The sequence below is a fragment of the Pantoea sp. XY16 genome (assembly GCF_025153065.1).
Lineage (GTDB): Bacteria > Pseudomonadota > Gammaproteobacteria > Enterobacterales > Enterobacteriaceae > Pantoea > Pantoea alfalfae.
In genome coordinates this window covers 629366-672026 of sequence record NZ_JANZNP010000004.1, presented here as the reverse complement: position 1 = coordinate 672026, position 42661 = coordinate 629366, and the positions used below count along the sequence as shown (strand labels likewise).

The 42661-nt window shown below is 53.3% G+C and carries 36 protein-coding genes, 1 tRNA gene and 1 pseudogene (1 of these 38 only partly in view); 17 read left to right on the top strand and 21 right to left on the bottom strand.

The features are described from left to right. Positions 1-203: 203 nt before the first annotated feature. From N1689_RS07815 to N1689_RS07805, 3 genes are all read right to left on the bottom strand, one after another. On the bottom strand, positions 204-869 hold the full coding sequence (locus tag N1689_RS07815; protein WP_260058449.1) for a PAS domain-containing protein: 666 nt from the start codon (positions 867-869) through the stop codon (positions 204-206). Between the two features lie 4 nt (positions 870-873). After that, a complete protein-coding gene (locus N1689_RS07810) occupies positions 874-1557 on the bottom strand; it encodes a helix-turn-helix transcriptional regulator (protein ID WP_260058448.1) in 684 nt (227 codons plus the stop codon). Between the two features lie 1550 nt (positions 1558-3107). Then, positions 3108-4562, bottom strand: a complete 1455-nt coding sequence (locus N1689_RS07805; RefSeq protein WP_260058447.1) for an AMP nucleosidase — start codon at positions 4560-4562, stop codon at positions 3108-3110. 462 nt (positions 4563-5024) lie between these two features. Here N1689_RS07805 and N1689_RS07800 point away from each other — a divergent pair, with 462 nt between their 5' ends. The 6 genes from N1689_RS07800 to N1689_RS07775 all read left to right on the top strand — a co-directional run bounded on the left by N1689_RS07800 (position 5025) and on the right by N1689_RS07775 (position 22314). Further along, positions 5025-6434, top strand: a complete 1410-nt coding sequence (locus N1689_RS07800; RefSeq protein WP_161736528.1) for an EmmdR/YeeO family multidrug/toxin efflux MATE transporter — start codon at positions 5025-5027, stop codon at positions 6432-6434. Positions 6435-6631: 197 nt separating this feature from the next. After that, on the top strand, positions 6632-7744 hold the full coding sequence (locus N1689_RS07795; protein WP_253419077.1) for a beta-propeller fold lactonase family protein: 1113 nt from the start codon (positions 6632-6634) through the stop codon (positions 7742-7744). A gap of 144 nt (positions 7745-7888) precedes the next feature. Next, positions 7889-8044, top strand: a complete 156-nt coding sequence (locus tag N1689_RS07790) for a hypothetical protein (RefSeq protein WP_202605085.1) — start codon at positions 7889-7891, stop codon at positions 8042-8044. Positions 8045-8452: 408 nt separating this feature from the next. Continuing rightward, a complete protein-coding gene (locus N1689_RS07785; protein ID WP_260058444.1) occupies positions 8453-10120 on the top strand; it encodes a ShlB/FhaC/HecB family hemolysin secretion/activation protein in 1668 nt (555 codons plus the stop codon). Between the two features lie 15 nt (positions 10121-10135). Then, the gene (locus tag N1689_RS07780) at positions 10136-22036 is read left to right on the top strand and encodes a hemagglutinin repeat-containing protein (RefSeq protein WP_260058442.1); all 11901 of its coding nucleotides are present in this window, start codon (positions 10136-10138) and stop codon (positions 22034-22036) included. Beyond that, positions 22036-22314: a YrhB family protein gene (locus N1689_RS07775; protein WP_260058441.1), complete on the top strand. Its 279-nt coding sequence runs from the start codon at positions 22036-22038 to the stop codon at positions 22312-22314. Before N1689_RS07780 ends, N1689_RS07775 begins: the two co-directional genes overlap by 1 nt. A gap of 47 nt (positions 22315-22361) precedes the next feature. Here N1689_RS07775 and N1689_RS07770 read toward each other — a convergent pair whose 3' ends face one another. Continuing rightward, entirely contained in the window at positions 22362-22586 is a 225-nt protein-coding gene (locus N1689_RS07770; protein ID WP_260058439.1) for a type I toxin-antitoxin system SymE family toxin, read from the bottom strand. A gap of 777 nt (positions 22587-23363) precedes the next feature. On the opposite strand from N1689_RS07770, the gene N1689_RS07760 reads away from it, so the two are divergent. Next, positions 23364-23999, top strand: a complete 636-nt coding sequence (locus N1689_RS07760) for an SMI1/KNR4 family protein (RefSeq protein ID WP_222925329.1) — start codon at positions 23364-23366, stop codon at positions 23997-23999. Positions 24000-24475: 476 nt separating this feature from the next. Here N1689_RS07760 and N1689_RS07755 read toward each other — a convergent pair whose 3' ends face one another. Next, on the bottom strand, positions 24476-24856 hold the full coding sequence (locus N1689_RS07755) for a YidB family protein (RefSeq protein ID WP_222925330.1): 381 nt from the start codon (positions 24854-24856) through the stop codon (positions 24476-24478). 25 nt (positions 24857-24881) lie between these two features. Further along, positions 24882-25142, bottom strand: coding sequence for a GlsB/YeaQ/YmgE family stress response membrane protein (locus N1689_RS07750; RefSeq protein WP_041456944.1), 261 nt, complete (start codon positions 25140-25142; stop codon positions 24882-24884). Positions 25143-25294: 152 nt separating this feature from the next. Here N1689_RS07750 and N1689_RS22095 point away from each other — a divergent pair. Further along, positions 25295-25555 (top strand): annotated as a pseudogene (locus N1689_RS22095) (LysM peptidoglycan-binding domain-containing protein); the annotation flags it as partial. Positions 25556-25750: 195 nt separating this feature from the next. On the opposite strand, the gene N1689_RS07740 reads toward N1689_RS22095, so the two are convergent. The 3 genes from N1689_RS07740 to N1689_RS07730 all read right to left on the bottom strand — a co-directional run bounded on the left by N1689_RS07740 (position 25751) and on the right by N1689_RS07730 (position 27556). Next, positions 25751-25826: transfer RNA gene (locus N1689_RS07740), tRNA-Asn, on the bottom strand. A gap of 103 nt (positions 25827-25929) precedes the next feature. Next, a complete protein-coding gene (gene mtfA / locus N1689_RS07735) occupies positions 25930-26706 on the bottom strand; it encodes a DgsA anti-repressor MtfA (RefSeq protein WP_202605051.1) in 777 nt (258 codons plus the stop codon). A 172-nt stretch (positions 26707-26878) separates the two neighbouring features. Continuing rightward, positions 26879-27556, bottom strand: a complete 678-nt coding sequence (locus tag N1689_RS07730; RefSeq protein ID WP_161736198.1) for a hypothetical protein — start codon at positions 27554-27556, stop codon at positions 26879-26881. 611 nt (positions 27557-28167) lie between these two features. Here N1689_RS07730 and N1689_RS07725 point away from each other — a divergent pair. Both N1689_RS07725 and N1689_RS07720 read left to right on the top strand, forming a co-directional pair. After that, complete coding sequence (locus tag N1689_RS07725) at positions 28168-28872, top strand: phosphohydrolase (protein WP_260058438.1); 705 nt, start codon at positions 28168-28170, stop codon at positions 28870-28872. Positions 28873-28944: 72 nt separating this feature from the next. After that, positions 28945-29226 (top strand): Arc family DNA-binding protein, encoded by a 282-nt coding sequence (locus N1689_RS07720; protein ID WP_161736200.1) that lies wholly within the window; start codon positions 28945-28947, stop codon positions 29224-29226. 268 nt (positions 29227-29494) lie between these two features. Here the strand turns inward: N1689_RS07720 and dcm are convergent, their stop codons facing one another. Next, the gene (dcm, locus tag N1689_RS07715; protein ID WP_161736201.1) at positions 29495-30880 is read right to left on the bottom strand and encodes a DNA (cytosine-5-)-methyltransferase; all 1386 of its coding nucleotides are present in this window, start codon (positions 30878-30880) and stop codon (positions 29495-29497) included. A 190-nt stretch (positions 30881-31070) separates the two neighbouring features. Between dcm and N1689_RS07710 the strand changes: the two genes are divergently transcribed. The 5 genes from N1689_RS07710 to N1689_RS07690 all read left to right on the top strand — a co-directional run bounded on the left by N1689_RS07710 (position 31071) and on the right by N1689_RS07690 (position 33327). Continuing rightward, positions 31071-31550 carry a very short patch repair endonuclease gene (locus tag N1689_RS07710; protein ID WP_161736202.1) on the top strand — a complete coding sequence of 160 codons (480 nt, stop codon included), beginning with the start codon at positions 31071-31073 and terminating at the stop codon, positions 31548-31550. A gap of 52 nt (positions 31551-31602) precedes the next feature. After that, complete coding sequence (locus tag N1689_RS07705; protein ID WP_090959971.1) at positions 31603-31878, top strand: hypothetical protein; 276 nt, start codon at positions 31603-31605, stop codon at positions 31876-31878. A 10-nt stretch (positions 31879-31888) separates the two neighbouring features. After that, positions 31889-32800: a DUF808 domain-containing protein gene (locus N1689_RS07700; RefSeq protein ID WP_260058436.1), complete on the top strand. Its 912-nt coding sequence runs from the start codon at positions 31889-31891 to the stop codon at positions 32798-32800. 33 nt (positions 32801-32833) lie between these two features. Next, the gene (locus N1689_RS07695) at positions 32834-32965 is read left to right on the top strand and encodes a hypothetical protein (protein ID WP_003854444.1); all 132 of its coding nucleotides are present in this window, start codon (positions 32834-32836) and stop codon (positions 32963-32965) included. 182 nt (positions 32966-33147) lie between these two features. Further along, complete coding sequence (locus N1689_RS07690) at positions 33148-33327, top strand: YodC family protein (RefSeq protein WP_161736204.1); 180 nt, start codon at positions 33148-33150, stop codon at positions 33325-33327. An 86-nt stretch (positions 33328-33413) separates the two neighbouring features. Here the strand turns inward: N1689_RS07690 and N1689_RS07685 are convergent, their stop codons facing one another. The 3 genes from N1689_RS07685 to N1689_RS07675 all read right to left on the bottom strand — a co-directional run bounded on the left by N1689_RS07685 (position 33414) and on the right by N1689_RS07675 (position 36043). Beyond that, positions 33414-34634, bottom strand: a complete 1221-nt coding sequence (locus N1689_RS07685; protein WP_013358297.1) for a glycosyl transferase — start codon at positions 34632-34634, stop codon at positions 33414-33416. Positions 34635-34664: 30 nt separating this feature from the next. Continuing rightward, a complete protein-coding gene (locus tag N1689_RS07680; RefSeq protein WP_260058435.1) occupies positions 34665-35456 on the bottom strand; it encodes a mannosyl-3-phosphoglycerate phosphatase-related protein in 792 nt (263 codons plus the stop codon). 353 nt (positions 35457-35809) lie between these two features. Further along, a complete protein-coding gene (locus tag N1689_RS07675; RefSeq protein WP_013358295.1) occupies positions 35810-36043 on the bottom strand; it encodes a DUF2525 domain-containing protein in 234 nt (77 codons plus the stop codon). Positions 36044-36358: 315 nt separating this feature from the next. On the opposite strand from N1689_RS07675, the gene N1689_RS07670 reads away from it, so the two are divergent. Both N1689_RS07670 and dsrB read left to right on the top strand, forming a co-directional pair. After that, the gene (locus N1689_RS07670; protein ID WP_013358294.1) at positions 36359-36517 is read left to right on the top strand and encodes a YqaE/Pmp3 family membrane protein; all 159 of its coding nucleotides are present in this window, start codon (positions 36359-36361) and stop codon (positions 36515-36517) included. 62 nt (positions 36518-36579) lie between these two features. Then, a complete protein-coding gene (gene dsrB, locus N1689_RS07665) occupies positions 36580-36774 on the top strand; it encodes a protein DsrB (protein WP_013358293.1) in 195 nt (64 codons plus the stop codon). A gap of 105 nt (positions 36775-36879) precedes the next feature. On the opposite strand, the gene N1689_RS07660 is transcribed toward dsrB, so the two are convergent. From N1689_RS07660 to fliM, 8 genes are all read right to left on the bottom strand, one after another. Continuing rightward, the gene (locus N1689_RS07660; RefSeq protein WP_161736207.1) at positions 36880-38586 is read right to left on the bottom strand and encodes a methyl-accepting chemotaxis protein; all 1707 of its coding nucleotides are present in this window, start codon (positions 38584-38586) and stop codon (positions 36880-36882) included. 140 nt (positions 38587-38726) lie between these two features. Next, the gene (gene rcsA, locus N1689_RS07655) at positions 38727-39362 is read right to left on the bottom strand and encodes a transcriptional regulator RcsA (RefSeq protein ID WP_010247685.1); all 636 of its coding nucleotides are present in this window, start codon (positions 39360-39362) and stop codon (positions 38727-38729) included. Between the two features lie 627 nt (positions 39363-39989). Continuing rightward, positions 39990-40775 carry a flagellar biosynthetic protein FliR gene (fliR, locus tag N1689_RS07650; RefSeq protein WP_061062740.1) on the bottom strand — a complete coding sequence of 262 codons (786 nt, stop codon included), beginning with the start codon at positions 40773-40775 and terminating at the stop codon, positions 39990-39992. Next, positions 40775-41044, bottom strand: coding sequence for a flagellar biosynthesis protein FliQ (gene fliQ / locus N1689_RS07645; RefSeq protein ID WP_003854466.1), 270 nt, complete (start codon positions 41042-41044; stop codon positions 40775-40777). Before fliQ ends, fliR begins: the two co-directional genes overlap by 1 nt. Before the next feature lie 25 nt (positions 41045-41069). Then, the gene (fliP, locus tag N1689_RS07640; RefSeq protein WP_031593200.1) at positions 41070-41801 is read right to left on the bottom strand and encodes a flagellar type III secretion system pore protein FliP; all 732 of its coding nucleotides are present in this window, start codon (positions 41799-41801) and stop codon (positions 41070-41072) included. Further along, complete coding sequence (fliO, locus tag N1689_RS07635) at positions 41801-42199, bottom strand: flagellar biosynthetic protein FliO (RefSeq protein WP_161736208.1); 399 nt, start codon at positions 42197-42199, stop codon at positions 41801-41803. The genes fliP and fliO overlap by 1 nt, the downstream gene beginning before the upstream one ends. Before the next feature lie 10 nt (positions 42200-42209). After that, positions 42210-42617: a flagellar motor switch protein FliN gene (fliN, locus tag N1689_RS07630; RefSeq protein WP_033733054.1), complete on the bottom strand. Its 408-nt coding sequence runs from the start codon at positions 42615-42617 to the stop codon at positions 42210-42212. Then, a protein-coding gene (fliM, locus tag N1689_RS07625) for a flagellar motor switch protein FliM (protein ID WP_013358287.1) crosses the window boundary here: on the bottom strand, positions 42610-42661 show its 3' portion. 956 nt of this gene lie beyond the right edge of the window; 52 of the gene's 1008 nt are visible here — the last part of the coding sequence; the start codon falls outside the window, past its right edge — the gene reads right to left on this strand; the stop codon is at positions 42610-42612. The genes fliN and fliM overlap by 8 nt, the downstream gene beginning before the upstream one ends.

The window sequence follows — 42661 nt, the reverse complement described above, 5'->3', positions numbered from 1 at the left end:
GCGGCGGTGAAGCAGGCCGGAGCCGGGGGTCAAGGGGCGCGGCGACTGGCGCCCCTTGTCGGTCGCCTGCAGAGGCGATACTGAAACTGCCCAACTGCTCAGGCGAACGAAACCCCTCTCAGAGCCCGTTCGCGCAGCGAACATCCCAGCATCAGCTCTTCTGCCAGCCCGTTCGCGCAGCGAACAAACCCAGCCTCTGCGCCTCAGGTAATCAGCACATATCCTTTGTTCAGAAAAAAAGGCGGGATGTAGTTATCCCACCCCTCCTGCATACAATGCTCCTTCAACGCAGCGTTGTTGGTTGCACCAGATTTGTCGTAACAGCGTATAAGCCGGTTGCGAAGGGCCGGAGCACTGATGCCAAGAATTCCTTGCATAAGGTTCTGCTTTACCCCACAAAGCAGTAGCAGAATCACTTCCCATTCTTTGTCGGTGAAGATATTCGCGGGCCGGGTAAAGACAAAGGGTCTTCTGTCACGTGGCCGGAGGAACGTTGAAAAGTAAACATTGGTGATCTCAAGGTAGGTACAGATAATACCATCGGTTCCGTCATTGAACGTCCATGGGCGTTTCTCCACCATAAAAGATCGCAGCCTGTTCTCTTTTCCGTATTCAAAAGTCTTAAGCACAATGCTCATTTCTTTTGTATTCAGGATTTTTTTATCATCATGCAGAATATGGTGGTAATAATCGCTAATGTCTGGCGTCAGGTCGGTGTCAAATGTCCCCACAATAGTGTCAGACGTAACGTTGAAATAACTGCATGCAATCTTATTGGCATAAACATAGCGTGAGACACTGTTTTTAATAGCCCAGCCAAACAGCGAGTGATCAAAGTAATATTCAACAGGATTCAGCTTTCTGACCATCAGTTCATCCTCTTATTATAATATGGCCTTTTTTCAGAAAGAACGGTGGAATATAGTGGTCTAACTTATTGTCACGGCAATAGCCGGTCAGTGCGGAAAGCGAATTCAGGCCAGTCTTTCTGTAACAACTTCTGAGTCTGCCATTAACTGCGTTGGCTGAAATTGCCAGGATGCTGCTTATTTCTTTTATGTTCATGCCACAGACCAGCAGATAAACGACTTCCCACTCTTTTTCTGTGAAGACGGATGAGGGCGATTCAAAAGTCGCATGCTGAATTATTTTGCCGTCCAGCAACGCTCCCGGTGTGATGATCCTGACATGCCTGACGCTGACCAGTGTACCTATACAGTTATGCGTGTCGTCATACAGTGGCTCCTGAACGCTGTATGCGGGCTGCATGATTTTCTCTTTGCCCTGTATATGTGTGGTAATCGCTCTTACCGCCTGGCCAGTTCTTTCTATCTCTCTCTCCTGCTGGCTGAACAGGTCAGCAAATTCTGCAACCGGAACAGGCATATCTCTGATATGGCGACCTTCGTAGTCAAATTTCGTTGAAAGCGTCTGCCAGCTTTTGAACGTATTATTGACATAAACAAAGTGGGACTGATTGTCCTTCACTCCCCAGCCGACAACAGGATCGTTTTCAAACATCCTGATAAGCCTGGCAGGTAATGTAATTTCTTTCATGAGCGTGTCCTTACAGTTCCATTACTCTACATTAAATTGACCTTGCAACTTAATAACCCTACAAAGTAATAACACTTTATATAAAGTGCCGTACTTTAATTGTACCTTTATGCAAGCCGGGATGGGTGTGAAAGTAATATCACAAGCCAATGCGCAGGGAAAGTTGTCTGTATAATAAAAAAAGAAGTATGCCCATAACCGAAAGGTTATGGGCTTTTTGTTTTAAGAGGCATATTAATTACGGGATTTAATTAGGGTTAATGACAGGACTTAGTGGTCCGCATAAATTTCGCTTTCGAGCGAGCTGACGCTGAGAAGGTTATGTTGCGCGGTGCCGGCACACTGAGCAGGTTACGCCCGCCAGGCGAGGGGGAGTTTCAGGTTGCCTGTGCAGGCGGACGCGTTTAGGGGGCGTACGCCCGCCCCTTAACAATCCCGGCGTCCGGCTGCCTGCGCGCCACGCTTTGCGGGGTGCCCTCGTCACGCCCTGCGGTCAGCGGACCGGCCGGACGCGCCATCCCTGGCGTGAACCGTCCTTTCGCCGACGTCCTGTCGGCTCATCCTGGCCTCCGGTTGTTCCTCAGCGCTGCGGATGCCTCTGGCAGACCCCTGCCGGTGAGAAAATTACGCTTTGCAGCGGGCTGGCACTGAGAAGGTTACGCCCGCCAGGCTATGGGGAGTTTCAGGTTGCCTGTGCAGGCGGACGCGTTTAGGGGGCGTACGCCCGCCCCTTAACAATCCCGGCGTCCGGCTGCCTGCGCGCCCCGCTTTGCGGGGTGCCTTCGTCACGCCCTGCGGCCAGCGGACCGTCCGGACGCGCCATCCCTGGCGCGAACCGTCCTTTCGCCGACGTCCTGTCGGCTCATCCTGGCCTCCGGTTGTTCCTCAGCGCTCCGGATGCCTCTCACCAACCCCCGCCTGTGATTTCTTTGTGTTAACTGTGGTGCTGTGTTGTCTGCTGACCTGTAAAGCCAAAGCCAAAGCCAAAGCCAAAGCCAATCCCGGAAATGTAAAACGATAAAGTTACTCAACATTAAAAGAAGAGATAAAAGCGGGGAGAGGGAGGCCGTCAGAACCGCTGAGCGGATGAGGGATTTCAGGACGAGCGACAGGGATGTCGCGAAGAGGCGGGTTCGCGCCAGGGATGGCGCGTCCCGCCGTTCCGTCAGAAATCCGGAAGAAGCGAAGGGACCGCGAAGCGGCGGTGAAGCAGGCCGGAGCCCGGGGTCAAGGGGGCGCGGCGACTGGCGCCCCCTTGTCGGTCGCCTGCAGAGGCGGGTCTGAAACTGCCTAACTGCTCAGGCGAACGAAACCCCTCCCAGAGCCTGTTCGCGCAGCGAACACCATGTTATTAGCGCATGTAGCCCGCGAGGTGAACGAAACCCCTCTCAGAGCCTGTTCGCGCAGCGAACACCATGTTATTAGCGCATGTAGCCCGCGAGGCGAACGAAACTCCTCTCATAGCCTGTTCGCGCAGCGAACACCTCAGCGTCAGCGCAGCAGCCCCGTTCACGCAGCGAACAAACCTCCCCAAGCCAGCGGCGATACACCTACCGGAAAGGCGGCTCATTAAACGTCCGCAGTTTACGCGAATGCAGCTTATCGCCTTCGGCGCGCAGCAGTTCAACCGCATGGATACCAATCTGCAGATGCTCTGAAATCGCCCCCTCATAGAAGCGGTTTGCCTGACCGGGTAACTTAATCTCGCCGTGCAGCGGCTTGTCGGAGACGCACAGCAGCGTGCCGTACGGCACCCGGAAACGATAGCCCTGCGCGGCAATGGTGGCGCTCTCCATATCGACCGCTACCGCACGGCTCAGGTTAAAGCGCAGGGCCGACGCGGAGTAACGCAACTCCCAGTTGCGATCGTCGGTAGTCACCACGGTGCCGGTACGCAGGCGCTGTTTCACCTCTTCGCCTGGCATGCCGCTCACCGACTTGGTGGCGTCATACAGTGCGCGCTGCACTTCGGCAATGCTTGGCACCGGGATGTCTGGCGGCAGCACGCTGTCGAGTACGTGATCGTCACGCAGATAGGCGTGGGCCAGCACATAGTCGCCGATCCGCTGGCTCTCGCGCAGACCGCCGCAGTGACCAATCATCAGCCAGGCGTGCGGGCGCATCACCGCCAGATGATCGCAGATGGTTTTGGCATTCGACGGGCCGACACCGATATTAATCAGCGTAATGCCACGGCGATTGGGTGAGGTGAGATGCCAGGCAGGCATCTGATGCTTCTTCCACGCCAGATCCGAGAGCATCGACTCGCTGTCGGCGGTGTCGGCCGTCAGCACGACATCACCCGCACAGGCCAGGCTGTCGTAAGGGGTATTGGGATCGCGCACCTGCTCAATTGCCCAGCGCACAAACTCGTCGACATAACGGGTGTAGTTAGTGAACAGTACAAACGGCTGGAAGTGCTCTACGCTGGTGCCGGTGTAGTGACGCAGACGGGCCAGCGAGAAGTCAGTGCGCAGCGCATCGAAGTGCGACAGCGGGAATTTGGCGTCGGCGTGAAACAGACCGTCGGTGGTCTCATCGCCAATCTGTGACAGCTCGGTGGTCGGGAAGTGGCGCGCAATACCGGCGCTCATGGTGCGATCCAGCGACAGATCGGAACCGTCGATCACGTAAGGATAGGGGATCTCCTGGCTGGAGGGCACCACGTCGATCTCCAGCTCATATTCCTTCTCCAGCATCGCCAGCTGTTCTGAAATATAGTGGCGCAGCAGCGCCGGGCGGGTGACCGTGGTGCTGTAACTGCCGGTATGGGTAAAGCGGCCCCAGGCACGCGTGCGGTTCTGCTGTGGACCTTCACCGTGCCAGGTGATGCGCAGCTCCGGGTAAACAAAGAGTCCCTTTTCCCGTTCCGCGGCATCGGGCAGCGTGCCGTTTTCGGTAAACACTTTAATCGCCGTACGCAGCGCATCAACGGCACCGTCGTAAAGGCGTTCGAGTTCATCCAGCGCCTGCTGGCTGGTCAGGTTTTTCCGTAGTGTCGGCATGGTTTCTCCTTCCATTTTTTTCCGCAATTTGCCCCAAGCTTAGCGGGTTTGTTGCAGAGATTGGTGAAGAATCTGTGATCGCCTTTTTTTTGCGCTAACGACGCGCGTAATCTGACCAGTGCTGCACTGAGCCGGAACGCACGCCACGAGAATCCGTTAAGAAAATCTTTATTATCGCAACAGGCGATGCCGCCGTGTCTGTTGCGCTGCATATGACAAGAGAGCGGCAGCGCAGCCAGCAGTACCGTGCTGACAGGCGATCGTAACGTCCCGGAAATAATCAGGTTTGCTACAGGGGACGACCCGGCGAGGCAGAATCTGCCGAATCTGAACTAAAAAGTTTGTAACCATGATTAATTTGTCCCGGAAAGACTTTGCATATTTCTCTGCCCACTATCATCATTAGATCTCGTCAGTCTCTTCTGATTTGGTAATCCTTTGCAAAATCCCGGCGTAGCAGTGATGCAGGCGATTAAGCGCACGGCGTGGTACCCGAAACGCCGCTCTTATCGCACGCTCTACTGGCGTGAAATATCGCCATTAGCAGTGCCTATCTTCTTCGAGAACGCCTGTGTGCTGTTGATGGGCGTACTGAGCACCTTCCTGGTCAGCTGGCTGGGCAAAGAGGCAATGGCGGGCGTTGGCCTGGCCGACAGCTTCAATATGGTGATCATCTCGTTCTTTGCGGCTATCGATCTCGGTACCACGGTGGTGGTGGCGTTCAGCCTGGCAAAACGCAACGGCAAGCGCGCCCGTGCCGCCACGCGTCAGTCGCTGGCGATGATGACGATACTCGCCTTTGTGCTGGTGATCGCCATTGAGTTCTGGGGCCATCTCATCGTTGATGCGATAGCCGGTGCCGCCGACCCTAAAGTTAAAGCGCTGGCGCTGAGCTATCTGCAGACCTCCGCCTGGAGCTACCCGGCAGCGGCCATCACGCTGATCGGCAGCGGTGCGCTGCGTGGCGCGGGTAACACCAAAATTCCGATGCTGATTAACGGCGGCATGAACATCCTTAACATCATTATCAGTAGCGTGCTGATCTATGGCTGCTTCTCATGGGACGGTTTGGGGTTTGTCGGCGCCGGACTCGGTCTGACCATCACCCGTTATATCGGGGCGATCGCGGTGATTTACGTGCTGATGATTGGCTTTAATGCCTCGCTGAAAATCACGCTGTCGAGTTATTTCCGACGCTGGAACAGCAGCATTCTGATGGAAGTATTAGGTATAGGTGTGCCTGCCAGTATCGAGTCGGTGCTGTTCAACGGCGGTAAATTGCTGACGCAGGTGTTTGTGGCAGGCATGGGCACCAGTGAGATTGCGGGTAACTTTATCGCGTTCTCGGTTGCGTCGCTGATCAACCTGCCGGGCAATGCGCTGGGTTCAGCATCGACCATTATTACCGGTACCCGTCTGGGCAAAAATCAGGTCTTTCAGGCGGAACGACAGGTGCGGCATGTTTTCTGGCTGGCAACGGCGTGCCTGAGCGCGATAGCGCTGCTGACGGTGCCGCTGGCCGGGTTGCTGGCGCGGTTCTATACCAGCGACCCGGAAGTGATCAACGTAACGAAACATCTGCTCTGGCTGAATGCGCTGTTTATGCCGCTATGGGCTGCGTCATGGGTGCTACCTGCCGGACTTAAGGGCGCACGTGATGCGCGCTACACTATGTATGTGTCGATGTTCAGCATGTGGTGTGCGCGCGTGGTGGTCGGTTATCTGCTGGGTATTCAGCTGGGGATGGGCGTCACCGGCGTCTGGCTGGGGATGTTCCTCGACTGGACGGTGCGTGGCATCTTCTTCTGGTGGCGACTTAACAGCGGCAAGTGGCTTAACCGTTACTATAAAATGATCGCGAAAACCGGGTAGCAACAAGCATATGCCTTCTCCTGGCACCGGGGGAAGGCATCACCTCTCAGGCCCCCGCCTTTAAAAATAACATCTTCGTCACATCTCCAGACTTTCAGGTATAATTTCAGTCAGTTGCACAAAGCCAGTCTCATCAGACAGGGTTAGCGTAATTCCTGCTGCGCATTGACGCAGACATTTCTTATCAAGGTGACCCTATGATCCGTCTGAAAACGGCGCTGGCACTTCTGCCGCTGCTGTGTAGCCCCCCGCTGTGGGCGACAACCTTTGTTTATGTGTCGAATGCCGAATCCGGCACGGTTTCCCGCTATCAGCTCAGCGAGGCGAATGGCAGCCTGCAATGGCGGGGCGATACGCCCGCCGGGAAAAAGATTATGCCGCTGGCGGTCAGCCCGGATGGTAAACATCTCTATGGCGCGCTGCGCTCGCCGCCTTACGCAATCATCAGCTGGCGCGTCACCCGTCCACACGGTGATCTGCAGAAACTGGCGTTGACGCCGGTTAAAGCCAGCTTTCCCTGGATCACTACCGATAAGCGCGGGCGCTACCTGCTGGCCGCCTCCTATGACAGCGATATCGTCACCAGCAACCGGATTGATGATAAAGGCATTGTGACGACCCAGGTTACGGGCGAAGTGAAAACCGGGCCGCATGCCCATTCGGTGATCACCGACGTCAGCAATCATTCGCTCTACGTTGGCAACCTTGGCGCGGATCGGGTGCTGCAATATGCTTTTGCCAGTGACGGGGCGATCACGCCGCTGGGCACCGGTTTTGTTCAGGGCGAGAAGAACAGCGGTGCGCGGCATTCGGTGATATCGCCGGATAATCGCTTCCTCTACAACCTCGCGGAGATGAGCGGCACCATTACGCAGTTCCGGCGTGCAGCCGATGGCACGCTGACGCCATTAAAAACCTGGCCCAATGCGGTGGCGAAGAAATATAACCTGCAGCATGGCGAGCAGCGCCCGGCGGGTTACAGCGATCCGACGCCGCGCATCTGGGCGGCGGACATCAGAATCACGCCGGATGGACAATTTATCTATGTGACCGAGCGCACCTCCAGTACCGTCAGCGGCTATCGGGTAGATAAATCGTCGGGGGAGTTAACACTCATCGGCAGCTGGCCGGTGGAAAAACAGCCGCGCAGTATCGCGATTGATGCCCAGGGCAAATGGCTGATCGTCAGCGGAGAGAAGAGCGCCGTGATTGGCAGCTACGCCATCGCTCCGGCCAGCGGCGAACTTAAACGGGTGGCGGAAGCACCAGCTGGCAAAGGGGCAAACTGGGTGACGCTGATAACGCAGTAACCGGCCGGTGTCTCGCGGCAGCTGATGATGGGCCAGGCAAGGCGCGTTATGCCATTTTCGGCATAAGCAGCGCAGAAATTTTTGGTTCTGATCGGGCGCGTAAGCGGGTTTACTCAGGGCATAAACTGATGCGGAGAACCCGAGATGAAACAGAAACTGATAGCCTGGTTTGAACAGCTGCTGAGCGGCCCTGCGGCGGATGCCCATAGCCATGACATTAACGTTGAACTGCTACTGCCGCTAAGCCAGCTCTATGGACTGGAATACTATCCGGCAGTGCATCGTTATCATGAAAAATAACGGTTGTTGTGCTTTGTCTGGTTAAAGGCCCGCTTCTTTGCGGGCCTTTTTGCGTTCAGGGCTGAGTGTCATTTGAACCTTCATATCTGATCACGAAGATATCTCCATCACTGCTTTTAAACCTGTAAATACCGCCGTACTGCTATAAGAAACAACAATCCTGCGAGAATAAAGAGTTAAGCATGCAGGACAATACTTTCATTTCCTTAACAATCAAAAAGAGCTGCATCCTGCGAAAGTTGCAAGGAAGCTGTGAATTTGATTTAAGGATTAATTATTTATCGATAATTTCACTTTTTCTGAAATTACATCTTTTTTTCAAGTCAATAAGGAACTTCTGATTGTTAAGGTGGTAGTCTGCACGCCTGTCCTTACACAAAACTTACAATAAGTGCCGTTAATACTTCGATGAAAATGCCTCATACAGGGAAGTGGCTGGTTTTCGGAGCCAGTTTTTTTATCAGCCATCTCATGGCTGCGCCGGTTACGCCCGGTGACCTTGACGTTATTCAGAATCAGCAGCAGCAGCGTCTGCAACAGGATCAGCAGCAGCGCGACGCGTTAACGCAGGCGCATCAGGTTGAACTGCAACAATCAGTGCCGGTTCCTGCTCATGGTCCCTGCTTCGCTATCCGCCAGATTACCCTGCAACAGGCGACGTTAATTACGCCAGATAAGCAGGCGAAACTCGTCGCGCCTTACATCAATCAGTGTCTGAGTCTGGCGCGCATTAATCAGCTGGTACGCGAGATATCTGAATGGTATGTCCAGCGGGGCTATATCACCAGCCGGGCCTTCCTGACAGAACAGAACCTGTCTCACGGGATTTTAACGATTACCGTGCTTGAGGGAAGGCTGGAAGAAATTCGGTTGCAGGGTGTCCGTTCACGTCAGTTGACAATGGCATTCCCGACCCGTGCCGGTCGCATTTTAAATTTACGCGACATTGAACAGGGTATGGAGCAGATAAACCGGCTGCGTACCACGCCGGTTCAGATTGAAATCATCCCGTCAGCTAAGCCCGGTTATTCCATCGTCAATCTGACCAGCACGCCTGAATTCCCGCTGACGCTGGGGCTGAATATGGACAACAGCGGCCAGCGAACGACGGGCACTGGTCAGCTTTCCGCCTCGCTGGTGGGTAATGACCTGTTGGGCATTGCCGATCGCTGGTTTGTCAGCGGTGGTCGCAGCAGCGCTTTCAGCGACTGGCGTGACGCGCAAAATTTCCAGGCGGGCGTCAGCGTGCCTTATGGCTATGGGCTGCTGGATTACAGCTATAGCTGGAGCAATTATCACAGCCGCTTTAACGCCAATAGCTTCGACTGGTACAGCAACGGCGACAACATCTCTAATCGTATCAGCGGCTCGTGGGTGCTGTTCCGCAACGGGCAAATCAAAACCGGCGTTCAGCTCGGGCTGAACCATTATGTCAGCCATAACTGGCTGAACCAGACGCTGTTGCAAAGCAGCAGCCGCAAACTGACCAGTCTGCAGATCGGTTTTAACCATACGCAAAAAATTGCAGGTGGGGTGGCCACCCTGAACCCGATGCTGAGCCGCGGGATGCCGTGGTTTGATGCGGAAAGCGACAAGGGTAAAAGCGACGATTTTCCGAAAGCTGAATTCCGCAAATGGAGCGTCAGCAGCAGCTATCAGCGGCCAGTTACTCAGAAAATGTGGTGGCTCAGCAGTTTTTACGCTCAGTGGTCGCCGGATCGCCTCTATGGCAGCGAACGCCTGACGATTGGTGGCGAGAACTCGGTTCGCGGCTACAAGGAGCAATACCTGTCCGGCGATGTTGGCGGCTATCTGCGTAACGAACTGAATTACTCGCTGTTTACCCTGCCTGCAATCGGCGAGGTCAGCACCACCCTGGCGCTGGACGGCGGGTGGCTCCAGAGCGACAAACAGGATCGCTACGCAGCAGGCACGCTGTGGGGCAGTTCGCTGGGACTTGGCACCCGTAACGCGCATGTCTCCACTCAGCTGTCGCTGGGCATCCCTGTCAGCTATCCCGATTACCTTGCGCCTGACCGCCTCAGCGTTTACGCGCGTATTGGACTCGTTTTCTAAAAAAAGGCCCCGATTATGGATGATCAAATAACGCTTTCACTGCCGCGTCGTCTGCTGAGCTATCTCATCTGCTCGCTGATCGCGTTTCAGCCACTGCTGCCCGCCTTTTCAGCCGCGATTACGCCTGCGACACAGGGTACTCAGGTGGATGCTGCCGGGAATGGCGTGCCGGTCATCAATATCGCGACGCCGAATGCGGCGGGCCTGTCGCACAACCAGTATCAGAATTACAACGTCGGTCAGGAAGGGTTGATCCTGAACAACACAACCGGCCGGTTGACGCAGACGCAACTGGGTGGACTCATCCAGAACAACCCGAATCTGAAAGCGGGGCAGGAAGCCAGGGCAATCATCAACGAGGTGGTCGGGGCCAACCGTTCTCAGCTTCAGGGCTACACCGAAGTGGCGGGTAAAGCGGCCAATGTTATGGTCGCCAACCCCTATGGCATTACCTGTAACGGCTGCGGCTTTATCAATACGCCAAACGTGACGCTGACTACCGGTAAACCGCAGCTGGATGCGCAGGGCAATCTGCAATCGCTGGAGGTGACGAAAGGCACAATCAGCATTGAGGGTAAAGGACTGGATGGCAGCCAGGCTGATGCTGTCTCGATCATCGCGCGCGCAACCGAAATCAACGCGGGCATCCATGCCAAAGATCTTAATGTGACGCTGGGCGCAAACCGGGTTGGTGCGGATGGCAGCGTGACACCCATCGCGGGCGAAGGTGCTGCGCCAGCGGTCGCCGTAGATACCGGCGCGCTGGGTGGCATGTACGCAAACCGCATCCATCTGGTCTCCAGCGAAAACGGCGTCGGCGTTAATCTCGGTAATCTGAATGCCCGTCAGGGCGATATGGTGCTGGATGCGCAGGGTCGCTTAAGCATCAACAACAGCCTGACCAGCGGCACGCTGACGGTAAAAGGCAGCAGCATCGCCCTGCAGGGAGAACATAAAGCCGGGGGCAATGTCGCGCTGACAGCGCAGCAGGATATTGCTTTAACGGGCGCAAAACTGGGTAGCGACGCGGCGCTCGAGCTGAAAAGTCAGGGGCAGATAACGCTTAAAGGCAGCAGCCTGACGGCAGGCCAGACTGCCCGTCTCAGCGGCCAGGCTCTGGATATTGATAACAGCAGCAGCGGCAATGCGTCAGACGCGATGCAGCTCTCTGCCAACGCGCAGCTACAGAATAGCGGTCAGATGACAGCTGGAAAGAAACTTGATCTTCAGGCCGCACAGATCATCAACAGTGGCAGCCTGATTAGTCAGGGTGACCTGCAGGTTCGCACCAGCACGCTGCGGCAGCAGGGTATGTTACTGGCTCAGGGTAATAACAGTATCGTTGCCGGACAGCTCAGCAATGACGGTGAGATCAGCGGCAGCAGCCTGAACATTCAAAGTGGGTCAATCAATAACGGGGGCAAGCTGTTAAGCCGCGGCGATGCGCTGATCACCGCAGACAGCGTGCAGCAACGCGGCACCCTTTCAGCCAGCAACACGAATCAGCTTAACGTTACCGGCGCGCTGAACAACAGCGGTGAAGTGAGCGGGAGCAGTCTGAATATCCACAGTGGATCGCTGCTTAACAGCGGGTATCTGCTGGGCAGTCAGCAGACAGACATCACCTCTGGCATCCTGCAGCAGGATGGAACGCTCTCATCCCAGGGCAGACTGCAGCTGAAAGTCACCGATCGGTTAAGTAACAGCGGTGAACTGAGCGGAAATAGCCTGGATATAACCAGCGACACGCTCGACAACAGCGGAAAAATGATCAGCAGCGGCGATGCCCTGCTCACCGCTAGTCGTCTGAATCAGGACGGCACGCTCTCCGCGCAGGGGAATGCAACGCTTAATATCGCTGACACCTTCAGCAACAGCGGCAAAATGGTCAGTCAGCGCCTGCAAATTGATGCCCCGACACTGATTAACAGCGGCGAGATGATGAGTCATGGCGATGTTGTGATGAACGCCGATACGCTGCAGCAAAACGGCTCGTTCACCGCCCGGGGTGACGCGCAGTTGACCGCCCGTGGCTGGCTGGAAAATCAGGGCGCCATCAGCAGTCAGAACGCCCTGATCCTGAACAGCGCGCAACTGCGCAATACAGGTTCATTAACTGCACCCAATCTGACTCTCACCGCCGGGCAAATCACTAATAGCGGTCTGCTGAAGGGCATTCAGCTGCTCGCCTTCCATACCGGGCAGCTGGATAACCAGGCTGCGGGTACGATCAGCTCTGACAACGACTTTGCCCTCGCGCTGCCACAGCTCAATAACAGCGGATTGATCACCAGCAGCAAAACACTGACTGTCACAGGCGACCAGCTGAACAACAGCGGAGAGATCAACGCTGCCAGCCTGAGCACCACACTCAAAAACTTACATAATCAGCAGGGCGGTAAATTGCTGGCAGATGATCAGCTCCGGTTGCAGGGCGATGCGCTGATCAATCAGGGAACGATGGCTGCCGGCACGCTGAACAGTGATGTCAGTCAGATCACTAACAGCGGGACGGTCCAGGGCGACAAGGCATTATCGTTGCAGGGCAACGCGTTAACCAACAACGGCACGCTGCTGAGCGCAGGCCAGCTGAGTGTGAAACAGCAGACGCTGGACAACAGCGGACTTGTGCAGGGCAAGCAGCTGACAGTGAATACTGACCACTGGCAGAACAGCGGCAATGCCCTGAGTGAGACTGACGCCGATCTGCAAAGCGATACCCTGATCAATAGCGGCAAAATTCTGGGGCAGCAGGGCATCGCGCTGAAATCTGACCACACCGATAACAGCGGCTGGCTGATTGCACAGGTGCTGTCGCTGCGCGGCGATATGATCAACAGCGGCCTGATTCAGGGTAATCAGCAGATTACGCTGCAAGGCAGCCAGCTGGACAATCAGCAGGGCGGCCAGTTGCTCAGTGACGGAACGCTGGACGGTGACTTTATTGCTTTAAATAACCACGGTGCAATGCAGGCCGGGGAGATGACAGTAAACGCGGCGACGTTGCAGAACGACGGCACTGTTCTTGCCGGAAAAGCATTCACCGCTGTGATTAACGGTGCGCTGACTAACAGCGGCAGTCTGCTTAGCCAGCAGCAGATGAATCTGCAGGCAGCAGAGATTAATAATCAGGGCACACTGGCGGCGGATAACCTCAGCCTGCATGCACCCACGCTTAGTAACGCCGGACTGCTGCAGGGCAACAGCACGTTGCTGCTGGATCATCAGCAACTGCATAACCTTAATGGCGGGCAGTTGATCGCCGGAGGACCGCTGACGCTGACCTTAGATCAGCTGGATAACGCCGGGTTGCTGCAGGTTAACGGTAAGCTTGCGGTCAACGGCAACCGTCTCAACAATAGCGGGCGCCTGTTGAGTGACAACCTCACTCTTCAGATTGGCGATACGCTGACGAACAGCGGGACGGGGCAGATCGTGACCGGCCAGCAGGCCGACCTGCAGGCAAAAACCCTCAGTAACAGCGGCCAGATTGCGGCACAGCAACTCAGCGCCAGCGGTAATACGCTGGAAAACAGCGGGCTGCTCCAGGGCGACACGCTACTGGATCTCGGATTTGCTCAGACCCTCAATCACAACAATGGGCAGCTGCTGAGCGGCGATCGACTGATCGTTCAGGGCGGTAGCGCGGTCAATGATGGCAGCTGGCAGGGTCAGCAACTCGACGTCACGCTGGATTCGCTCACCAATCGCGGCAGCATCAATGGCATCAGCGCCTTGCGCGCTGACATCGCCAGCGATCTGATCAACAGTGGCACGCTGGTCAGTCAGGGAGAAGGCGACCTGAACGCCAGCACGCTGCGCAATAGCGGCAAAATAATGGCGAACCGGCTGGGGTTTCAGAGCACCAGCCTGAACAACGACGGTCTGTTACAGGGCAACACGGCGCTGACTGCTCAGGCCGATAACATCACACAATCAGCCGGTGGCAAAACGCTGAGTGGTGGAACACTGACACTCAATGCAGGCCAGCTCACTACGCAGGGTGTGCTGCAGGGCGAGCAGGCAACGGTTATTGCTGACAACTGGCTGCATCAGGGATCGCTGCTGGGCAGCAAAGAGTTGAAGGTCAGCGTCAGCAATGAGCTGCATAACACCGGCTCTCTGATGAGTCAGGACAAAGCCCAGGTTGCGGCTGGCACGCTGAACAACAGCGGCTCACTGCTCAGTGAAGGGGTAATGACGCTGAACGGTGCCGTGCTGAATAACAGCGGATCGGTGCAGGGTAAAACCCTGACCATTACACCCGCCAGCGTCATTAATCAGGGCAGCCTGATCGGACTGCAGGCATTAACGTTTGCGGCGATGCCACAGGTGAGCGGACGAATGCTGCTCAGGGCGCTGGCCGCGCCAGCACGTCAATTGGTGAATAATCAGGGTGGATCGCTGCTGACGCAGGGCACGCTGAACATCAACGGCGGTGACGTTGTGAATAACGGCAACTGGCAGGGTCAGCAGATCCTGCTGAATGCCCGGCAACTGACCAATAATGGCGCGATCCAGAGTGCTGATGCGCTGCAACTGATTCTGGCGGACCGCCTTGATGCGGGCGCGGGCAGCAAGATTTCGGCGAATGGCACGGCGGCACTGCAGGCATTGACGCTGACCAATCAGGGCGAATGGATTGCCAGAAACCTGACGCTGCGCGGTGACACGTTAAACAATAACGGGGCTGTGACCGGTGTCGAGGCGCTGACGGTGGGCCTTAACGGCGCACTGACCCAGCAGCAGGATAAAACGCTGCTCAGCGCGGGCAGGCTGACGCTTCAGTCATCGTCGCTCAGTAATGCCGGACGCGTGCAGGGCGGCGACCTGCAGGTCACTTCGGGCGCGGTGGATAACAACGGGCGCTTACAGGGCGACAACAGCCTGCTGGTCAATGCGGTTGGACGCATCACCAACGGCGGCAACGGCACCGTGATCACCCAAAATGCCCTGACGCTGACCGGGCCGGAACTGTTCAACTATGGCCTGATTCAGGGCAGTGGCAACGGTGTCGCGACGATTACCGGTTTAACGCAAAATGATGGCCGGTGGCTCTCGGGCGGTGCGCAGACACTCAATACGGCGCAGTTGAATAACAACGGCTGGTTGCAGGCGTCGCAGCTGATTCTCAATGCGACCAATGCCAGCAACAACGGCACACTGCTGGCCGACGGTCAGGGCACGCTGACCGGCAATGGCTTCAGCAACCAGGGCACAGCCCAGGGCGGCAACCTTGAGATTAATTATCAGCAGGTAAATAACAACGGTACGCTGCTGGGTAACAACCGGCTAAGTGTGATGGCCGCTCAGGTCGGTCAGCAAGGTAGTGGTCGTCTGTTTAGCGGCGGCGACCTGCTGGTTCACAGCAACGGCTTTGACCAGAACGGTCAGGTGGTGGCGCTGGGTAACGCCACGCTGGAAATCGCGAATGGTTTTACCGGTCGCGATGTGCTGGCTGCGGGCGGGCGACTCACCGTCAGCAGTAATGGCGCGATAGATAACCAGGGCACGATGCAGGGCGGGGCGCTGACGCTGAGTGCAGGCGGCGATCTCACCAATAATGGTCAGCTCACTACCGGTTCGGGTGACAGTGCCTTAAGCGGCAACCGCATCGCCATGAACGGAAATGGCAGCCTGCAGGGCGGCGGGAATATCAACTTAGCCAGCCGCAGCGATATCACTTTGGACGGTTTCACCGGTACCCGCGGCGATCTGGTGCTCAGTGCACCTGGCAGCATCGTTAACAACGCGCTGCTCTATGCTGCGGGGAATCTCTCTCTTTTTGCCAACAGCATTCGCAACCAGCGTGCCGATATGCTGGCAGGCGGCAGTATGTGGCTTCAGGGCGACGCGGCGGGGAACGCCAACGGCGAGGTGATTAATAACTCCGGCACCATCGAAACGCAGAACGGCGATATCACGATTAATACGAGACATTTGCTGAATACAAGGGATGGGTTGAGTGTTTCTGAAACGCATAGCGCTTCAAACCAGACGGGATTAGGCGTAGACCTGATAAAGGTTCCAATCTCGGAATTTAAACCAGAGGAATATGGAGTATTCGTAAACTCAAGGACAACATGTGATTCATGGGGTAAAAATGGGCAAGGTTGTAAAACTTCGACAGCATATTATTATGTGCCAACAAAAGAAGCCGCGATCAGGAATTTTTCTTTATCAAGCAACACTATAAACGTCACCAGTAATGGTGGTGCATCTCGTATAGCCGCAGGACGTGATATTAATATAAGGGCAGGTTCATTTGATAATCAGGCCAGTAATGTTTTGGCGCAGAGAGATATATATTTATCCGGAAATCAATTAAACAACCAATCCTGGCAGGCTGGGACACAAAATACTTATTTTAATTATAAGTATGAAGGGATACTATTTGATTACGCACATCTATATACAAGCACTAGTGACAACGGTTATCAACACACTTATGCTACTACCGGCTCTCGCAATAAGCCGAAAGTAAAATCAATAACATATAAACTTTCCGATCAAGGGACGAGTTTCACTCCGGGAGAGCTCTACCGCGCCGTTATCCAGGCCGGTGGCAACGTCTCTGCTAATTTCAGCGGCGATATCAGCAATACCAACACCACAGCGAATGCCGGCTGGAGCGGTAATACGCTTTCGGCCCCCGCTTTACGCGGCCTAACAGCAGCAGGCACCGCAGGCGCGCAGTCTCATCAGCAACTGGCTGCTGCCGACAAAGCCGCAATCAATACGCCGCAATGGCGCGATCAGCTCCAGAATGCGTTGCAGCAGGTCAATGGCGCAGGTGCGCTGGAAACCGCATCACAGGGCAGCGCATCGCTGACGCAATATACAAATGCGGGTAAAAACAACGCAGCGCTGGGTAAAGCCATTAACCTGACGAACGCTGCTCAGGATCCTGCGTCGCTGCATAACTATAAGGCCGCTGAGGTTGATATCAGCGCCTATCCATTACCTTCGGGTGAAAACGGCTACTTTGTCACGTCGAACACCAATAGCCGCTATCTGATTACCGTTAACCCTAAACTCAATGACCTGGGCCAGCTGGATCAGAGCCTGTTCGGCGAGCTGAATGCAAAACTCGGCAAACAGCCTGCCACCACGCCATTACAGGAAACACGTCCTCAGTATACCGATGAGAAGGCTTTCCTTGGCTCCTCGTACATGCTCGATCGCCTGAACCTGAAGCCCTATTATGATTATCGTTTTCTCGGTGATGCGGCATTTGATACCCGCTACGTCAGCAATGCGGTATTGAACCAGACCGGTAATCGCTATATCAATGGACTGGGATCCGATCTTGCCCAGATGCGCTATCTGATGGACAACGCAGCGGCGGCGCAGCAGTCGCTGGGACTGGAGTTCGGTGTCTCACTCTCCGCTGAGCAACTCGCCTCTTTAGACAAGAGCATGCTCTGGTGGGAAGCCACCACGATCAACGGTGAAACGGTGATGGTGCCGAAGCTCTATCTGTCGACTAAAGATGTGGAAATACGTGATGGCAGCGTCATTGCCGGGAACAACGTGACGCTGAACGGCGGGAACGTTACCAACACCGGCAGTAGCGTGATGGCCAAAAACGATCTGACCATCGACAGCCAGAATACGCTCAGTAACCTCAACGCCGGTCTGCTCCATGCGGGTGGTGACCTGCAACTTAGCGCACTGAACGATATCAACAACGTCAGCGCGACTATCAGCGGTAAAAAGGTGGCACTGGAGAGTGTTAACGGTGACATCAACAACCTGACCATATCACAGCTCTGGCATCTGGATGCAGACAACGGTAAGGGTGCGAAGAAATCCTATACCGAAACTCTGAGCGGGCCAACGGCGAGCATCACGTCACTGGATTCTCTGAGTCTTAAGGCGGGCAACGATATTACCGTCACCGGCGCTAACCTCAAAGCGGGTGGCGATCTGCTGCTGAACGCCTGGAATGATATTGCAATCACCGGCAATCAGAACGTCACTGGCAGCGCGCAATCCGGCTTCGGAAATCGCTGGCAAAAGGTGGATGCGACCAGCACAACCACCGTCACCACAGTCGGCAGCCAGATCGCCGCAGGCGGCAACATGGCGATGCAGGCGGGCCACGATCTGACTGTTACCGCCAGCAGCATTAGCGCAGGTAAAAACGCGGCGCTGGCAGCCGGTAACGATCTTAATCTCAACAGCGCGACGACCAGCCAGAATGATGTGAAGGGTAAACGTGAAACCCATTCAACCGGGCTGGATCGCACGACGCTGACCAGTGGCGGCGATTTAGCCCTTCAGGCCGGACGCGACCTTAATAGCCAGGCGGCAGGCATCGCTGCAGACAAAGACGTTACCTTGCAGGCGGGACGTGACGTCAATCTGCTGGCGGCTGAAACGGGTTCTGGCAATAGCTACAAATCCGGGAAGAAGATCGAGATTAATGAGTCAGTACGCCAGCAGGGCACTGAAATTGCCAGCGGTGGGAGTACTGCGGTTAAAGCGGGCCGGAATATGGTCGCGGAAGCGGCGAGAGTGGATGCGCGAGGCGATCTTGCTGTCCAGGCAGGACGCGACGTGGCTATCACTACGGCAACCGAAAGCGATTATCACTACGACGAAGATACAAAAGTTAAGAAAAAGCTCTTCTCTAAAAAAACCACACACACAATTCATGAAAACTCAGCAACAACTGAACAGTCTTCGGCGTTAAGTGGAAACAATGTCGCGATCGTCGCCGGACGTGATGTGACTGTGACAGGTTCCAGCGTAGTAGGCGATAACAACGTTGCGCTGAAGGCAGGACGTGATCTTGCAATCACCGCGGCCACTGAAGAGGCGCATAGCTATAGCCTGAAAGAAACCAAAAAGAGCGGCATGATGAGCGGCGGGAGTATAGGCGTGACTTTCGGTAGCGCTTCTACTCGTCAGCAGCTTAATCGCGACGGCACTACCCAAAGCCAGAGCGCCAGCGCCGTAGGCAGCACTGGCGGAAGCGTCACGCTGATCGCCGGTAATAATGCCCACATCAGCGGCTCAGATGTCATCGCTAAAAAAGATATCAGCGTGGTTGGCGGCTCCGTTGATATTGATACGGGCAATGATCTTGTCAGTCGTCGTCAGGTGTATGAGCAGAAGAAAAGTGGCTTAACCCTTCAGCTTACCAGCCCAATTACCGATGCCTTATTAAGCCTTGGAGAACAGGCAAAGTCTGCCAGCGAGGCGGGCGACGGTCGCCTTAAAGCCCTGGGTGCGGTAAAAGCTCTGGAAAGTGGCTGGGCGATGTCTGGCGGAAAAGCCATGCAGTCTGGTCAGGCGCTGGCAAACGGCAATATGAACCAGGCAGGGATTAAAATTGAGCTCAGCGTCGGCGCGAGTAAGAGTAAATCCTCATCGGAATATAATGCCAATGCTGTAAAAGGTAGTTCACTGAATGGCGGCGGCAACATTGCCGTGGTGGCGACCGGCGCTAACGGCAGCAGCGGTGATATTACACTTTCGGGCAGCGGCATTACCGGCAAAAATGTCACGCTTGCTGCGGTGCACGATCTTAACCTCACGGCGGCAACCAATAACACCGAACAGAAGAGCAGCAATAAAGCGTCTGGCTGGAGTGGCGGCATTCATGTCGCAATAGGTAAAGATACAGGCATTGGTGTGCAGGCCAGCGGTTTTATGGCCAGCGGCAAGGAGAACGGCAAAACCACCGATTACGTGAACAGCCGGGTGAACGCCAGCAATGACCTCACCCTGAGCAGCGGCAACGATACCGTGCTGTCTGGCGCGCAGGCACTGGGTAACCGGATTGTTGCTGATGTTGGTCATGACCTCACAATGACCAGCCTGCAGGATACCGATGATTATCAAAGCAAACAGCAAAGTGCCAGCGGTGGATTCAGCTTCACGTTCGGCAGTATGACCGGCTCCGCTGGCCTCAGTCTGAGCCAGAGCAAAGTGAACAGTGAGTATGCCAGCGTCGGCGATCAGAGCGGCCTGTTTGCAGGGAATGGTGGCTATGACATCTATGTTGGCAACCACACCCAGCTGAATGGCGCGGTGATCGCCTCAACGGCGCAGTCCGCGAACAATGCGCTCTCCACCGTTACGCTGGGCTGGTCTGACATCGACAACCACGCTTCTTACAAAGCCAGCAGCTCATCGATCAGCATGAGTGGAGGCTATGAACAAAAGCAAATGTCAGGGGGCGCGATACCCACCTCTGCAAATACTCATGGCAGTGCATCCGGCACCACCCGTTCAGCCGTGTCGGACGGTTCCATAACGGTACGTAGCGGTCAGGCTCAGATACAGAACGTCGCGGACCTGAGCAGAGATACCGATAACGCCAACGGTCATATCGATAAGATATTCGACAAAGATAAAGTCGCCAGCAAGCTAGAGTTCGCCCAGGGAATTCAGGAGCTGGGCCAGCGTGTAGCAGGCGATGTCAGCAGCTATCAAATGCAGGCAGCTGAAAAAGAGACCTTAGAACGGTTGCTAAAAGCGAACCCGCAAAATGCCACTTTATCCAGGGCGGCATTAAACGATCTGATTGTAAAAGATGCGGGATATAAGGCGGTTGCAGAAAAGTGGGGCACAGGCGGCAGCTATTCCATGGCAGCAGCAGCCGTGACGGGCGTGCTGGGTGGCCTTGGCGCAAGTAACCTGGGTGCAGCCGCAGCAGGTGGGATGGCACCGTATATCGCCAATAAAATCAAGCACGCTACCAGCACATTTGTTAACGGACAGGAGCAGACTAACGTCCTGGCTAACACTATGGCGCACGCGGTCGCCGGTGCAGTGCTGGCTCAGCTGGCGGGTAACAGCGCAACAGCGGGCGCAGCCGGGGCGGCAGGTGGCGAGCTGATGGCCAGAGCGATCATCAGATCAATGTATCCCGGCAAGCAGGCCAGCGAACTGACGCAGGATGAGAAGCAGGTTGTCAGCGCGCTCGGCCAGTTAGCCGCGCAGTTGTCTGCGGGTTTAGCATCCGGTTCTGTTGAGGGTGGCATTCAGGGGGCGGTTGCCGGAAAGAATGCGGTTGAGAATAATGCGCTGTCAGCCACAGACGATAAGAAACGTCAGGATGCGAAGTGGTCACTGCCTTATCTGGACGGTGAAAAGAAACAGCAGGCAGAGAGGTTAATCAGTGACCTGAATGCGAAGGACAAGGCATTCGATGCAGCGCTAGACTCAGCCTGTAAAGGACTTTCTTCAGCAGCCTGCCAGGGAATGCGGCAGGAACTGGCAGCGATGTCGAAGAGCTATGACCAGCAACTCGACGGCCAATATATCGGCACGATGGGCAGCGTATATAAAGAAGGGAAAGGTCATGTTGACGCGCTGATGTGGCAGTATGCCTCGGCGGATGCGAAAGCGGAGCGTGAAGCTAATGTTAACCGTATCGCTGAAAACTGGGGTGTGAGTAAGGAAACAGCAGACGGCCTTTATACCGCGATGGCTGGCGTTCATACCACGGCGGCGATTGGTGGCGCGATTTATGGAATGAAGGGTATAGGAGCAAGTGGTGAGAATGCTGGCTCTATAAAAAATGTTAACCCAGGATACCCGGAACCAGGGAGAACACATAACTGTGTGAACTGTTCTGTTGCCACTGATGCTACTTTGGCTGGAAATCCTGCATCGGCGTTGCCTGTGAATCATAATAACGGTATCCCGTTGGCCGTTTTGGAAAACCAATATGGGACGAAATTTAAATATATTTCTTCGTCCGAAAGCATTACACAGCAAATGTCAAGTGCAGGCTCTGGTTCCCGAGGAATTGTTTTTGGTTCATATGGGCCAGGTCAACCTGGACATGTGTTTAATGTTGTAAACCAGAACGGAACAGTTCGATTCCTTGATGGGCAAACAGGTAAGTCTGCTGATCTCAGCCAGTTTAAATCATTCCAATTATTGAGGACGAACTAATGGTTAATTTTAGCGAGGCCGTAGAAAAAGCGACGGAATATTTAAAAAATACTGATATTCCGGTTGTTATTACCCTTCAGGGACGTTTTTCTGAAGGATGGTTTTTTTGTTTTCAATCTCGAGAATATCTGGAGACGGGAGAGTTTTCTGCTCAACTCGTAGGTAATTCGCCATTTCTTGTTGATAAAGATACAGGTGAAATACATGAACTTGGGACGGCGTATCCTATTGAAAAGTATTTACAAGAATACGAAGAAAAGAAAAATAATCTAAGTTAGAAATATCCCGGCTACCGAGCCGGGATGTGATTATCTATCGATTACACCTAGGCCGGCCGGATGATCAACTGTCCCTGCCCGGTGATCACCTCGATCTTCTGCCCGGTCCTAAATCCCAGCGCTTCCACCCAGCGGCCCTTGATGGTGAGCTGTGGCAGCGGGTTCGGCTGGCCTTTGTTAGGCCGGTATCCTACTTTGTAATAATGCGCCTGCGATTCACTGGCGGCGGTTGTGGCCGTGCGGGTCTCTGGCTTATGATGCGTGTCAGCCATTATCAACTCCTCGATAGTTGCTTGTGGTCAGCGGCTGCTGCGGGTTGCACCCCGCTTCAGCCGCGCTAAAAATCTCTTCTTGGGCTCTTCCTGTTCCGTTTTCACCTGTTTAAAGATACACCTTATGTCGGGAAAACTCGCTGAAAGCTAAGACATAAAATGCGAGTCGCCTCTGAAAAATGGATTCTTTTTCCCGGTCTGCAATTCGCTTATTACTTCGTCCTGTAGCCTTCTGGAGTATCAGCTGCGGGCGGGCTTTCATGCTATAAATCCGCGTTAACCTGTCTTCAGTCTGTCTTCTTGATTACCTACGTATCGCCGCCGAAAATCATAACGAAAAGATTTCCCTGCTGGTGAAGATAGCGGTAGCAATGAGCGCCTCCGTCAGCGGTAGCCCGGAAGTGACAGCTACTATCTGAGCGGAATCATCAGCGATTTGTTAATCAGACCGTCACGCCGCCAGATGGTACACAGAAGACTGATGCCGGAACATGCATCACCGCCAGCGGTGGCTTCAGCTTTACGTTCGGCAGCATGACCGGCTAATTGATCGTAATGGAGCGGCACAGCGGCGGCGGGAATCTCTAAAAGATACTCCACCTGTAAAAGGCATGGATCGCGATGAGTATCCACCAGCTATGTTTAAATAGGGGGGAACGGGGGCCTCGGTTAGACCAATTACACCTTCGGATAACAGAGGGGCTTGTATTGGAGCACAATGTCGAAGTTTGCCAGATGGTACATCTATAATCATCAAAACGGATGGAGGAAATAAAAATGAATGATTCCTTAGAAAAACTATTATCAATTTGTAGCAATGCTCTTTCACCTAAAGAAGAGTTTAAATATTACTCGGAGTTTTTCAACTCTCCATTATCCTGTGAACTAAATACTCTGCTAGATAGAAAAAACGGGTTCTATGGTTTTGAGTCTGCATTACACGTTTTCCCTTTTAAAACAACTAACAACGAAATCGGTTTAGTAGATTGGAACAAAAAAAACCTTTGGATATCTGCTTATGAAGGTATGGCGATTGGTGCATTATATTTTGCTGAGGATGTTTTTGGCGGGCAATTTTGTTTAAAGGATGATGGTGTTTATTTTTTCGAACCTGAAACTGCTGACTTCACAAAATTGGCTAATAGTATAAATGAATGGTGTGAGTTGATATTGTCCGATTATAAAGTAATTACTGGATATACACTGGCTCATTTATGGCAAGAAATGAATGGCCCCATACCTTCAGGATATCGTTTGGCTCCAAAAATTCCTTTTGTCGCTGGGGGTTTATACGATCTTGATAATCTCTATATTTGCAGTTCACATGAATTGATGAAGGCTGGGGCTAATATTGCATTGCAAATAAGAGATGCTCCTGATGGTAGTAGTGTAAGCCTGATTATAAATGATTAAAGATTTTGTGTGCTAATTAAAAAAGATTTGAAAATAATTTCAGTCACTGAACTGCCCCCCAATTTGGAAAGCCGATTTTGGAGTGCAGTTTAGTTGGTCAACCTTTAATATTTTATTTTTAACATTTTCAGTTTGCCGCTATTTTAGCATGTATAACTGTGGTGCAGCGGCAATCTTAAGCTTCGTGTGAACTGAAGAGTTCCTGATTGAAATTTATATTCATACATTAACCTCCTCAATGTACATGATGCGAATGAGCAGCTTGGCGTGTCAGGTGTTCAATAAATCCTTACTATGCCAGTCTTAGTACCTTGATGGTGAGTTGGGTACAAAGGTTCAGTGTAAAATGCTGACAGGGCTGGTGACCGGTATTACAGCTTACATTCCAACTGCTTTTACCCACTCATATTTCCAAACCCAAAAGATAAAAGCCTCATACTTTCGCAGCAGGCTTTTATCTTTCAATGGCATCAAGCTTAGTGCATTAACTGACTCACCAGACCGGTAAGATCGGCTTTTTTATCAATCACACCTGCAGATGACGCTTTATCCACCAGCTGTGGCAGATATTTGACCAGCAGATTCAGTGCATCGCTGGTGTTGATACCCATCCGCGCAGCCAGTTGCTCAATCGCTTCGGAGTTAATCATCTTCTTCACCAGATCGCTGCTCAGGGCAACGTTCTGCTGATCGCCCAGCCAGGAGTTAACCACCTCACTGTACTCACCGCTCTGAAGATGGCTTACGATGGTGTGTAAACCGCCTTGCTGTTCCACCCACTCCAGTACACCTTTCACTTCCTGACTGGTCTGAGTATTCAGGCCGCACATCGCCAGCACCGTTTCCAGTAAACTCATTTTATTTCCCCTGAATAGTGATCGCTTAAGACTGTTTACATGCTCTGATTTTATGAATGACAAACAGCACAATAATTGAACCCAGGGTTGCAATCGCAATGCTGTAAATATTGAAACCACTGACCTTGCCAAAGCCCAGAGCCGTACTGGCGACACCACCAATCAGCGCGCCGATAATACCCAGAATCATGGTCATGAAAATGCCCATATGTTCTTTACCTGGCATAATACATCTGGCGATAATACCGGCGAGCAGACCAAATACAACCCATGACAATATACCCATCATTACCATCCTTCTTTTTATATAAATTACTGCACGTTTAGCAGTGGTTTAATCCGAAAAATAAAAGCAGGTGTATCGTACGCCGCGTAGTATTTGTCTGGCAATCCTGTTTTTTTAATTAAACTAAACGTATCGGAAACGATAGGGGAGTAATTATGAGCATTCTGGATAATATTAAAAATATTGGCGATGAGTTGTTACATAGCGTTGATAAAAATGTTGAGAATAAGACTGATGCCTCAATATCAGGTGTTCGCACATATACGGTGAAATCCGGGGACACGCTCAGCGCAATCGCTAAGCAATTTTATAATGATGCATCAAAATATATGAAAATCTTTGAGGCGAATAAAAATATCCTCAGCAACCCGGATAAAATTGCGCCGGGTCAGGTATTGACTATTCCTGAGTAATAATTCGCCGGGAGTACGAGCCAGCCAGAGCAGGGATTGCCCGGCTGGTTTCTTGCATTTATAACCGCCGGATTCACCAGGAATATGCAGGTAACAGCAGGCGGATCCGGATGCTAATCAGAAAGAACGAGAAAATCGGGAGTACTGAAAAGCAAAAAGCCCGCTCAGGTTTCCCTGAGCGGGCTTTTCTAATTCTGGCTCCTCTGACTGGACTCGAACCAGTGACATACGGATTAACAGTCCGCCGTTCTACCGACTGAACTACAGAGGAATCGTTTGAACGAGGCGAATATTAGCGGCGTCGCACTGAGGTGTCAACAGCAAAAAAGACATTATCATTCAACTGGCTAGCTTTAACGCAATGCGATCGGGATTTAAGCAGTTTGAGCCGTTTCAGATGTCATCCGGCTCAGGGGATCCTGCTGGTAAAACTGGCGCAGATGCTGATACATGGCGGGAAAACGTTCTGCCAGCAGAAGCGGAGCCGTAAAGAAATATTCAGAGAGTACAGCGAAACACTCTGCCGGATCGCTGGCGGCGTAGGGATCAATGGTCGCAGCCTGTTCGCCTGCCAGTTCCACTTCACTCTCAATCTCTGCCATCGCGGCTCGCAAATCCTTTTCCCACTGGGCTACGTCACGCAGCGGCATGACCGGAACACCGCTGGTATAACCGCTGCCGCGCGCATCCAGTTTGTGTGCCACCTCATGAATCACCAGATTAAAGCCGGAGAGATCGAATGAATCCTGAATATCGAGCCAGTTGAGGACGACCGGTCCCTGGGTCCAGCTCTGTCCGGCATGAACGGCAGGTGCGCTGTGAACCAGCCCATCTTCATCCTGCCACTGATCGTCAACCTCAAACGGCTCGGGATAGATCAGCACCTCATGAAAACCGTCCAGCCACTCCAGACCCAGCTTCAGCACTGGCAGAGAGAAGAGCAGGGCGATCCGCACGCTGCGCAGTTCATCCAGTTGAGCACCCCCGAGAGGCACCAGTTTTTTCTGTTGCAGAAAGCGCCTTGCCAGCTCCACCAGCGCCTGCTGTTCAGCCTCATCCAGCGGGCTGAAGACAGGCTGTGACAGCCCCTGTTGCCACGGCAGGGCCGCCAGCATGGTGTCGTTATGCGTTTTCCAGGGCCATTTAAACATCGCAACTCCTGCACAGAACCGGGCTATGTCGTTATCCTGACGCGGCAGACATAAAAATGCCAGCATCGAATGCTGGCATCTTCTGTCTGACTTCAGGGCTGAAGGCTGTCTATTCAACCCGTTAGCGCAGCCGTTGTCTGTGATTCAACCCGCAAAGCGCAGGGTTGAGGGATTACCTGCGTTCAACGCGCTGAAATTCAATGACCCAGACCCAGGGATTCACTTCCCAGCTGGTTGCGCCATACTGCTTTTCCCAGGCTTTACGATACGCCTCTTTAGGCGACTCAGAATTAACGTTCATGGTGAAGAAGTTATTAAGGAAATGCGAGTCGGTCTGTACGCCCTCCGCCATAATGTCATCTTCACTGATATCCTGAATCTTCTCCGCGCGCACGCCGGTGATTTCGAGGTTGATACGACTGGCCCAGCGCGGCATGTGGATGGCGGTCTGCCAGCCAAACTCTTCGGCTTCCGGGGTGCTCATCGCATGCTGACCCAGCTCATTGCTGTCGGCACGATACTGGCAATATTCCGGCAGGCGAAACGGCGTCGGATCACGTTCATATTCGGCCAGATCGCTTTCTGGCACCATCGGGCCACGCCAGGTTTCACGCACCCAGAGGATGTCACCCGGCTTGCCGTAGGGGCACTGATAGCTGATGTCCGCCATCGACATCATCTTGTAGCCATGCAGATGGTTAGCACTCACATCAAAAGCATGTACGCCCTCGTGATGATCCTGCCCCGGCCCGAAAGCCTGAGTTTTCATAATGCGCCGGGTTTGTGTTTGCTGGCCAACCAACAGGGCACGAACACGCTGTTCGGAAAAAAGAATCGGCCGTTCTTTCATGGATTACCTCTTTTTATTAGTAGAACCCGGTTACTGCTGTAAACGTCCATTTGCTTCACATCTGAGAATTATCATAAAAGCTTTAAATCATTTTGCTTAATAATTTGTCGCCTGACAGTCACTTCAAAATTGTCACGTTGGGTGTTAAAAACCAGCAAAATGCAAAAAGCGCACCAAAGCTTATCACGCAATCGGCAGAACGCGACGAACAGCCCGGATACAGTACGTTATAACGGTAAAAATAGGAACCTTTTCAGATTTTTTCACCTGCTATTGCCCACACTTTTACAATTAAATGCGTGACAAAAAAAGGTTAAGCCCGACAGGTTTAGCTGGTTGAGAATGAATCAAACATTACTGCTGTTAAACTAATTTTCTTAGCAGCAATTCACTGAGGAAAGGCTTAAAACCGCCGAAATTGCGGTATTTATGTAACAGAGATGCTATACAGATGATCCAGATCTCATTTTTCTGCCCGAAATAGCTGGCAGCACTGCTCTTTTCAACAGCACTGTAAAAAAGGTGTCATTAGCCAGTCGCTATGATGGCTTGCCGTTTGCGCACTGATCACGACAGAGAATCCGCTGTCGATCACTACAGGGAGATAGATTATGTCACTCACACTCTGGCAATCCCGCTATGAAAGCTGGTTTCAGGCGAACTGGATCCACGACGACGGCGCGCACGATATCGCCCATCTGCGACGCGTCTGGATGAGCGCGCAGCGAATCATGACAGGCACGAAGGCGGACCCGCTGGTGGTGCTCACCGCCTGCTATTTTCATGATGTAGTGAATCTTCCAAAGAATCATCCGGAACGGCATCTCGCCTCAACGTATGCAGCCGCGGAAACGCAGCGCATTCTGCAGCAGGATTTTCACGATTTCCCGGCAGAAAAGATTGATGCCGTGATGCATGCAGTTAAAACCCACAGTTTCAGCGCCGGTATCCCGCCAGAGACGCTCGAAGCCAGAATCGTTCAGGATGCAGACAGGCTCGAATCGCTGGGCGCAATCGGGCTGGCGCGGGTCTTTTACACGGCCGGTGCACTGAATCGTCCATTATTCGACAGTCAGGATCCGCTGGGTAAAGATCGCGAGCTGAATGATGTTAAGTGGACGCTGGACCATTTCCAGAAGAAGCTGCTGCGCCTGCCGGAAACCATGCATACCGAAACCGGCCGCATGCTGGCTGAGCATAACGCCGATTTCCTGGTGCGCTATATGGCGAAGCTGTATGCCGAGCTTCAGGGCAATCTGGTGGGGATGGATGAGGGCGTACTGCGGGATTTCACCCCATTGAAAACCGAATATTAAATTTTTATGACAGTATGTTAATCGAAACGGTCATCCGGTAGCGTGTGAGCAATAACAAAAAGGAGCTGCCCGATGACCGAAACTGTTAATTTAACGATTAAAATTGATCCCGAACTGAAAGAAACGATTAAACAGCTGGCGCTGGAAAACCAGGTTTCAATGAGCCAGGAAATTGTGCAGCGTTTGCAGGCCAGTCTCGAAACGCATCCGCATCCCGCCATTGATAATCAGGACATCACTGAAGAGGGGACTGAGGGATCCAGTGCCGCTGACGTGAAGACCGATGCATTAAGTGCAACAGAGCTGAAGCAGATTCGGCTGCTGCTGAAGAAGCAGAGCAAGAAGAAAAAATAAAACAGAAACCCGTCGCCAGACGGGTTTTTACTTTGGAGAAAGGCTGGACCGTTTCGCTATGAGACTGTGCCTGCTCAGGGAACACGGTCAGATCGGAAAGACGCAAAAGCCGCCATCCATGGCATGCTCGGCCCGCACCGTCCTGGCGCGGGACGCTTTCCTCTTCTGACCGTGTTCCCTGCGAGTTGAGCTTATTTGTTGCTGTGAGTATCGTCAGATGTAAGTTCTTCATCAGCCTGAAACCCGTCGCAAGACGGGTTTTTTTATTTCAGTTCGATGACGACTTCAGCTGACGAATATGCGGCAGCAACAGCTGAGCCACCGCTGCAAACACCGGCACCACCACCGAGTTACCAAACTGCTTATAGGCCTGGGTATCTGAAACCGGAATGCGGAACGGCTCGCGACCCGGCACATCAAAGCCCATCAGGCGCGCGCATTCGCGCGGGGAAAGGCGGCGTGGTCGACGCGCCATATTATCCGCATCCTGAAACTCCGCTTCGCCCAGCGCACTGTCCCAGCCGCGATCAATCAGAATCTCTGAGCCATCTTTGTAGTAACGCGCTGACAGCGTCCGCACGCAGCAGTCAGGATTGCGCGGATCGTTGAGGCCAAAGCCAAAGCCATTACCTTTGGCTTTATGTTTTTTCGCATACTGGTAGAGGTAGCGCCACAGCACCGGTGACAGGATATATTTGTCGTCCGGCGCACTCTCCAGCAGGCTCTGCAGGCTGGGGACCTGCGCCGGGTAGAAACGGCGGATATCGCGCAGCGTAAAGTCCTGCTTTTTCAGGTCACGGCGAATCCCCACCAGCACAATGCGTTCGCGATGCTGCGGCAGGAAGTGGCGCGCATCGATCACTTTGGCATCGGGGCTGCTGGCTCCGGCATCGGCCACGTCATAGCCCAGCTCATCCAGCGTCTCCATGATAATGGCGAAGGTGCGGCCCTTATCGTGGCTTTTGAGGTTTTTCACATTCTCCAGCACAAAAAATGGCGGCTTCTTGGCAGCCAGAATGCGCGCAACATCGAAAAACAGCGTGCCCTGTACCTGACACTCAAACCCGTGGGCGCGGCCCAGCGCATTTTTCTTGCTGACGCCCGCCAGCGAAAAAGGCTGGCAGGGAAAACCGGCCAGCAGCACCTGATGGTCGGGGATTGCCGCATCAATCGCGCGGTAAATCGCTTCATCGTCAGTCAGACCTTCAGGCTGGGTCACCTGACGAATATCGGTATTGAAGTGATGCTCCAGCGGATCGCTGTAGTGATTGGCTTTGTAAGTGCGAACCGCCTCTTTATTCCATTCACTGGTGAACACACACTTGCCGCCGATCGCCTCGAATCCTTTACGGATGCCGCCAATCCCGGCAAAGAGATCGATAAAACGAAACTCAGGGTTATCATAGTGGGCGGGCCGGGTCGGCAGCAGACTCTGCAACAGCGACAGCTCCGCCTCACACAGCGGTGGCAGGACGCTTTTACCCTGACGAATCCGGTTCAGCAGGGCCGGCGTCCAGCAGGAAAATCCCGCCTGCTGCAGTCGGGCCGTGAGATCACGAACCGAATAGATGTCCAGCACCTGTCTAAAGAGTTCAGACGCATCAGCAGATGAAAGTGCAGCAGAGAGTGGTTCAGCGAGGGCGGCGGGATGCATGCGTTTTTCCTTAACAGTAAGGAGCCTATGCTAACACTCCAGAGGCTGCGAGGAAATTGCCGGGATGTGCCCTGTGTCAGACCGCCGGAAAGTTCTGTTTTTGCGGCGTAATCTCCGAAGTCGTCCGGCGACAGCTTTCGCTTTTCGCGGCGCAGGCTAAAGTTACAGAACCAGCAAAAAAGGAGACGTTATGGCTGATGTTCACTCCAGCGAAACACGCAGCAAAAATATGCGTGCCATTCGCGCTCAGGATACGGCCATTGAGCAACGTATTGCGCTGCTGCTGAAAGATCGGGGATTCAGTTTTCGCGTGCAGGATAAAAATCTGCCGGGACGGCCTGATTTTGTTCTGACCGAACAGCAGGCGATTATTTTTGTTCATGGCTGCTTCTGGCATCGTCATCACTGCTATCTGTTTAAGCTGCCGGCGACGCGCACAGAATTCTGGACCGGAAAAATTAACAGCAATGTTGAACGTGACCGGCGTTATGTGCGCCAGCTGCAGGAAAGCGGCTGGAAAGTGCTGATCATCTGGGAGTGTGCGCTACGTGGCAAACTGCGCCTGGCGGATCAGGATCTGCTGGAGCGGCTGGAGGAGTGGCTGCTGGCGATGCCGGAGAGTGCTGAGATCGACCATCAGGGCATTCATCATTACAACGCCGATTGCTAATCAGAGACATAATTGGTTAGATCGGCGCTTTCTCCGTGGCAAGGATCCTGAAATGAGCAGCATAAAACTGACGGTAAAACGCCTTTACCAGATTCGTGACGAGCGGATGGTGAATACCAAAGCGACCGCGCGGGTTTACTGTGGTGACAGGCTTATCGCCACGGAGGAGATCACCGGTATGACTGAAAGCCCGGTCAGCAAATATCTGCATGCTGAAGGAGCAGCAGGCGAGACGGTGCGGGTAGAGTGGGATTGTGAGGGCATCGCGGAGATGACTGTTACGGAAATTGAGCGCTGCCCATGTTGTCAACATAACGAACCAGACTAAGGATAAGATTTTGGCGGGAACCAGTTTACTGACTTTACTTGATGATATTGCAACACTTCTGGACGATATTTCCGTCATGGGGAAAGTGGCGGCGAAAAAGACTGCTGGCGTACTGGGCGACGATCTGTCGCTGAATGCTCAGCAGGTCAGCGGCGTCAAAGCCAACCGTGAGCTGCCGGTAGTATGGGGCGTTGCCAAAGGATCGTTTCTTAACAAACTGATCCTGGTGCCACTGGCGCTGATTATCTCCGCGTTTGCGCCCTGGCTGATTACGCCGCTGCTGATGATTGGCGGTGCCTATCTCTGCTACGAAGGCGTGGAGAAGGTAATGCACAGTCTGCAGCATGACAAGCAGAGCAAATCACCGGAAGCGCGTCAGCAGCGACTCGATTCGCTGGCGAATCAGAATGCGGCCGAGTTTGAGAAGAAGAAGATCAAGGGCGCAGTGCGCACCGATTTCATTCTGTCAGCCGAAATTGTTGCGATTACCTTAGGCATCGTATCGGAATCGCCGCTGCTCAACCAGGTGATTATCCTTGCGGGCATCGCAATTCTGGTTACGGTAGGCGTTTACGGCATCGTGGCGGCCATCGTGAAAATTGATGACCTCGGTTTCTGGCTGCGTGAAAAGCCGTCGCGCGTTGCGCAGGGTATCGGCAGTGTGCTGCTGGCCGCCGCGCCCTGGCTGATGAAGATCCTCTCGGTAGTCGGCACCATCGCCATGTTCCTGGTCGGCGGCGGCATCGTGGTGCATGGCATCACGCCGCTGCATCATCTGATAGAGGAAGTCAGCAGTGGCTTCAGCAGCTGGATCGCGATGCTGCTCAGCAACGGCGCTAACCTGGTGCTCGGCTTTATCATTGGGTCGATCGTGCTGTTAGTGGTCAACCTTATTGCCAGAGTGCGCGGAAAATCGGTATAAAGCGCACTGTGATTAAAGGTCAGGAGAATGACGATGAACGACGACATGTTTGAATTTGATATCGACGCACAACTTGAGCAGGCTGAAGCGAAAGCAGAGAAAAAAGCCAGCGAAGTGCCGGATGATCTCGGTGACGAAGCCGATTGCGAAGGCTGTAAAATCTGACGTCAGCGTCAACACTTCATAAAAGCGGATAAGTTTTATCCGCTTTTTTTATATTCCGCATATCCAGCTGCTTAATTCTGAATTTGCCCTTTTTTTGCGTGCCTTAACAGGCAAGGGTCGGCTTTGCCTGCTATAAAGAAAATAATCACTCAGGTTAATAACACGCATGAAAGGAGCGCATTATGGTTTTCGCAATCAGTGAAGAAGTGCAGCATAAGGAAGAGGGGCAGACGATGGTGGTGACCGGCTACGCGAGTGGCATGGTGGAGTGCCGCTGGTATGACGGCTTTGCCGTGCGCAGCGAGGCTTTTCGCAGTGATGAACTCTGCGCCCTGAATCCGGCACAACAACTGGCGGGCTGACAGCATCAGGCCTGTGGGTTCTGCGACCCGCCAGGCCCGGTTTCTGACTGCCTAAGGCCCGGCACACTCCCTGTGCCGCCCTGTTTTCAGACGTTACCGTCGTTATCCTCTTCAACCGCCTGATAGATCCGCTGCAGCACATCCGGGAAGGCTGACTGGACACGACTCCAGCTCGGTATAAACGGCTTATCGTTAGGACGCTCAATAAACGCCTGACCTGCTTCCAGAATCGACTGGGTAAACATCTCTACCGCAGCCTCTTCCACATGCTGATCAAACTTCAGCCCGTTCATTGCCGCTTCGTGATTGTAGGTCTCCATCATATCCAGCGCATTACGATAATAGGTTGCTTTCAGCACCCGGAACGAGTCGCTGGTCAGCGGCACACCCATGGTGGCGAGCTTGCGCAGCAGTGACTGGACAATATCACTGCTCATGCGCTTCAGGCCGCCGGTGCCATCATCTTCTGCCAGCGGCTGATGCTTGTGATCGTAGTTATCGGCGATCTCAACCTGGCACGACTGGCGGGTGGTGTAGTTACGATAAATCTCCGACAGCACGCCAATCTCCAGTCCCCAGTCGCCGGGGATCTTGATGCCGTTCAGCACATGCGTTCGCATGGCAAACTCGCCCGAGAGCGGATAGCGGAAGCTTGTCAGGTAATCCAGGTATTCCGAATGGCCATAGACTTTCTGTAGTGAGCGCAGCAGCGGCCCAACCAGCAGACGGCCGACGCGGCCATTCAGCTTGCCATCCGCGACGCGCGCGTAGAAGCCCTTACAGAACTCATACTGAAACGCCGGGTTGGCCAGCGGGTAGAGCAGGCGGGCCAGCATGCCACGCTCATACGTGACGATATCGCAGTCATGCAGCGCCACACAGCTGGTGCGATCTGACGCCAGCGTATAACCGGTGCAGAACCAGACGTTACGGCCTTTGCCGGGGTTGGTGGGCGACAGACCCTCTTTATCCAGTTCCGCATCAATGGCTTTCAGACGCGGGCCATCGTTCCACAGGATGCGATGCCGTTGCGGCAGGCGGGAGAAGAACTCGCGGGCAAACAGGAACTGATCGCGGTCAGCACGATCCAGACCAATGACAATTTCGTCCAGATAAGGCACTTTGGCCAGCTCATCAACGATTTTCGTCAGCGCCGGACCTTCAAGTTCGGAAAACAGCGATGGCAGGATCAGCCCCATTTTGCGTTTGCGGGCAAAGCGAACCATCTCTTTTTCCAGCGACTCCACGCTGCGGTGGGTAAGGTTGTGGAAGTTGGTGATTACGCCATTCTGATAAAAGTCACTCATCGCATCATCCTTTTAATGCCCGTGGGCAGCTTATTGAGATTGAGTCAAAAAATAGTCCAGCCCTTCACGCCAGCCTTCGGGGCCATGGTGAGCGGTGTGATAGACCTGCTGCTGATCGGTCCGGCTGAGTGTTACCGGTGTTTTACTGTAGCCCTTAATCACGACGGCATAATCAACTGCATCCAGCATCGGCGCATCATTCGGCCCGTCACCGAGACCAATTGTGATGGGCGCTTCACCGGGGGCATGATCCAGCAGCCAGCGCAGCGCTTCACCTTTGCCGCAGCCTGCTGGCATGACATGCCAGAAACGTCCGCCCTGCGTCAGCGCCAGCCCTTCAGCACGCAGTGCCTCCTGAAAGCTATCGAAAGCTTCATCGCTGTCGCGCCAGACAATCACTTCAGAGGCGTCGCGCTGGCGTGCCAGCGCGGCATCTCCCTCACTCAGTCCGGTCATTGAGGCCACTTCCGGATCGGAGAAATCATGAAAGCCGGTAAAGCGGTAGGCTGTTTTCAATGCAGCCAGCCGCTGGCAGAGGGCGTCATAAGTCAGCGTGTTATCAGGCAGACGGATACGCTGCTGATCCTGCAGCTGAAGCAAGGCACCGTTCTCGGCAATAAAGGGTGAACCACTGATCCCAAGTTTTTTTTGCAGCGGAATGATTTCGGCTGCCGTCTTACTGGAACAGATCACCAGCGGAATAGCGGACTGTTTTAGTGTGGTGAGCCACTCCGTGGCCGCATCCCAGCGATAGGTATGGTGGTCCAGTAGCGAACCATCGAGATCGGTAATAATCATTAACGGCTGTTGAAGATCGGGCATTAACAGGCTCCTTTCATCACGTTCGCGGCTAAAGCAGCGATTTTTCAATATTATAGTTGAATATGGCTCACACTTTTTTTCCTGCCACGCCGGCTGAAAATCCAGGATAAATCTTAAAAGAGAAGAGGGGAAAACGGGGGATACAAGAAATGTGCAGGCGCTAAGTCACTGGCTGGCCCGGTGTTTTCGGTAACTATAGCCTTACAACGACCCGGCTCGTTGCAAAAACGTGCATATCTGATACTTGTTTCAGTGACGCGATCGCGTAATCTGCATAGGTGTTAAGAATTCCCTGGTGTAACGAATTGAATTTTTACCCGGCCTTCCCGCCGGGTATTTTTTTGAAATCGATTTCAGCGGTTAGCTTCATAGGCGCGATAGTCACAGATGTCGATTTCAAACGCTTCTGCCAGTTCGGTATAGGAGTGGAAAATCTGGCCTTCAACTTCGAGCCGTGGCATCTGGCCCTGCTCCATATATTCCCTTATCTCTCCTGACGTTTTCGCCTGAATCGCCGCCAGTAAACCCTCAACATCCACCTTCAAATCGGACGCCGGCATATCGGTGTGCTGCTTTTCGTCTGTCATTTTCTGACTCCTGAGAGCAAACAGAATAATCAGTATAGAACGCGGGGCAGAAAGAGGGGACCGGGCAGATCGCAGGAAAAAAAAGCCCGCGCTGCGCGGGCAAAATCCTTGTTACTTCAGGTTGTGGCTGCACCTATGGGGGTGGTGCAGTGGAGGAAGTGTAAAGGCCAGGCGCGTAAGAAGTCTTGCGGTGAAATGTTAAGAAATTGCAAAAATGGTCCTTACTCAGATTTACCTGACTTTGCCCCTGAACAGAGCAGATTCGGCTATAGTTGATGATAAAGCTGATTTTTTTCAATACCTAAAGGAATGGTTATGGACATCTTAAGAATTATTATCGCAATTCTGCTGCCACCGCTGGGTGTGTTTATGCAGGTCGGTTTTGGTGGTGCTTTCTGGCTGAATATTCTGCTGACGATCTGTGGTTACATCCCTGGTATCGTTCATGCCGTCTGGGTCATTGCCCGCCGCTAACGCGCTGCATCGCGCCGGTTCTTCGTTTAGACTGTACGCAGTAAATAATCAGGAGAACCGAAATGAAGGTAAATGACCGCGTCAGCGTCAAAACCGATGGCGGCCCGCGTCGCGTTGGCACCATTCTGGCTATGGAGCCATTTAATGAAGGTACCATGTTTCTGGTCGCGCTGGAAGATTATCCATTAGGCATCTGGTTTTTTAATGAAACGCAGCAGCCGGATGGTATTTTCGTCGAGCCTTACCACGACGCCTGAGCCTGACGTGCATAAAAAAGCCCCGTTACGTTAAACGTAACGGGGCTTTTTTGCATTCAGCGCCGCTGCCGTCGACAACAGCCGCTGCCAGTTACCTGCCTGGCGTCAGAAGGTTTCCCAGTTATCACTACCGGTGGTCAGCGCCGGGCGCGGTGTCAGAGCGGATGTTTTGGCTGGTGATGTGACGCGGGTGGCCACACTTTTCGTGGCAGGCGAATCCTGCAGACGGAATGCCGCTACCGCCTGTGTCAGTTTGCCCGCCTGATCTTCCAGCGAGGCTGCTGCTGCTGAGGCTTCTTCCACCAGCGAGGCGTTCTGCTGAGTGACGTTGTCCATCTCAGTGACCGCCTGGCTCACCTGCTGAATACCCCGGCTCTGTTCGTCCGATGCCGCGGCGATTTCCGACATAATATCGGTGACGCGACGTACCGCCTCGACAATCTCACCCATGGTACTGCCCGCTGCGCCAACCTGATGCGAACCGTCATTAATCAGCGTGACCGACTCAGCAATCAGGGATTCAATCTCTTTGGCCGCCTGCGCACTACGCTGGGCCAGATTGCGCACTTCGCTTGCCACCACCGCAAAGCCGCGACCCTGTTCTCCGGCGCGCGCTGCTTCAACCGCTGCGTTCAGCGCCAGGATGTTGGTCTGGAACGCGATGCTGTTAATGACGTTAGTGATCTCAGCGATTTTCTTTGAGCTGCCGGAAATGTTGGTCATGGTTTTCACCACGCTATCGACCAGATCACCCCCGCTGCGCGCCTTGCCAGAGGCATCCGCGGCCAGCTGGCTGGCGTGATGGGCATTCTCGGCGTTCTGTTTTACCGTGGCGGTGAGCTGTTCCATGCTGGCAGCGGTCTGCTCCAGTGCTGCCGCCTGCTGCTCGGTGCGTGAAGAGAGATCGGTGTTACCAGCTGAAATTTCGCTGGAGCCCTGATAAATCGCCACAGCACCTTCACGCACCGTTCCGACGGTGGTGACCAGCGCCTGCTGCATCAGCTGCAGGTTGTGGATCAGCGTACCAATCTCACTGCGGCCATAGGGCAGGGGAACAGAGGTCAGATCGCCCTGCGCAATGCGTTCGATACGCATCACCGACTGACGCAGCGGGTTAATCACCACGCGTCGCAGGAAGACAAAGGTCAGCAGCACCAGCACCAGCGCGGCACTAAACGCCACGGCCATCGAGATAAAGCCAATGCGTGACAGATGATCGGCTTCGGCAGTAATAGCATTCGCGCGGTCAGTACGAATTTTGATCGCCTTCAGTAACACTGCGTTATAGTCATCATCCAGCCTGCGGGTAACGTCCGTCTCCTGGGCGATAATGCCCTCAAAGCTGCCCTGTTTACCGGCATTAATCATGGGTATCAGGCCTTTATTGATGTAATCGTTGAAGCGTGCCTGCAGCGTGGCATCCAGTTCAACGTCAGCGGGGGTCTTCACTTCACGTGCCTGATAGACCGCAAACCCCTCTTTAGCCTGCTGAATCCGTTTTTCAGCAGCCGCCACGTTGGCGCGAAACGCGTCCATTTCACCAATACGCGCGGCGGCACCGGCCTGAATAATGGTCAGGCGTGCCGTACGCAGGTGGTTGGAACTGTTAGCGAGGCCCATGCGAACCTGGATTTCGTCCGTAGCATCATTGAGAGAGTGGTTGCTTGAGATAAGAAAGTAACTGGCGATACCAATACAGAGTGCGAACAGCAGCAATATGCCGCCGAAGATCAGGCTAAACAGCGGCATCAGGCGGAGATTCTGCCAGATGCCAGCGCTTTTATGTCCATTATTATCTAATGCAGTGTTCATATCCTTGCTCTCTTGAGGCTGTTGTTATAAGGCTTAACATCGGCAAAAGAGTGTAAAGGCTTAGGAGCAAGAGTGAGACCTGGATCCCAATTCAGCGCAAAAAAAACCGGCCATTAAGGCCGGTTCTTCAGGTCTGACGATCAGCGAATATTAACGTAAATACCCGAGGTCACATTATCGGTTAAACGCACCACATGATAAATAACCTGTTTATTATGGGTTTTGATTTTGCGTTTAATATTACCTTTGTGTGACGATACCGTTTTGGCCTTAATTTGCATTTTATCTGAGATCTGAATGGTGTCATGACCTGACATCCACATCTTCAGCATGTTTGACTCAGTCTGGCTCAGCGTCAGCGGGTGAACATCCATGCCCGAAGAGATGCGCGCAGACTGGTTAAGCTTCTTCTGCAAATAGGTGCTGAGTAAGGAATCCAGGGTCGATGTCTTCATCGATTTTGATGTAATAATCAGGTTCTTACGAACGTAGAGATATTCCTCAAAATGGATATTGCTAATCGCCATGAATATAAAGAACAGCGTATCAGGATGCTGCGTAATAATACTGCGGATACGTTCACTGGAATCTGACTCATGAATGAAACAATCTTCATTAATAAAGACGACACCAGGGTTTAATTGCTCACATTTTTGCTGTAGTTGCTCAATATCGGAGACAGAAGAGATATTTTTCTTCTTAACTCCCTTTAAAGACATGTAGTCTGATAATCCCAGGCGTGTGTAGTTGCAGGAATCCATAATAATAGTTGGCATAATAGCGACCCTCACCAATTTGTTATCCGTTTAAATCAACGATGAATACGCGTTGCGGTACGAGAGAGATTTCTTAGGTACTTTTTTATTCTGCTCGTGCAGTGTGGCAACAGGCAAACGCCCGTAAAAGTCTTCATCCCTGACCCGTTCTGCAAAAAATTTGTGCTGCCATGACGTCACATATTCTCCGGCAATGGCGGGGAATGCCAGTGAAGTGCCGGAGATTCAGTAAAGCTCATTTTTTGAGAGCTGTGTCACTATCCCTGAAAACAGGAAGTTTTCTGATAGGACAATTCTCAAAAACATTTGTTTTACGAAAGTGTGAAGTCTCAGCGTGCGATGACAATGCCGGAAAAAACATTTTTTAACAAGAAAAATCACTTAAAGTTTTTTTTCTTGTGAATTCAGTGTATTGCCAGTTTTGCATGCACATTCACAGTCTGACCGCTTCTGTGAACCACCCAACTAAAATACGCGAAGCCCGGTTTAATAAGAATTATTTTCAGACTCTCAGCACATTTATCAGAATTTCCTTAGTTGCATTCTGGAAAACATGGTTCGGAAAATGCAGGGATGGTTTTGCGATACTTAAGTGTTGCTGAGCAAAGGTAGTTAGAAACTTAATGTTCAGGGGCGGGATAGTTCTGTCAGGAACAGGGCCAGTAAATCAAATATTTCACTGAACAAATGCTCGCAGAACGGGGCCAGCAGGGGCATCAGCAGGCTGATGGTTAAAATTCCGACTGATAAGGTAATCGGGAAGCCAATTGCGAAGATTGATAACTGTGGTGAAACACGGTTTAACAAACCCAGTACCAGATTTACCATGAGTAACAAAACGATTAAGGGCAGCGCTAACATCATGCCATTAAGGAAAATTAATCCGCCGGATTTCACCAGCGCCATAAATGCGTTGGCATTTAGCGGGTGGCCACCAATCGGCAGCGTGTGAAAACTGTCCGCCAGCAGTGAGATCAGCCACAGATGTCCGTTAAAGGTCAGAAACAGCAGCATGGCCAGCATGTCGAGAAAACGGGCCAGCACCGGCATGTTCAGACGGCTGCCAGGATCAAAAAAGGTGGCGAACGAAATGCCCATCTGCAATCCAATCACTTCCCCGGCAAGGCGCACCGCCGCAAACGCAAACTGCATGGTAAAGCCCAGCGCGATACCAATCAGCATCTGCTGGATCAGCAGCCAGAAACCGGCAGGGGAAAACAGGGTGACATTGACAGCAGGTAACAGCGGCATCAGCAGCCAGGTGATCATCACCGCCAGTCCGATTTTGACACGTTTGCTGACGGATCGTTCACTGAGGATCGGCGCAGTGGCGAACAACGCCATGATGCGCACCAGTGGCCAGAAAAACTGGCTGACCCACTGAACCAGCTGGCTGCTGTCGAGAGTAATCATCAGCCGATGATATAAGGCAGGTTGGTAAAGACGGTCCGGATATAGTCCAGCAGCAGATTCAGCATCCACGGGCCGGCAATGATACCGGTGGTGGCAACCGCCAGGATCTTAGGAATAAAGGATAAGGTCTGTTCGTTGACCTGGGTCGCCGCCTGGATCAGGCTGATCAGCAGACCGCTGACCAGGGCTGCCAGCAGCAGCGGGGCGGCCAGCATCAGGGCGACGCGCATCGCTTCCTGTCCCATTACCATTACTGATTCGGGTGTCATGTCGTGCTCCGGTAAGAAAAGGGGATCAGGAGTAGAAGCTTTGCGCCAGTGAACCGACCAGCAGTTGCCAGCCATCGACCAGAACAAACAGCATCAGTTTAAACGGCAGCGCGATGGACGCTGGCGGTACCATCATCATCCCCAGCGCCATCAGCACGCTGGCAACCACCAGGTCGATGATCAGGAACGGGATAAATACGGTAAAGCCAATCTGGAACGCGGTCTTCAGCTCGCTGGTCACATAGGCGGGCAGCAGAATACGCATTGGCACCGCTTCAGGACCGGCAATCGGGGCGGTATTCGCCAGACGGGCAAACAGGGCTAAATCCGCTTCACGGGTCTGACGCAGCATAAACTCGCGCAGCGGCTGGGCACCTTTATCAATCGCCACGTCCATGCTGATCTTGTCCTGGCTGAACGGCAGGTAAGCATCCTGATAAATCTTGTCGAAGGTCGGTGCCATAATAAAGAAAGTCAGAAACAGCGACAGTCCGAGCAACACCTGGTTAGGCGGCGCAGAGGGCGTGCCCAGCGCGTTACGTAGTAAACCAAACACAATGATGATACGGGTGAAGCTGGTCATCATCAGCAGCACGGCCGGAATAAAGGTCAGCGCAGTGATAAAGACCAGCGTCTGTACCGGCAGTGACCAGCTCTGACCGCCATTCGGCAGTGAGTGACTCACCAGGCCCGGCAACTGGGCATGGGCAACCGGTGCCAGTAACAGCAGTGGCAATAAAGGAAGCAGTCGACGCATCATTGTGGTTTTCCGGGACGTTTAACCAGATTCTGTAACAGCTGACGAAAATCCTGTGGCGCACTGTTTACTGGCGTCACAGAGACCGGTTCACCCGGCGGCAGCGTATGCAGATGAGTAATCTGCTGGGCAGTGACGCCCAGCACCAGACGCGCATCGGCAGTATCGACAATCACCACCCGCTCACGCTGGCCCACTGAGACGCTGGCCGTGAGTTTCAGCTCCTGACCACTGACCTTTTTCGGCGCAAAGCCGGCACGGCGTGCCAGCCAGGCGCAGGCCAGAATCAATAAAATAATCACTGCTAACACGCTGCTGACCTGTGCCAGCATAGAACCGGTCGAAATCGCCTGTGCGTGCGGTGCGGCCGGTTGCAGCGTTTGATTCTGGCTATTCATAATGTGACTCTTAGCGACTCAGACGACGCATACGTTCAGACGGGGTGATGATGTCAGTGATACGAACGCCATATTTGTCGTTCACCACCACCACTTCACCCTGTGCAATCAGGTAACCGTTGATCAGGATATCCAGCGGCTCACCTGCCAGTCCGTCCAGTGCTACCACCGAACCCTGCGCCAGGCGCAGCAGCTCTTTGATGGTCATCTTGGTGCGGCCCAGTTCGACGGTGAGTTTCACCGGGATATCCATAATCAGATCGATATCCTGCAACGAGCCCGCGACATTGCCACTGTCGAATGACTTAAAGACGTCATCGGTCTGCGGCGCACTGCTGCTGCCGACCTGCTCGTTCATCGCTTCAGCCCACAGATCGTCCGCAGAGATATCGTCAGACGGTTTATTACTGTCAGTCATGGGGCTGTTCCTCGTTAAGCGAATTCAAAATCGGGTTAATCAGG

Excerpts from the sequence above, each read along its gene's own strand:
- N1689_RS07815 (WP_260058449.1), bottom strand. The coding sequence starts at position 869 with ATGGTCAGAAAGCTGAATCCTGTTGAATATTACTTTGATCACTCGCTG.
- N1689_RS07810 (WP_260058448.1), bottom strand. The coding sequence starts at position 1,557 with ATGAAAGAAATTACATTACCTGCCAGGCTTATCAGGATGTTTGAAAAC.
- N1689_RS07805 (WP_260058447.1), bottom strand. The coding sequence starts at position 4,562 with ATGCCGACACTACGGAAAAACCTGACCAGCCAGCAGGCGCTGGATGAA.
- N1689_RS07800 (WP_161736528.1), top strand. The coding sequence starts at position 5,025 with ATGCAGGCGATTAAGCGCACGGCGTGGTACCCGAAACGCCGCTCTTAT.
- N1689_RS07795 (WP_253419077.1), top strand. The coding sequence starts at position 6,632 with ATGATCCGTCTGAAAACGGCGCTGGCACTTCTGCCGCTGCTGTGTAGC.
- N1689_RS07790 (WP_202605085.1), top strand. The coding sequence starts at position 7,889 with ATGAAACAGAAACTGATAGCCTGGTTTGAACAGCTGCTGAGCGGCCCT.
- N1689_RS07785 (WP_260058444.1), top strand. The coding sequence starts at position 8,453 with ATGAAAATGCCTCATACAGGGAAGTGGCTGGTTTTCGGAGCCAGTTTT.
- N1689_RS07780 (WP_260058442.1), top strand. The coding sequence starts at position 10,136 with ATGGATGATCAAATAACGCTTTCACTGCCGCGTCGTCTGCTGAGCTAT.
- N1689_RS07775 (WP_260058441.1), top strand. The coding sequence starts at position 22,036 with ATGGTTAATTTTAGCGAGGCCGTAGAAAAAGCGACGGAATATTTAAAA.
- N1689_RS07770 (WP_260058439.1), bottom strand. The coding sequence starts at position 22,586 with ATGGCTGACACGCATCATAAGCCAGAGACCCGCACGGCCACAACCGCC.
- N1689_RS07760 (WP_222925329.1), top strand. The coding sequence starts at position 23,364 with ATGAATGATTCCTTAGAAAAACTATTATCAATTTGTAGCAATGCTCTT.
- N1689_RS07755 (WP_222925330.1), bottom strand. The coding sequence starts at position 24,856 with ATGAGTTTACTGGAAACGGTGCTGGCGATGTGCGGCCTGAATACTCAG.
- N1689_RS07750 (WP_041456944.1), bottom strand. The coding sequence starts at position 25,142 with ATGGGTATATTGTCATGGGTTGTATTTGGTCTGCTCGCCGGTATTATC.
- mtfA (WP_202605051.1), bottom strand. The coding sequence starts at position 26,706 with ATGTTTAAATGGCCCTGGAAAACGCATAACGACACCATGCTGGCGGCC.
- N1689_RS07730 (WP_161736198.1), bottom strand. The coding sequence starts at position 27,556 with ATGAAAGAACGGCCGATTCTTTTTTCCGAACAGCGTGTTCGTGCCCTG.
- N1689_RS07725 (WP_260058438.1), top strand. The coding sequence starts at position 28,168 with ATGTCACTCACACTCTGGCAATCCCGCTATGAAAGCTGGTTTCAGGCG.
- N1689_RS07720 (WP_161736200.1), top strand. The coding sequence starts at position 28,945 with ATGACCGAAACTGTTAATTTAACGATTAAAATTGATCCCGAACTGAAA.
- dcm (WP_161736201.1), bottom strand. The coding sequence starts at position 30,880 with ATGCATCCCGCCGCCCTCGCTGAACCACTCTCTGCTGCACTTTCATCT.
- N1689_RS07710 (WP_161736202.1), top strand. The coding sequence starts at position 31,071 with ATGGCTGATGTTCACTCCAGCGAAACACGCAGCAAAAATATGCGTGCC.
- N1689_RS07705 (WP_090959971.1), top strand. The coding sequence starts at position 31,603 with ATGAGCAGCATAAAACTGACGGTAAAACGCCTTTACCAGATTCGTGAC.
- N1689_RS07695 (WP_003854444.1), top strand. The coding sequence starts at position 32,834 with ATGAACGACGACATGTTTGAATTTGATATCGACGCACAACTTGAGCAG.
- N1689_RS07690 (WP_161736204.1), top strand. The coding sequence starts at position 33,148 with ATGGTTTTCGCAATCAGTGAAGAAGTGCAGCATAAGGAAGAGGGGCAG.
- N1689_RS07685 (WP_013358297.1), bottom strand. The coding sequence starts at position 34,634 with ATGAGTGACTTTTATCAGAATGGCGTAATCACCAACTTCCACAACCTT.
- N1689_RS07680 (WP_260058435.1), bottom strand. The coding sequence starts at position 35,456 with ATGCCCGATCTTCAACAGCCGTTAATGATTATTACCGATCTCGATGGT.
- N1689_RS07675 (WP_013358295.1), bottom strand. The coding sequence starts at position 36,043 with ATGACAGACGAAAAGCAGCACACCGATATGCCGGCGTCCGATTTGAAG.
- N1689_RS07670 (WP_013358294.1), top strand. The coding sequence starts at position 36,359 with ATGGACATCTTAAGAATTATTATCGCAATTCTGCTGCCACCGCTGGGT.
- dsrB (WP_013358293.1), top strand. The coding sequence starts at position 36,580 with ATGAAGGTAAATGACCGCGTCAGCGTCAAAACCGATGGCGGCCCGCGT.
- N1689_RS07660 (WP_161736207.1), bottom strand. The coding sequence starts at position 38,586 with ATGAACACTGCATTAGATAATAATGGACATAAAAGCGCTGGCATCTGG.
- rcsA (WP_010247685.1), bottom strand. The coding sequence starts at position 39,362 with ATGCCAACTATTATTATGGATTCCTGCAACTACACACGCCTGGGATTA.
- fliR (WP_061062740.1), bottom strand. The coding sequence starts at position 40,775 with ATGATTACTCTCGACAGCAGCCAGCTGGTTCAGTGGGTCAGCCAGTTT.
- fliQ (WP_003854466.1), bottom strand. The coding sequence starts at position 41,044 with ATGACACCCGAATCAGTAATGGTAATGGGACAGGAAGCGATGCGCGTC.
- fliP (WP_031593200.1), bottom strand. The coding sequence starts at position 41,801 with ATGCGTCGACTGCTTCCTTTATTGCCACTGCTGTTACTGGCACCGGTT.
- fliO (WP_161736208.1), bottom strand. The coding sequence starts at position 42,199 with ATGAATAGCCAGAATCAAACGCTGCAACCGGCCGCACCGCACGCACAG.
- fliN (WP_033733054.1), bottom strand. The coding sequence starts at position 42,617 with ATGACTGACAGTAATAAACCGTCTGACGATATCTCTGCGGACGATCTG.